Here is a 55,627-nt window from a genome sequence, read left to right as displayed (position 1 = left end):
GCTTCACCGAAGCCGAACCGCTGTTCAAGCGTGCGCTGGCCGTTCGCGAAAAGGCGCTGTCGCGCGAGCATCCCGATGTCGGCCAGGCCCTCAACAATCTCGCCACGCTTTACGTGAAGCAGGAGCATTTTGCCGACGCCGAACCGCTGTTTCAGCGTGCCCTCGCGATCTATCAGAAGGCCGCTGGGCCCGAGCATCCCGCGGTTGCCACCGTCCTGAACAATCTCGGCCAGGTCGATCGCGACCTCAACCGCGATGCCGACGCCGAAGCGCCGATCAAGCGCTCGCTCGCGATCCGCGAAAAGGTGCTGGGGCCGGATCATCCCGACGTGGCGCGCTCGCTCAACAATCTCGCCGGGCTCTACGAGCATCAGCAGCGCTATGCCGAGGCCGAGCCGCTCTATCGCCGCGCGCTTGCCATCCGTGAGCGTGCACTCGGGGTGGATCATCCCGATGTCATGACCTCGACCAGCAATCTCGCTTATTTCCTTCAGGTGTCGGGCCGTACCGCTGACGCCTTGCCGTTTGCGCAGAAGACGCTTGCCGCCAACCGCGCGCAGCTGCGCACCGTGCTGCCGGTTCTGTTCGCTGCGCGCCAGCAAACTCTGCTGGCGAGCGACAAGGCGCTGGATGACGCCCTCGGCGCGATTCAGCGCGGCACGCAATCTTCCGCCGCCTCTGCCGTGAACAAGCTCGCGGTGCGATTGGCCGCCGGCAGCGACCGGCTCGCCGAGCTGGTGCGCCGGGATCAGGATCTCGCGGCCGAGGCCGAGGCGCTCGACAAGGCGATCATCACGGCGGTGTCGAAGCAATCGGCGCAGCGCGACGTCGCTGCCGAGCAACGCAGCCGCGCGAGGATCGTTGCGATTGCGAACGAACGCGCGGGGCTGCAAAAGACGCTCACGCTCGAGTTTCCCGACTACGCCTCACTCTCGAACCCGCTGCCGCTGGCGGTGAAGGACATCCAGCCGCTGCTGTCGGCCGATGAGGCGATGGTGATCTATTCCGTCGTCGACAAGCGAAGCTATGTCATCGCGATCACGCGCGATGGTGCCGACTGGAAGGAGATCTCGTTCGGCGCGGACGCGATGGCGCGGAAGGTCTCGGCGTTCCGCAGGGGACTGGATGTCGGCAAGGCGCGCGATGCCTCCGGCAAATCCGGGCTGTTCGATCTTGCGCTCGCGAACGAGCTCTATGTCGCGCTGCTCGGCCCGGTCGAGGCGCTGACGAAGGACAAGCGCAACCTCCTGGTCGTGCCATCGGCGGCGCTGACCGCATTGCCGTTTCATCTGCTGGTGACGGAGAAGCCGCAGGCTGCGATTCCGGACAGGCTCGAAGGTTATCGCGACGCCGCCTGGCTGCTGCGGCGTCATGCGGTCTCGGTGCTGCCGTCGGTGATCAGCCTGAAATCGTTGCGTGCCTTCGCGCGCAGGGATCAGGGCGCGAAGCCTATGACCGGCTTCGGCGATCCCGTTTTCAATCCCGCGCTGGAAGGACCTGCCGACCGTCGCGCCGCAGGCGGCAAGGTCGCGGCGCGCAGCATTGCGACGATTGCCTATACCGATTTCTGGCGCGGCGCCGGGGTCGACCGCGCGCGGCTCGCGCAGGCGCTGCCGCAACTGCCCGATACCGCCGATGAGCTCAACGCGGTGGCGAGAGACGTCGGCGCCACTGATGCCGACATCCATCTCGGACGCGATGCCAGCGAAACGACGCTGAAGCGTGCAGCGCTTGCTCAATACGGCATCATCTACTTTGCCACCCACGGCCTCGTTGCCGGCGACGTCAAGGGACTGGGCGAGCCCTCGCTTGCATTGTCCATTCCCGATCAGCCGTCTGAACTCGACGATGGCCTTCTGACCGCGAGCGAGGTGGCCCAGCTCAAGCTCAACGCCGATTGGGTGGTGCTGTCCGCCTGCAATACCATCGCCGGCGACAAGCCCGGCGCCGAGGCGCTGTCGGGATTGGCGCGCTCCTTCTTCTATGCCGGTGCCCGCGCGCTGCTGGTCTCGCATTGGGCCGTGGATTCGGAAGCCGCCACCCGCCTCACCACATCGACATTCGAGCTGCTCAAGAACCAACCAAAAATCGGTCGCGCCGAAGCCTTGCGCCGCGCGATGTTAACGTTTGTCGACGACACCTCGTCACCGCGCAACGCCTACCCGGCGATGTGGGGACCGTTCGCGCTCATCGGCGAAGGCGAGGTAAGATAAGCCGGCAGCCGGAATTGTGCGTCGCAAAAACCTTGATCAACGCCGAATTCCGCATTTGGTTGCGCGATCATTCGTGATTTTTTGATGCAGCTGCTCAGAGCTGACATGCGCGACGTTTGGCGCGGTCCTTGAATAAACCAAATCCTGCGGGATCAGCTTGGCAACGCCAGCGTTCATCATTATTAGGTCGCCCAGCCGAGGCTGGTTGGCCTATAAATCACGGTGACCGCGATGGTGCTGAAGTTCTGGTCGCGCTGAATGTCGCGGGTTCTAGGAGGATTTTTTCGTGCAAGAGACGGGCGTGCGCAACGGTGCCTTTGGCGCCGACAAGTTCGGTTTAAAGAATCTCAAGCAGGTTCACTGGAACCTCGGTGCGCCGCAACTCTATCAATACTCGCTCACTGCGGGCGAGGCGGTGCTGTCCGCTGACGGCGCACTCTGCGCCGACACCGGCGAGTTCACCGGGCGCAGCCCGAAGGACAAGTTCACGGTGCGTGACGCCACCACCGACAAGAAGATGTGGTGGGCCGGCAACCAGTCGATCACCGCAGAACAGTTCGAGACGCTCTATCAGGACTTCCTCAAGCACGCCGAAGGCAAGAAGCTGTTCGCGCAGGACCTCTATGGCGGCGCCGACCCGGCCTACCGGATCAAGACGCGCGTCTTCACCGAGCTCGCCTGGCACTCGCTGTTCATCCGCACGCTGCTGATCCGCCCCGAGGCGGTCGAGCTGTCGACCTTCGTGCCGGAGCTCACCATCATCGACATGCCGAGCTTCCGCGCCGATCCCAAACGGCACGGCTGCAAGTCGGAGAACGTCGTCGCGATCGATTTCGCCCGCAAGATCGTCCTGATCGGCGGGTCTTATTATGCCGGCGAGATGAAGAAGTCGGTTTTCACCACGCTGAACTATTATCTGCCCGAGCGCGGCGTGATGCCGATGCATTGCTCGGCCAATGTCGGCGCCAAGGGCGACGCGGCGATCTTCTTCGGCCTGTCCGGCACCGGCAAGACCACGCTGTCGGCCGATCCGAACCGCACGCTGATCGGCGATGACGAGCACGGCTGGGGCCCGAACGGCGTCTTCAACTTCGAAGGCGGCTGCTACGCCAAGTGCATCAAGCTGTCGCAGGAAGCCGAGCCCGAGATCTTCGCGGCCTCGACCCGCTTCGGCGCGGTGCTCGAGAACTGCGTGCTCGACGAAGATACCCGCGTGGTGGATTTCGACGACGGCTCCAAGACCGAGAACACGCGCTCGGCCTATCCGCTCGACTTCATCCCGAACGCCTCGCGCACCGGCCGCGCGCCGCAGCCGAAGAACGTGGTGATGCTCGCCGCCGACGCCTTCGGCGTGCTGCCGCCGATCGCCAAGCTCTCGCCGGCGCAGGCGATGTATCACTTCCTGTCCGGCTACACCGCCAAGGTCGCCGGCACCGAGCGCGGTCTCGGCAACGAGCCGCAGCCGGAATTCTCGACGTGCTTCGGCTCGCCCTTCCTGCCGCTCGACCCGTCCGTCTACGGCAACATGCTGCGCGACCTCATCGCCCAGCACAATGTCGATTGCTGGCTGGTCAACACGGGCTGGACCGGCGGCAAATACGGTGTCGGCTCGCGCATGCCGATCAAGGTGACGCGCGCGCTGCTCACCGCCGCGCTCGACGGCTCGCTTCGCAACGTCGAATTCCGCACCGACAAATATTTCGGCTTCGCGGTCCCGACCGCGCTGCCCGGCGTGCCGGCCGAGATCCTCAACCCGGTCAACACCTGGAAGGACAAGGACGAGTTCGACAAGACCGCCCGCGCGCTGGTCGGCATGTTCCAGAAGAACTTTGCCAAGTTCGAAGCCCAAGTGGACGCCGAAGTGCGTGCCGCCGCGCCGGACGTGAAGCTCGCGGCGGAGTAAGTTCTCCGCAAGACGTGATTGACGAGAAAGGGCGGCTTCATCAGCCGCCCTTTCTTTTTACGGCCCGAGCATCGTCAGGCTGCCTAGCCCGTGCATTGCTTGCGATATTCTGCGGGAGTCGTACTCATGTGCCGGCGAAAGATCCGGTTGAGATGGCTCTGGTCGGAGAATCCGCTCAACAGGGCGATCTCCTTCAACGCCAGGCGGTCCTTGCGCAGATGTTCGCAGGCGCGCTCCACCTTGCGGGTGAGGACATAGCTGTGCGGCCGCATGCCATAATGTGCCTGGAATTTGCGGGCGAACTGCACCGGCGTGCAGTTGCAGATGTTGGCCAGTTCGTCGAGCGTGATGTTCCGGGAAATGTTCTGCTCGATATAGTCCTCGATCATTCGCGCATGCGCCGGCCTGAAGGGCCCTTGCGCACAGGGCATCTTGAACTGCACTGAGGCGTATTTTCGCAGGATGTGAATGCTCGCCTGAAGTGCCATGGCATCGTAGCAGAGCCGGCCGCCCGGACCTCCTGCGGAAACCTCCTGCACCATCTGGTCAGCAATCCAGGTCAGGACTGGATCCTCGATCCTGAGCAGATCATGAAGCTCGACGCTTTCGGTATCCCGGTCAAAAGCCTCGCTCGCGGTCTTCGCCATGAGCCTGGGCGAGATGTAGAGATGACTGACTTCGATGTCATGGGACCATCGCCAGTTCGACGCTTCGGCCCGCGTCAGCAGTGTCGTGACGCCGCGGCCGACGCGATCCTGCTTCCAGGATCCGGTCACGCGGCGCTTCATCGCCGTGGTGCCTTCGCGATAGATCACGATCAGAAAGTTATCGGACGGCGGCACCCAGATATCGGATGGCGCATAGCGGAACACGCGCAGCCGAAAATCGGCTTTCCCCACCGCCGAACTGTCCAGCATCATTTCGCCGGGAGCATAGCGTGGCAGCTCCTCGACCGTGATGAACTGCCCCATCGCGCGAGCCTCCTCCCTGGAGTTTTGGCATGGTCGACTGCTTGTTGTTCTCATTGGCCGATCGGCAAGGCAGCAGCATAGGCCGGATTTGCCATTTGCCAAGCGAGCTCGGGCGAGGTCGGCGCCGGCCTCCGGCTTCATTCAAAGGATTGTCGGTTTTGTTCAAGCCGGGAACGCAGCCCGCCTCATAGCCTCCCTCGCGTCCCGGGCAAGTGCGGAAGAAGGGTGAAAAGCCGCAGGCACTCGCGGGACCGACAAATGACGCGATGCACCACCATCCGAGCGCACGACGGGTGGGGAGGGTTGCGCTCGCTCTGGAAACACCTAGGAGGGAAAAATGGCGGAAACGGCGACCAAACCCAATGGAAGCAATGGCGCGCATGTCACGGCGAAATTCGACGCGGTGGTTGTTGGAGCCGGCGTCGCCGGGCTCTATCAGCTCTACCGTTTGCGCGAACAGGGATTAAAGGTCAGGGCAATTGACGCGGGCGCAGGCGTGGGCGGCACCTGGTATTGGAATCGCTATCCCGGCGCCCGCTTCGATTCAGAAAGCCACATCTACCAGTATCTGTTCTCCGAGGAGCTCTACAAGGGATGGAGCTGGAGCGAGAAATTCCCCGGCCAGCCGGAAATCGAACGCTGGCTCAACTACATCGCCGACCGCCTCGATCTGCGCAAGGACATCCAGTTCGGGACGATCGTCAAAACCGCCCATTTCAACGAAGCCACACAGCGCTGGCTGGTCACGACCGACAGGGGTGACGTGATCGACACCCAGTTTCTGATCACCTGTTGCGGCATGCTCTCCGCCCCGCACGTATCGTTTCCGGGACAGGAGACGTTCAAGGGGCAGTTGTTCCACACGGCGCGCTGGCCCAGGGAGCCGATCGATTTTGCCGGCAAGCGCGTCGGCGTCATCGGCAACGGCGCAACCGGCATCCAGGTCATCCAGACCATCGCTGGCGAGGTCGGTCATCTGAAGGTCTTTATTCGCACGCCGCAATACATGATTCCGATGAAGAATCCCAAGTACAGCGCGGCAGATGCGCAGGCCTACAAGTCAAAATTCCAGCACCTCACGGAGCGCCTGCCGCATACCTTCACCGGGTTCGAATACGATTTCGAGCACGCCTGGGCCGGACTTTCGCCAGAACGGCGCAGGGAGGTGATCGAGGATTGCTGGAACGACGGCTCCCTGAAGCTGTGGATCTCGTCCTTCGCCGAGTTGTTCTTCGACGCCGAGGTCAACGCCGAGATCTCCGACTTCGTGCGCGAGAAGATGCGCGAGCGACTGAAGGATCCAAAGCTGTGCGAAGCCTTGATTCCGGCCGACTACGGTTTCGGGACGCACCGGGTGCCGCTGGAGCAGAATTTCCTCGAGGCCTTCCATCGGCCCAATGTCGAGATCGTCAGCGTCAAGGCCAATCCGATCGACCGCGTGACACCCATGGGTATCCAGACCGCGGACGGGACGATCCACGAGCTCGACGTCATCGTTCTGGCGACTGGATTCGACGCCGGAACCGGCGCGTTGACGCGCATCGATATCAGGGGCCGCGGTGGCCGGTCGCTGAAGGAGGATTGGAGCAAGGATATCCGCACCACGATGGGCCTGCAGGTTCATGGCTATCCGAACCTGTTCACGACCGCGGTGCCGCTGGCTCCGTCGGCTGCGCTCTGCAACATGACCACTTGCCTTCAGCAGCAGGTCGAATGGATCGACGATTGCATCAGGTTCGTGCGCACGAAGAACCTGAAGGTGGTTGAGCCGACCAGGGATGCCGAAGACGGATGGGTGGCGCATCACGATGAGATCGCCAATGCGACGCTGATCGCGAAGACCAATTCCTGGTACCTGGGCTCGAACGTCGAAGGCAAACCGCGCCGCGTTCTGTCCTACTGCGGCGGCGTCGGCGCCTACCGGCAGAAATGCAACGAGGTCGCCGCCAGCGGCTACCTGGGCTTCACCATGAACTGAGTGCTCGCGAAGCGCTGCGTCGACGGAATTCATCCAATCCAAACGGGAGGACAACCATGAGCACGAATTTCGGTGCTGCTGCAGACGCCGTTCTTGACGGTGTCGTTACATCCACGCCGCGCGTGCCCGGCGTCGTCGCGATGGTGACGGACCGTTATCGCAACATCTACGAAGGTGCTGCGGGAAAAAGGCGCCTTGACCAGCCCGCCGACATGACGGCCGACAGCATCTTTGCCATCTTCTCCACGACCAAGGCGATCACCGGCACGGCCGTGCTGCAACTCGTCGAAGAGGGCAAGCTCGATCTCGACGCACCGGCCAAGCGCTACGCGCCGAACATCGGCAAGCTCCAGGTCATCGAGGGCTTTGATGCCGCGGGTGAGCCAATGCTGCGGGCGCCCAAGCGGGATATCACCACACGGATGCTGATGACGCATACCGCCGGTCTCAGCTACGATTTCATCAACCGCACCTATAACCGCCTCGCCGAAGAGAAGGGGCAGCCCAGCGTCATCACCGCTTCCAAAGCCTGCCTGATGACGCCGCTGCTGTTCGATCCCGGCGAGCGCTGGGATTACGGCACCAATCTCGACTGGTGCGGCCAAATCGTCGAGGCCATCGCCGGGCGCCGGCTTGGCGAGGTTTTCAATACGCGCATCTTCGAGCCGCTCGGAATCAAGAATATGACCTTCGAGCTGACGGAGGCCATGCGCGGCAAACTGGCCGGGATCCACGCGCGCGGCGCCGACGGCTCGTTGACGCCGATGGATTTCGAGCTCCCCGCCAACCCTGAAGTGCATATGGGTGGCCACGGCCTTTACGGCACGGTCGGCGACTACATGCGTTTCATCCGGATGTGGTTGAATGACGGTGCCGGCGAGCACGGCCGCGTGCTGAAGGCGGAGACCGTGCGCATGGCGGAGAAGAATCATCTCGGAGACAAGAAGGTGACACCGATCACCGGCGTCATCCCAGCGCTGTGCAATGATGCCGAGTTCTTCCCGGGCCAGTCAAAGTCCTGGGCGCTGTCCTTCATGATCAACGACCAGGAAGCACCCACCGGGCGTCCCGCCGGCGCCCTCGGCTGGGCGGGCCTTGCCAATCTGTTCTATTGGATCGACCGGCAGAACGGGTTCGGCGGGTTCTGGGCCACGCAGATTCTTCCGTTTGGCGATCCAACGTCGTTCATCGGCTACATGAATTTCGAGACGGCGTTTTATCAGAGCCTGAGGCAGCGAATGGCGGGTTAGGGACCGGTAAGAACGGGACGAGGGGTGGAAAGAGCTCACGCCTTGAAATACGCAATCTGCGTCGTGGTCGCCAGCAGCCTTCCGTTCGGCGACCACAGCTCGCCGTTCTGGTCGGCGTAGCTCTTGTGGAAGATCTTTGCGTCCGCCGTCGCCAGCACGCGGGTGATGTCCTCGGCCGCGAGTTCGTCTGCGCCGGTGTGGAAATACGTCGTCAGCGACACCGTGCCGAACGGCACCAGCTCGCGCCGCGCGTGGAAGATGCGGCCGAAGAAGGCGTCCGACATCGACATCAGCGACAGCATGTCGAGCTTGCGCGGCGTGCGGTCGCTGATCCAGATTTTTGAATAGGTGCTGGCGGGTTCGGCCTGCGCTGGGCCGATCCGCATCTCGCCCTCGACGAAGCGGAATTCATACTGGTTGGCCCAGGAGGCCTGGATCCTCGGGAACGGCAGCGTCTCTTCGAACGGCTTTGCTTCGGGATATTGCGCCACCCGGTGCTCCCAGGACGGCCGGCGCTCGGCGAACACCGCGGTGGCGAGCGTTGCGACCTCGCCGCCGCCTTGGCTGAGCTCGACGCTCCAGTGCTGGCTGGAGCGGTTGGCCTTCACCAGCCGCACGTCGAGATCGAACGGCCCCTTGGCGATCGGCGCGCAATAATTGACCGTGAGCGCGAGCGGATCGCCGGCGCGTTCCGGATGGTCGATCAGCGCGCGCAAAATGGTCGCGGCGGTGGCGCCGCCGAACGGACCGACGAAGGCCCAGTAATCGTCGCTGGTGTGCCCCTGCCAGCTGGAGTCGCCGGCAGTGACGCGGGTGGCATCGTCGAAGGGATGCGGGAGCTTGGCGTGCATTAAATCAGACCTTTACTGCGCTTCCGTCCCAACGACGAAACTCCATCGTTTCGTCGCTGGGGCCATATTGCCGTGAGCTCAAAGCATCATCCGCTGGATCATCCGTCACCCAGACATCCGCGACCGCGCCTCCGATACGCTTGATCGCGACGATGCTCTTGCAGCTGGTCAGGTCGGCGACGAAGTCGACGATTGCGGTTTCCTCGTCCTTCCCCGAGAGGCTGGCAAGAATGCTGCCATGCGTGTGCCAGGGGAAGCCGTCAAACCCCAACGTCCAATCCCCGTCGGGGCAAATGACGAGCAATCGAAGCTGCCCATCAGGGCTGACATACTCGCCGACAGGCACGATCGACTCCGGCCAGAAAAAATCTCAAGCCGTAATATGATGGCTATCCTGCCACATCAATAACCTCACAGGTAACGCCGCTTCCACGCCGCGGAAAAATCAGCCCGCGGCGTCGCGCAGGTTGGGCAGCAGCGGCGTGGTCGGATTGACCGGCACGTTCCAGATCTCCTCGGCGTATTCGCGGATGGTGCGGTCGGAGGAGAACCACGCCATGCGCGCGACGTTGAGGATGGAGGCGCGCGTCCAGGCCGGCGCCACCAGCCAGCGCGCATCGACGCTGCGCTGCGCCTCGTAATAGGAATCGAAATCGGCGCTGACCATGTAATGGTCGAGATAGCGCAGCGCGTGCGCGATGGACTCGAAGCGGCCGGGATCGCCGGGCGAGAATTCGCCGGTGCCGATCGCATTGATGGCGCGCTGCAGCTTCGGCGAGTTGCGGATCAAGTCGGAGGCGTCCAGCCCCTGCTTGCGCCGGATCATCACGTCGCCGGCCTCCATGCCGAAGATCGCGATGTTCTCCGCGCCGACATGGTCGCGGATCTCGATATTGGCGCCGTCGAGCGTGCCGATGGTGATGGCGCCGTTCAGCGCCAGCTTCATGTTGCCGGTGCCGGAGGCCTCCATGCCGGCGGTCGAGATCTGCTCGGACAGGTCGGCCGCGGGAATGATCACTTCGGCGAGGCTGACATTGTAGTCGGGCAGGAACACGACCTTGAGCTTGCCGCCGATCGTGGGATCGTTGTTGACGACCTCCGCGACGTCGTTGATCAGCTTGATGATCAGCTTGGCGTAGCGATAGCTCGCGGCAGCCTTGCCGGCGAAGATCTTCACCCGCGGCACCCAATTGCCATTGGGGTTGTCCTTGATCGCCTGGTACAGCGCGACGGTCTCGATGACGTTGAGGAGCTGGCGCTTGTATTCGTGGATGCGCTTGATCTGCACGTCGAACAGCGCGGTCGGGTCGACCTTGATGCCGAGCCGTTCGCCGATCAGGCGCGCCAGCGCGGTCTTGTTATGAAGCTTGGCGCTGCGGAACTTCTTCTGGAATTCGACGTCGCTGGCGCGGGCCTCGATCAGCGAGAGCTGGGTCGGATCGTCGAGCACCGCCTCGCCGCAGGTCTCGCGCAACAGGTCGGTCAGCTTCGGATTCGCCAGCATCAGCCAGCGCCGGAAGGTGATGCCGTTGGTCTTGTTGGTGATGCGGCCGGGATAGAGATGGTTGAGGTCGTGGAACACGGTCTCGCGCATCAGGTCCGAATGCATCCCCGAGACGCCGTTGATGCGGTGCGAGCCGACGAAGGCGAGCTGGCCCATGCGCACGCGGCGCCCGCTCTTCTCGTCGATCAGCGAGACCGAGGCACGGAAGTCGATGTCGCCGGGGCAGCGCGCTTCGGCCAGCGCCAGATGCTGCACGTTGATGCGGTAGATGATCTCCAGATGCCGCGGCAGCAGCCGCTCGAACAGCTCGACCGGCCAGGTCTCCAGCGCCTCGGGCAGCAGCGTGTGGTTGGTGTAGGAGAGGGTGGCGACCGTGATTTTCCAGGCCTCGTCCCAGCGGAAATTGTGCAGATCGACGAGGATCCGCATCAGCTCGGTGACGGCGAGGCTCGGATGGGTGTCGTTGAGCTGCACCGCGACCTTGCTCGACAGGCTGCGCAGCTGCCCGTCGGACGCAAGGTGCCGCTTGACGAGATCCTGCAGCGAGGCCGAGACGAAGAAATATTCCTGACGCAGGCGCAGCTCGCGGCCCGCCGGGCTCTCGTCGTTCGGATAAAGGAATTTGCAGATCGCTTCCGCGCGCGACTGCTCGGCGGTGGCGCTGACATAGTCGCCCTTGTTGAAGGCGTCGAGCTTGAGCGGATCGGGCGAACGCGCCGACCATAGGCGCAGCGCGTTGACGTGCTGGCCGCGCCAGCCGACGATCGGTGTGTCATAGGCGATCGCCTGCACGGTCTCGCCCGGATGCCAGATCGCGCGGTCGCGGCCCTTGTCGTCGACATGCTCGACGCCGCCGCCGAAATTGATGTCGTAGATCACCTCGGGCCGCTGCAATTCCCAGGGATTGCCGAAGCTCAGCCATTCGTCGGGATATTCCTGCTGCCAGCCCTGGTTGATGATCTGGCGGAACAGGCCGTAATCATAGCGGATGCCGTAGCCGATCGCGGGGATCGACAGCGTCGCCATGCTCTCCATGAAGCAGGCGGCGAGGCGCCCGAGGCCGCCATTGCCGAGCGCGGCGTCCGGTTCGCATTTGCGCAGCTCCGGCAGCGAGACACCGAGATCGCCGAGCGCGACCTCGAAGATCTTGAGCAGGCCCATGTTGTTGAGCGCGTCGGTGAAGAGACGGCCGATCAGGAATTCGAGCGAGAGGTAATAGACGCGCTTGCGGCCCGCGTCGTAGCTGTGCTTCTCGGCCGTGAGCCAGCGATGCACGACACGGTCGCGCAGCGCCAGCGCCGCGGCCTGGTACCAGTCGTGCCTGGTCGCCATGCCGGCATCCTTGCCGATGGCAAGGCGCAGCTTCGCCAGGATCGCGCCCTTGATCTCAGCCAGCGCGAGCTCGTCGATCGGCTGGCCGGGGGCGGGAAAACTGGGCTGGAACGATTGATCTTGCAAAGCCGTCACTTCCTGGTCGAACACACCACTAACCCTACGCGTCTTGCCCCTGCACCGGAACTGTCGCCGATGCGGCCTTGCACTGCGCTGGCGTAAATTTATGCAAGGAACGGGCCGATTTGGGAACCCGGGGGAGCACGGAGAAACCGGGATTCGGTGCTAGATTGCGGATCAATTCAGCCATCAGTGTGGAGGAACATTCCCATGAGACTGCTGACGCGACTGCTGATCGAGATCGCCGCGGCGGCCCTGCTCGTCGTCTGCATCGGGACCCTCAGTGCCGCGTTTGCCACCGGCAAGCCCGGTCGCAGCGCCGATGGCCTCAGCTGCGGCTTCACGGTCCCGCAGAATGCCTCGCCCGCGGCCCGCTGCGCCGCCATCAAGCGCCAATGTGGCGGCAAGTTCTATGCGAATGCGTGCGGCGACAGGCTGATGTCCGCGGCGAACTGAGAGACCGTCGATATTCTGCGAATTCAAGCCGCCTTCGCCTGCACTGCATCGCAAAACTCGGCGAGACGATCTGCAAGTCGCAGCGTTGCCGGGCTCGCATCGGGCGAGGCCATCAGTGCGACCTCGGTCTTGTTGATCGGCGCAAAACCATCTTTCGCCGTCAGCACGCGGTGGTCGGACTGGATCGACATCTCCGACAAGATGCTGAGGCCCATGCCGGCGGCGACCGCGGCCTGGATTCCGGAGAGGCTCGACGAGGAATAGGCCATGTGCCAGGCGCGGCCGACGCTTTCCAGCGCGTGGATGGCGCCGGCACGGTAGAGGCAGCCGGTCGGAAAGCCGATCAGCGGCACGGACGCGGCGTGAACATCGACCGGATGGCTCTTGCTGGTGACCCAGTGCACCCGCTCCGGCCACACCGCGATGGCGCCCTTCTCGCCGGCCGCACGCTTGAACAGCGCAAGGTCGAGCTCGCCGCGTTCGAGATCGCGCGCCAGATGCTTGCTCTGGTCTGCGCGCACGTCGAGCCGCAGGCCCGGATGCGAGCGCGCGAACGCGCCCAGTAATTTGGTCAGCCGGTACGCCGCGAAATCCTCGGGGATGCCGAGCCGGATCGCGCCTTCGCCATCCGGCTGGCGCAGCACGTCGCGCGCCTCCTCGGCGAGCGAGAGCAAGCGCCGCGCATAGGAGAGCAGCCGCTCGCCGGCCTCGGTCGGGCGCACGGTCCTGCCGTCGCGGTGCAGCAGCACCTGGCCGATATCGTCCTCCAGCCGCTTGATCTGCTGGCTGACGGTCGACTGCGTGCGATGGACGCGCGCGCCGGCGCGGGTGAAGCCGCCGGCCTCGACCACCGAGACGAAGCTGCGCAGCAGCTCAAGATCGAGCATGGCCGCCTCCATTCGAAAATCCACTGGCGTGGAGTTAATCATTTAATTTCCAAATGACAAGCGGACTCCCTAGATCGAGGCTCAGGAGAATGCCCCCATGTCGCTCGCCCCCTCGATTTCGGCCCCCCGCACCCGCTTCAACACCCTGCCGCTCGCCATCGGCCTGTTCTGCCTGCTCTGGAGCTACGCCTTCGTCGCCGGCAAGATCGGGGTCACCCATTGCCCGCCGTTGATCCTGCTCGCCGCGCGCTTCTCGCTCGCCGGCATTTTGATCCTGGGCGCCACGCTGATCCGCGGCGACAGCTGGTCGTTAACCTGGCGCGATGCGGCGATCTTCGCCGTGCTAGGGATTGCCAACAACGCGCTCTATCTCGGCCTCGGCTACACCGGCCTGCAATCGGTCTCCGCCGGCCTCGGCGGCCTGATTGTCTCGGCCAATCCGGTCTTCACCGCCGCGCTCGCGACCCTGCTGCTCGGCGAGAGCATGACCTGGCGCAAGGCCGGCGGCCTGCTGCTCGGCATCACCGGCGTGACCTTGATCGTCTGGCATCGCCTGTCGGTCGGCACGGATTCCCTGCACGGCATCGTCTTCACGCTGGCTTCGCTCGCCTCGCTCGTTGCCGGCACCATCCTGTTCAAGCTGCTCGCGCCGAAGGGCTCCTTGTGGATCGGCAATGGCGTGCAGAACCTCGCGGCCGGCCTCGCACTTTCGCCGATCGCGTTCAGTTTCGCCGACGTGCACGCGATCGACTATACGCCGGGCCTGATCGGCGCCTTTGCCTTCCTCGTGCTGGGCGGCTCGATCCTCGCCTATTGGCTCTGGTTCCATCTCCTGAAAGTGTGCGGCGCCACCGCTGCCAGCGCCTATCATTTCCTGATGCCGCCGCTCGGCATGCTGTTCGCGTATCTCGTCCTTGGTGAGCACGTCGAGGCCCGTGATTTGTTGGGCATCATCCCGGTTGCGCTCGGCATCTACCTGGTGACGCGCCCTGCGAAGCCTGTCTCGTAAGAGGAGAGTTCTCTCGTGCCCATTTCCATCACCCTGATAGGCGGCCCGACCGCGCTGATCGAGATCGACGGCTTCCGCCTGCTCACCGACCCGACCTTCGATGCGCCCGGCGCCTACCAGCTGCCGCATGTGACGCTGGAGAAAACCATCGGTCCCGCGTTGAAGGCCGATGCGATCGGCCCGGTCGATGCCGTGCTGCTCAGCCATGACCAGCATTCGGACAATCTCGATCATTCGGGCCGCGACTATCTCCATAAGGTCAAGCGCGTGCTGACGACGGAGGCGGGCGCGAAGCGCCTCGGCGGCCATGTCGAGGGCCTTGCGCCCTGGAGCACGACGCATCTGAAGGATAGCGACGGCAACACCCTGACCATCACCGCGACGCCGGCGCGCCATGGCCCGGCTGGCATCGAGCCGCTGTCGGGCGACGTCATCGGCTTCGTGGTGGCGTCCAGCCGGAAGGACACCAGCACGGTCTATATCAGCGGGGACACCACCTGGTTCGACGGCGTCGCCGAAGTCGCGCGCCGCTTCAAATGCGGCGTGGTGCTGCCCTTCGCCGGCGCCGCGCAGACGCGTGGGCCGTTCCACCTCACCATGGACACCAACGACACCATCGAAACGGCGCGCGCCTTCCCCGATGCGACGATCGTGCCCGTGCATACCGAGGGCTGGGCGCATTTCCGCCAGAACAGCGAAGATCTGCGCAAGACGTTCGACGTGCTCGGTTTCGGAACGCGGCTGCGGCTGCTGGAGCCGGGCGTGCCGACGGTGATCCAGGCGCCGTGAGCCCCACTGTCATGCCCCGGCTTGACCGAGGCATCCAGTACGCCGCGGCGGCCGTTGCGAGAGCGAGCTCCCTAACGCCTCTGGAATACTGGATCGCCCGGTCAAGCCGGGCGACGACGAGCGGAGAGAGTGGCCCGCGCCGCAATGACGGCAACTAATCCTTCCGAAACACGATCGACGCCATCCATCCCGTCATCAGCGCCATCGCGGCGGTGACGAGGCCATAGATCAGCCCGTTGTGCCTGGCGGTGGTGGCGACGAATTGCTCGAAGCCGACCTTGACGATCTCGAACGCGGTCTCGGTCTTGCTGATGAACGCGCCGTTCGCGAACAGCTTGATCTCGACCTCGTAGGTGCCGATCGGCACCTCCGCCGGCAGCGGAATGCCGGTGCGGAACAGGGTCGGCGTCAGGAACGTGACGGCGCTCGGATCCTCCCGATACAGCCCGCGCTGGGTACGCAGGCGGATGAAGGCCGAGCGGAACGCGTCGTTCGGCACCACGTCGGCATAATCGCCGCCGACCCGTTGCGTCAGCAGCACGTTGTTCAGCCCGATTTGCTGCCGCCGCGCGATCTCGGGCGAGGTGATCGCCTCGAAGGGACGGTTGGCGAACAGCGCCAGATAGCTCGGCACCTGCAGGAACTGCCGGTAGTCGGTGTTGATCCAGATGCCGAAGGTGCGCTCCTTGCGCCGTGTCACCATGTCGGCGCGCGGGCCCATCACGGTGACGACGAGGTCATAGGCCGTGCGATCGGCGGGTGTCGTCGCGTCCTTCTCCACCGAGCCGAACAGCACCAGCTCCTCGCCGGAATAGTTCGGTGTCACCGTGACGCGGTGGTTGGACACCGACACGATCAGACGCTCGGCGCGCGCTGCGGAGCCGAGCAGCAGGACGAGCAGGAGTGCGAGAGCTGCGCGCATCATCCGCTCACTCCCAGCTCGCGGATGGTGAAGAGATCCTCAGGCCGGATCACCAGCTCGATCGCGAAGCGGACGCCGACCGAGAGGATCAGGAGGCCGAGCAGCAGCCGTAGCTGCTCGCCACGGATCTTCTGCCCGGCGCGGACGCCGAACTGCGCGCCGGTGACGCCGCCGACCATCAGGATCAGCGCCAGCACGGCGTCGACGAGGTGATTGGTCACCGCGTGCAGCATGGTCGCGAACAGCATCGTGACGAGCGTCAGCACCATCGAGGTCCCGATCACCGTCGAGGTTGGCACCCTCAACAGATAGATCATGATCGGCACCAGGATGAAACCGCCGCCGATGCCCATGATGGCGCCGATGAAGCCGATCATGATGCCGACGATTACCACGGGGATGACCGAGAGATAGATCTTCGAGCGCTTGAAGCGCATCTTCAGCGGCAGGCCGTGGATCCAGTTGTGCGTGCGGCGTGGCGGCAGCGCGCCGCGCCGGGTCCGCATCAGTGCGCGCAGCCCTTCCGAGAACATCAGGCTGCCGACGGTGCCGAGCAGCACCACATAGGAGAGCGCGATCATCAGATCGAGCTGGCCGAGCGCACGAAGCTGCGTGAAGGTCCACACGCCGAGCGCCGTGCCGGTGACGCCGCCGCAGAGCAGGACGCTCGCCAGCGCCGGATCGATCGCACGCCGCCGCCAATAAGACAGCGCGCCGGAAAAGGAGGAGGCCGCGATATGGCTCGTGACCGAGGCGACCGCGACCGCCGGCGTGATGCCGATGAAGATCAGCAGCGGCGTCATCAGGAAGCCGCCGCCGATTCCGAACATCCCCGAGACGAAGCCGACCGCGGCGCCCATGGCGAGCACCAGGAAGACGTTGACGGGAAGATCGGCGATCGGAAGATAGAGCTGCATCGAAGGACCATACGCCGGCGAGACGGACCGATTGTCGCGGAATGCTCGCGGGACGGTCGGAACGATTGTCGCGCCCCTCAATAGCGGAATTCGGAGCCGGGAGGGACCCGGAATTTCGGGCGTGGTGAATGTTGACGAGGGTCGTGAACGAGGCCCCGATCGTTGCGATAACGCGAGATGCGCTCCCTCCCCCGCTTGCGGGGGAGGGTTGGGGAGAGGGTGTCTCCTCTCGCGAGACCCCCCGAGAGGCGAGAGCCCTCACCCGCGTCGCTTCGCTCCGCGACCTCTCCCGCAAGCGGGAGAGGTGCACCGCGCGCGCGGCTCGTTCTGTCTGTCTAAAGCAATTCGCCTTTAATGCGCCGCCGAGGCCGAGCGCTTGGTTGCGACTTGCTTCGGCGCCGGCTTTGCATTCGCCTGCGGCGCGCTGTCCCAGCCGCCGGCGGGCGCCGTGACGTTGACGGCGTCGTCGGGCTGCGGCTCGGCGCTGAAGGTCTGGATCGCGAGCTTGGCGGCCGCGAGCGATTGCGGGTCGAGACGCTTGGCGACGTCGTCGCGCTTGCCGGAGGCGTCCGCGTCACCCTGGGCAGCCGCGAGGCTGAACCATTTGTAGGATTCGGCGAGGTTCTGTTCGACGCCGATGCCGCGGGCATAGAGGATGCCGAGGTTGAACTGGCTGTCGGCTACGCCGCGATCGGCGGCCTTGCGGAACCATTGCGCCGCGCTCTTATAGTTGGCGCCGCGTCCGCCGCCGTCGGCGTCGAGCACCGCGAGATTGTGCATTGCCTTGGCGTTGCCGCGCTCGGCGGCCTGGGTGTAGTAGCGGCGGGCGATGTCGGCGTCCTTCTTCACGCCGAGGCCCTTCTCGTAGAGCGTGCCGAGGCGGAAGGTCGCCGGCACCACGCCGGCCTGCGCCGCGCGGTCGTACCATTTGGCCGCTTCGTCGTAATTCGTGGCAACGCCTTTGCCTTCGGCAAAGCGCAAGCCGATCTCGTAGGCCGCGGTCGCATCGCCCTTCATCGCGGCGGTGCGCAGTACCGGGCCGCCGATGCCGTCAGGCAGTTTTTCGCTCGGCGGCACCTGGATCATGCCGAGCTTGGCGCGGCTCGCGCCCGACAGCGCGCCGGTGACGTCGCTGCTCGTGGCAGGCGGCGGCACGGATGCGGCGGGCGCCGGCGGAATTTCGACCGAGGCCGAGTTGCCCGAATTGGCGGCGGGAGCCGGCGCGGCGTTGTTCTGGGACTGCCGTCCAATCGGCGTCGGCGAGGTCATCGATGGCGTGACCTGCTCGGGCGTGGCGGGCTTGTTCTCGATCACCGGCGGTGGCGGTGGGGCCTGCGGCGCCGGCTGGCTCAACGTATTGTCCATGGCCTGTGGCGCCGGCGGCGCGCTGCCTTCGAGCAGGTTCATCGCCATCTTGAAGGTGCCGAGCACGATCACGACCACGCTCGCGCCGACCAGCAGCGAGCGGATCTTCGAGGTGATGGTCGAGCTGCCGTCCTTGCCCTTGTCCTTGCCGCGATCGGCGCCGGCCTTCGCACCACCCTTGGCGCCGCGCGCCGGCTTTTCCGGCTGCGCGGCGGCGGCCTGGGCGGCGCGGCGGGCGGCTGCGATGAAGCTCGACGACGACACCGGCTCTTTCGGCGCGGCGGGAATGTCGCTGATCGCGCTCTCGGAGGCGGCGATGCGCTCCGATGGCGTGGCGAGGCGTCCACCTGGCCGTGTGCCCGGCTCGAGCGGATGATCCGGCGGCAATTCCGGCGCGAGCGCGGTGCGCGCGGGGACCGTGTGCGGCTCCAGGATCTCGCTGATCGCGCGCGGCGGCACCGGTGGCGCCGACGGAACCGGCGGCGGCGCGGCGGGGGTAGCGGCATGGAATTCACGCGGCGCGGCGGAGAAGGCGGCTTGGGCGAAGGCGCCGTGGGCCTGTTGCTGCGCGTGGGCCTGTTGCTGCGCGGCGGGGTTCGGCAGCTCCGGCTTCGGATCGTATTTCGGTTGCTGCTGGGCTTGCGGCCGCGGCTCACGCGCCATCGGCGGCGCGGGCTCCATGGGAGCGGCCATCGGCATGGGCATCGGCTGCGGCGCAGGGGCCGGCGGCGCGGTGCGCACCGCGCGCAGATCGCCCTCGATCATGGAGAGGCGGTCGACGACATGGCCGAGCGCGCTATGGACGGCGTCGAGCGAGTCCTGGGTGCTGCGGTTGGTCTCGGCCTGGCTGAAGCGGATGTCGGACAGCTCGCGCTTGACCAGATCGACCACCCCGGAATCGGCCGGGGTTGCGGAGCTGCGGCTCTCGGCCAGCGCGGAATAGGTCGCCTGCTGCCGCTCGAGGTGACGCAGGATGTCGTGCAGCCCGTCCTCGACGCGGCTCAAATTGCCGTTGCGCGGATCGGCGGCGGCTTCGATCCGCTCCAGCAAATACGAGACGCGCTGTTCGAGATGCGCAAAGGTCGAGGCCGAATCGTTGCCGACCTGCATGCGGTCGAAGCGGTCCGACAGCGCGCGGATCGCGGATTCCAGGTGCTCGGTGCTTTCGGCCGGCTGGGGCCGCTCGCGCGTTTCCAGCGCCGCGGTGAGCGCCGCAATGCGCTGCTCCAGCACCGCGAAGCTGTCGCCCTGGCCGGAGGCGCGGGTGACCTGGTCGACCTTGGACGAGAGCAGCTGCACGTCTTCGGACAGGCGTGCCAGCGCTTCGTTGGAGGCGACGTTGGAAACGATGCCGCGCAGCGCGGTGATCGCGCCTTCGAGCTGGCGCACCGTCGAGGGATCGTCATTGGCGCGCAGGATCAGGTCGAGCTTGGCGCCGAGATTGCGGATCGCCTCGTCATAGCCGGTGAGCTGCTCGGCCGGCGTCAGCGTGCGCAGCACCTGCTTGATGTCGGACAGCGCGTGCTCGATGCCCGACAGGACCTGGCCGTCGGTGCCGTTGGACCGCGTCTCGTCGATCCGGCGGTGCAGCGAGCGGATCTCGTTCTCGATCGATTCGATCGCGCGCCGCGGCATCGCCTCGGTGATGGCGGCGCGGATCTCGGCAAGCTCGCTGCGGAAGGCGTTGATCGCCTGCTCGGTATTGTCCGGCCGCTGCAGCGACTCGATCTGGCTCGTGATCTTGAGCAGATGACGCTCGAGCGCGGAAAAATCCGGCTGCGGTGGCGGCGGAGCATAGGCAGGCGCGGGTGGCGCCATCGGAGGTGCGTAAGGAGCGGCCCAGGGAGCAGCATTGGGCGCGATCGAGGGCGCGGCGCGCGGCGGAATCTGCCGCGGCGTGAAGCCGTCGAGCTCGCTCTGCCGCGCGGTGATCTCGGCGACGGCGACGTCGAACGAGGCGGGGCTCAGGGGCGGGGCGTTGCGATAGACCTGCGCCGCCGCGCGCTCGACCGCATCGGCCTGGCGCTGGCGCGTGTCGGCCGGCGCGGGACGCGGAGCCGAGGGCTGCTGCGGTTGAGGCTGCGGCCGGGAGATTTGCGACAGCCGCGCATCGAGACGCGAGATCGCATCGTTGAGCTGGCGCGCGACGCCCTGCTCGCGCGAGGCGTCTGGCCGCGAAGGGTCCTGCCGCGACGAATCCTGTCGTGACGAATCTTGGCGCTGCGCGGGCTTGGAGATCCGCTCAATCTGCTGGGTGATCGCGTCGAGCCGCTGGTGGATGTCGGCGACTTCGCGGCTTTCCTGACTCGGTCCCCGGATTTGAGCGTGCGGGGCTTGCGGACGCTGGTCGTAAGGTTCGCGAAAGTTCGGGGGAGCAGTTTCGCCGAGGGTGGAGTTCAGCCAATCGTTGAGTGACATGCCGGCGCGACGCGCAGCAGCTTCGGCCCGCTCCCTGACGGATGGATCGATGCCGTCAACACTCCACGATACGCGCGAATTCATGACTCTGTCCGGTTCCGACTCCGGCGCCCCACCCGGCGCCTCCAGCCTCCCCTCGCGTGCCGGTTGCAAAGACAATCGGATTTGGCGCGGGTCGTCTGCCTCGAAAACCGACTTTTTCCTGTTACGGTAAATAACGGGTTAAGGAACGCGAGCCCGGTGTCTTAAAGTTGGGCGGGGGGAACTTTGGGGCACGCCGGAAGCGGCGTCATTGCATCCTTCGCGACCTGCCGCCGCCATATACTCCATACTCCGCTGTCATCGCCCGCGAAGGCGGGCGATCCAGTACGCCGCGGCGGCTCGCTTCCAGCCGCGCTGCCTCGGAGTACTGGATGCCCCGCTTTCGCGGAGCATGACACCGGTAAATGTGGTGACAGTCTCCTGTCGGGTCGGGCCACCCCTCAGCCCTTCTCCCGCTTGCTCTCCTCCAGCGGCACCACCGTGGCCTTGCCGGTCATCGCCGACAGCGCATCGAGCGCCTCTTCGCAGAAATCGGCCACCATCTGTTCGTGGCGGGCCCCTAAGCGGAGCAGGAGCAGATTGCCGAGATCGAGCCGGCCTTCCGCCGTGCCCTCCGGAAAGCGCTTCTTCAGGATGCGCTCGTAATTGGCGTGGCGGTCGCGATGGTGCTCCAGCCGGGCCATCAGATCGGTGCGCAGCGGCTCGATGTCGATGCTGTCGAGGGCATGGAGGCGGACCAGCAGATCGTCCTTGGTGGAGGCTGGCGTGCTTGGTCGCGCGGCCCAGTGCCGCAGCGCTGTTCGCCCCTCCGGAGTGAGCGTATAAACCAGCTTGTTGGGCTTGCCCGATTGCACGACCTCGCGGCCCTGGATGTGGCCGCGGTCGCGCAGCTTGGAGAGCTCGCGGTAGATTTGCTGGTGGTCGGCCTTCCAGAAGAAGCCGATCGAGGAGTCGAACGTCTTGGCAAGCTCGTAGCCCGTCATGGGGCGTTCCGTCAGGCATGCGAGGATTGCGTCGCCCAGTGCCATGATCGGCCTCCTTCTTCTTCGACCTCGACCAACCCGCTTGACTTTATGCGCATTGGCGCATATGCGTCAATGTGCATATGAGGCGTTCAGGGACGGGCTGAAGATCCGACCCGAAAAACCCAGCGGAATCAATCAGCACGCTACTGTGCATGGGGTTGTTTTCGCGTTTTTTGCCAAGGCCTTTAGGGAGGCATCCTGGAATGACCGGCCTCGACTCCTGGTACGGCTACATGAAGTCCCAAGATCGGGCTCAAGCCCGCACCGCGCTTTGGGACTTGCTTCATCCCGACGCCGTCTTCGAAAGTCCCGTCGTGCATTCGCCGCAGCGCGGGCGCGACATCACCTTCAAATACCTCTCCAGCGCCGAGAAGGTGCTCGGCGGTCCCGGCTTTACCTATGTCGGTGAGTGGACCAGCGAGCGCGGCGCCGTGCTCGAATTCAAGACCATGATCGACGGTATCGAGATCAACGGCGTCGACATCATCAGCTTCGATGCCGAGGGACGCATCACGCATTTCAAGGTGATGGTGCGTCCGCTCAAGGCGATCAACATGCTGCACCGCCTGATGGCGGAGCAGTTGGCCGCCCAATCATGACCCTGCCCTGAGGTTGCAGAACCCGCTAAGCTCGCGGGCAAGGCTGCGCCGCAAGGACCGTTCAGAGAATTCCACCACTTCAAGGCCCATTGCCGGGAGAACCCCATGCCGATCTACAAAGCCCCCGTCGAAGACGTGAACTTCCTGCTCAACGACGTCTTCCAGATCGACCGCTACGACAATCTCGCCGGCTTCTCCGATGCGTCGAGCGATGTGCGCGAAGCCATTCTGGGCGAAGCCGCCAAGCTCGCCGAAGAGGTGCTGCAACCGCTCAATCGTGTCGGCGATCTCGAAGGTTGCAAGCGTGCCGATGACGGCAGCGTCGCCACGCCGAAGGGCTTCAAGGACGCGTTCAAGCAGGTTGCCGAAGGCGGCTGGCTTGGTCTGTCGGCGCCGACCGAGTTTGGCGGGCAGGGCCTGCCGGTGACGCTGAGCCAGGCGGTCAACGAATTCCAGATCTCCGCCAACATGGCGTTCTCGATGTATGGCGGCCTCACCATGGGCGCGACCGCGGCGCTGATCGTTCATGGTTCACCCGAGCAGAAGAAGACCTACGTGCCGAAGATGGTTGCCGGCGAATGGACCGGCACCATGAACCTGACCGAGCCGCATTGCGGCACCGATCTCGGCATGCTTCGCACCAAGGCGGTGCGTCAGAGCGACGGCAGCTTCAAGATATCAGGCACCAAGATCTTTATCTCGGCCGGCGAGCACGACCTTGCCGACAACATCATCCATCTCGTGCTCGCCCGCATCGAGGGCGCACCTGCCGGCATCAAGGGCGTGTCGCTGTTCGTGGTGCCCAAGTTCCTTGTGAATCCGGATGGTTCAGTCGGTGCCCGCAACGGCGTCGTCTGCGGCTCGATCGAGCACAAGATGGGCATCCACGGCAATTCCACCTGCGTGATGAACTACGACAGCGCCACCGGCTGGCTGATCGGCGAAGAGAACAAGGGCATGCAGGGCATGTTCGTGATGATGAACGAGGCGAGGCTCGGCGTCGCCGTGCAGGGCCTCGCGCAGTCCGAGGTCGCCTATCAGAACGCGGTCGCCTACGCCCGCGAGCGCATCCAGGGCCGCGCGCTCACCGGCGCCAAGGCGCCGGACAAGCAGGCCGATCCGATCATCGTGCATCCCGACGTGCGCCGCACGCTGCTCTCGATCCGCGCCTTCAACGAAGCCGCGCGCGCCTTCGTGATGTGGACTGCGCTGAAGAGCGACGTCGCCCATCGCTCGGAAGACCCAAAGGACCGCCAGGCGGCCGACGACCACATGGGCCTGATGACGCCGGTGCTGAAGGGCTTCCTCACCGATTACGGTTTTGCCAATGCGGTGCAGGCGCAGCAGATGTATGGCGGCCACGGCTACATCGCCGAGCAGGGCATGGAGCAGTTCGTGCGCGACGCGCGTATTGCCATGATCTATGAAGGCGCCAACGGCATCCAGGCGCTCGACCTCGTCGGCCGCAAGCTGCCGCGCGACGGCGGCCGCGCCATCATGGCCTTCTTCGGCGAGGTCATGGCCTTTGCCAAGGAGAACGGCGGCGACGAGGCGCTAAAACCCTTCATCGCGCCGCTCTCGGCCTCGCTCGGCCATCTCCAGCAGGCCACGACCTGGCTGATGCAGAACGCGATGGCGAAACCTGACAATGCCGGCGCCGCCGCAACCGATTACCTGCATCTCTTCGGCTTCGTCGCGCTCGGCTACATGTGGGCGAAGATGGCCAAGGTGACCAATGCCAAGATTGCCGAGAGCGGGGCGACGCCCTATCTCTCCACCAAGCTCGTCACCGGCCGCTTCTTCATGGAGCGGATGCTGCCGGAGACCGCCGCCAATCTCGCGCGCATCCAGGCCGGCTGCGCCACCATCATGGAATTGCCGGCGGAAGCGTTCTGAGCCTGCTTCCGCTGCCTGCTCCCAATCGTATTGAACATCACATCAGGAGGGCGTCATGCCTGAGGCATTCATCTACGACCACGTTCGCACCCCCCGCGGCCGCGGCAAGGCGGACGGTTCGCTGCACGAAGTCACGGCGCTGGCGCTCGCGACCGTGCCGTTGAAGGCGCTGAAGGACCGCAACAATCTGCCTGAGGATTCCGTCGACGACGTCATCCTCGGCGTGGTCGATCCGGTCGGTGAAGCCGGCTCCGACATCGCGCGTTTCGCGGCGCTGAAAGCCGGTCTCGGCGAAGCCGTGCCGGGCGTGCAGATCAGCCGCTTTTGCGCCTCCGGCCTCGATGCCGTGAACTTTGCCGCCGCGCAGGTGATGAGCGGCCAGCATGAGCTGGTGATCGGCGGCGGCGCGGAATCGATGAGCCGCGTCGGCATCGGCGCCTCCGGCGGCGCATGGCCGATGGATCCCTCGATGGCAGTCCCCGCTTACTTCATGCCGCAAGGCGTCTCGGCCGATCTGATCGCCACCAAATACGGCTTCTCGCGCGACGACGTCGATGCCTACGCCGTGCAGAGCCAGCAGCGTGCGGCGAAGTCCTGGGAGGAAGGCCGCTTCGACAAGTCGATCGTCCCGGTGAAGGACATCAACGGTCTCACCATCCTGGCCAAGGACGAGCACATGCGTCCCTCGACGACGATGCAGTCGCTGGCGCAGCTGCAGCCGTCGTTCACGATGATGGCGCAGATGGGCGGTTTCGACGGCGTCGCGGTGCAGTCGCATCCGGAGATCGAGCGCGTCAATTACGTGCACCATGCCGGCAATTCGTCGGGCATCGTCGACGGCGCCGGCGCCGTGCTGCTCGGCAGCAAGGAGGCTGGTAGCAAATACGGCCTGAAGCCGCGTGCAAAAATCCGCGCGTTCGCCAATATCGGCTCGGAGCCGGCGATGATGCTGACCGGTCCGGTCGACGTCACCGAAAAGCTGTTCGCTCGCTCCGGCATGAAGAAGTCGGACATTGATTTGTTCGAGCTCAACGAAGCCTTCGCCTCGGTCGTGCTGCGCTACATCCAGGCCTTCGACATCGACAACGCCAAGATCAACGTCAATGGCGGCGCCATCGCGCTCGGTCATCCGCTCGGCGCGACCGGCGCGATGATCCTCGGCACCGTGCTCGACGAGCTCGAGCGCACCAACAAGGCGACCGCCCTGGTGACGCTGTGCATCGGCGGCGGCATGGGCACCGCGACCATCATCGAGCGGGTGTAACTTCCTCCCCTCTCCCCTTGTGGGAGAGGGTGGCGCGAACACGCGGAGCGGGTTCGAGCCGGGTGAGGGGTCTGTCTCCGCGGATGCAGACCCCTCACCCCCTCGCTTCGCTCGGACCCTCTCCCACAAGGGGAGAGGGTAAGACGAGACCCCATCAACCGCCGCGCCTGAGATTGGCTGCGGCACCGAGGAGCAACCAACATGTCGTACAAGAATTTCAAGGTTGAGACCGACGCAGACGGCATCGCGCTCGTCACCTGGGACATCCCGGGCCGTTCGATGAACGTGCTCGACGAGACCTCGACCAACGAGCTCGACGCCATCGTCAAGGCGACCACTGCGGATGCCGCGGTGAAGGGCGTCGTCATCACCTCGGCCAAGGAAGCGTTCTGCGCCGGCGCCGACCTGTCGATGCTCGAGGGCATGAACCAGGCCTACGCCAAGGTCTTCAAGGAGCAGGGCGAGACCGCCGCGAACCAGATGCTGTTCGACCAGAGCCGACGCTTCTCGCTGGTGCTGCGCTCGATCGAAACCTCCGGCAAGCCGTGGGCGGCCGCGATCAACGGGCTCGCGCTCGGCGGCGGTTTCGAAATCACGCTGTGCTGCCACTATCGCGTCGCCGCGGAGAATCCCAAGACCAGGCTCGGCCTGCCCGAGGTCAAGGTCGGCCTGTTCCCGGGCGCCGGCGGTACGCAGCGCGTGCCGCGCCTGGTGCCGCCGCAGGACGCGATGACGATCCTGCTCAAGGGCGATCCCGTCACGATCGACAAGGCCAAGGCGCTGAACCTGATCCACGCCATCGTACCGGCTGCCGATCTCGTCAAGGCGGCAAAGGACTGGATCAAGGGCGGCGGCAAGGCGATCGCGCCCTGGGACGAGAAGGGTTTCAAGCTGCCCGGCGGCCCGGTGTTCTCCAAGGCCGGCATGATGATGTTCCCGGCTGGAAACGCGATCTATCGCCGCGAGACTTACGACAATTATCCGGCCGCGCGCGCCATCATGAGCTGCGTCTATGAAGGCCTGCAGTTACCGATCGACGCCGCGCTTCGGGTCGAATCGCGTTACTTCACCTCGGTGCTGCGCTCGAAGGAAGCGGCGGCGATGATCCGCAGCCTGTTCCTGTCGATGCAGGAGCTCAACAAGGGTGCGCGCCGTCCGAAGGACGTGCCCGCAACCAAGGTGAAGAAGATCGCCGTGATCGGCGCCGGCTTCATGGGCGCCAGCGTCGGCTACGTCTCGGCCCGCGCCGGCCTCGACGTCGTCCTGATTGATCGCGACCAGGAGAGCGCCGACAAGGGCAAAGCCCACGCGCAGAAGGTGATCGAGGATCAGATCAAGAAGGGCCGTGCCAAGCCCGGCGATGCCGAAGCGCTGCTCGCGCGCATCACGCCGACCGCGGACTATGCGGCGCTGAAGGACGTCGACCTCGTCATCGAGGCGGTGTTCGAGGATCGCAAGGTCAAGGCCGATACCTTCGCCAAGGCGCAGGAGCACATGAAGCCGGACGTGATCTTCGCGTCGAACACCTCGACGCTGCCGATCACCTCGCTGGCTGAATCGTTCAAGGATCAGGGCAAGTTCGTCGGCATCCACTTCTTCTCACCGGTCGAGAAGATGATGCTGGTCGAGATCATCAAGGGCAAGAACACCGGCGATCTCGCGCTCGCGACCGCGCTCGACTACGTCCGCCAGATCGGCAAGACGCCGATCGTCGTGAATGACTCCCGCGGCTTCTTCGCCAACCGCTGCGTCGGCCGCTACGTCGCCGAGGGCAACGAGATGTTCCTCGAGGGCGTGCCGCCGGCAATGATCGAGAACTGCGCCAAGATGGCCGGCATGCCGGTCGGCCCGCTCTCGCTCTCCGACGAAGTCGCGCTCGACCTCGGCCTCAAGATCATGAAGGCGACGGAGGCCGATCTCGGTCCCAACGCCATCAATCCCGACCAGAAGAAGCTGATGGTGGAAATGGTCGAGAAGCAGGGCCGGCTCGGCCGCAAGAACAGCAAGGGCTTCTACGACTATCCCGAGAAGGGCAAGGGCCAGAAGAGCCTGTGGCCGGGCCTGTCGGCGCTGCAGCCGAAGCAGCTCGATCCTGACACGCTCGATATCGAGGAGCTGAAGCAGCGCTTCCTGGTGGTGCAGGCGGTGGAAGCCGCGCGCACGGTCGAGGATCACGTCATCACCGATCCGCGCGAAGCGGATGTCGGCTCCATCCTCGGCTTCGGCTTCGCGCCGTTCACCGGCGGCACGCTGTCCTATATCGACTTCATGGGCCCGAAGAAGTTCGTCGAGCTTTGCCACAAGCTGGAAGCGAAGTACGGCTCGCGCTTCACCCCGCCGAAGCTGCTCGAGGAGATGGCGGCGAAGGGCGAAACCTTCTACGGCCGCTTCGCGCCGAAGAAGGCGGCGGCCTGACGAGCAGCCTGTAGCCCGGATGGAGCGTAGCGAAATCCGGGACCAGTTTTCAACTTGCGAGAGCACCCCGGATTACGCTTGCGCTCCATCCGGGCTACGCAGAAACAGGAAAGGCCGGATCGTCGATCCGGCCTTTCTATTTGCAGTCGTCGAACGGTTAGAAAACGCCGCTGAAAACCCGTCCAGCCGCGCTCGCTCCGCCCTGGCACCGCTCTTGCTGACGATCCGTCGGATGGCTCGTCAGCATTGAAGGTGTCCCGCAATGATCCTCACGGTGTCTCAAGTCAGCGCAGCCGGCGTTGCCGTAAGATACGCCCCACTCTTGCGGCTGGGGCAGCCGTGGCCACGGCGCAGGCTCTTCCGGCGGCGCAGAAAGCTCCCCTCCTGGGTCGGCCTGGCGCTACTCGTTCTCTTCATCGACATGGCGACGGCCGCGCTGGCCTGGGTCGCCGTCGACGTCGTCCTGCACTGAGAGCTCGCCTCTGTGCACGTAGAGCGTCGCCGCCAAATAGGCGACCTGGCCGGCAACCAGGCAACCGGCGACGATGGGAATGCCCGTCCAAAATCCAAAGCCCGAGGTCTGAAGGACCGTTGCGACGAGGATCGCGGTCGCCGGCGAGACCAGCAACAGACTCCCGACTCGGAAGAAGAGTCCCGCCGCCAAGCCGGTGATCGTGCTCGCAAGCAAGAGGAGGAGTACGGTTGTCACGAGAGCTTCCCAGTTCAGGCCGCATCGCGGTACATGGCTGAAATTGAGCCAACTGGATTGCTCTCACAACGATGGTGATCTCTGCCGCACACACAAGGCGGAGTTATTGTTAACTCCGACAATGCTCGTAAAATTGATGCCCGGGACATCGCGAACGTCCGGGCTTCCGCGACCGCTTCAAGCAAAAGAGCCGGATCATCGATCCGGCTCTTCGTCGTCCCGACTGTCGTGCGCGGGTCTTACTTCGCCTGCGCGAGGCCTTCCTTCTTCAGCGCTTCCTGCACCTGCGGCCGCGCCTCGACGCGGGCCTTATAGGCGGCAAGGTTCGGCATCGCCGAGAGGTCGAACTTCATCCGGTCGCCCCAGGTCAGCATCGTGAACAAATATCCGTCGGCGACCGTGAACTGCTTGCCCATGAGGTAGTCGCGGCCGGCGAGCTGGCTGTCGATGTATTTCAGCTTGCCCATGACGCGATCTTTGAAGAAAGCCTTGGCTTCGTCGTTCAGGGCCGGCGCGAACAGCGGGCCGAAGCTCTTGTGCACCTCCGAGGTGAGGAAATTCAGCCACTCCAGCAGCTTGTAGCGCTCGGAACTGCCGTGGGCGGGCGCCAGCGCCTTGCTTGATGCCTGATCGGCGATCATCTGGACAATCACCGGGCCTTCGGTCACGATCTCGCCGCTGTCGAGGCCCAGCGCAGGGACCTGGCCCTTGGGGTTCAGCTTCAGATAATCCTCACCATTTTCGAGCTTCTTGGCCCGGATATCGACCTTGACCAGCTCGTAGGGCAGGCCGGCTTCCAGGAGCGCGATGTGGGGGGACAGCGAGCAGGCACCGGGCGAATAGTACAGTTTCATGGAATTTCCTCCTCTTGACGCTTGGTTCGGCGGAAAGAACGACTACTTGCAGCTGCTTGTAACAGTCAATATTGATGCAGCTGCATCAAATGGGGTAAGAGACGGGCGACGAGCTTGAGCGGGACCATGAAACGTAAACCATCGACCGAGGCGACTTCCGCCTGGATCCGCCTGATGCGGGTGCAGAGCCGCGTGCTCGATTGCGTCGAGCAGGATCTGAAGAAGGCCGGCTTCCCGCCGCTGGCATGGTATGACGCGCTGCTCGAATTGTCGCGAGCTCCCTCGGGCGAACTAAGGCCAGTGGAACTCGAACGGCAGATGCTGATCCCGCAATATTCCACCTCGCGCCTGATCGACCGCCTGGTCGACGAGGGCCTCGCCTCGCGGCGCGAATGCAAGATCGACAAGCGCGGCCAGTTCGTCGAGATCACCGAAGCCGGCCGCGAGTTGCAGAAGCGGATGTGGAGCGCCTATTCGGCTGCGATCGAGAAATATGTCGGCTCGAAACTGTCCGATGCCGATGCCGTCAAGCTCAGCGGTCTGCTCGACCGCCTGGGCTGCTCGTGCGGCGAGATGAAACTGCCGCCCGTCGCCAACGTCAACGAAACCTCGCCGTCGCGATGATCGTGCGGCACACCAGCTCGTCCGTGCACCCGGTGGGTTCGCGGACCATCCCGTCACCCGCGCGCGTTCGATCGAAGCGCCTTTTGATTAGAGTTTGATATGGCGCGAGACCAGATCGATATGACGCCGCTGCAGTCGCGCGACGAGCTCGTTTCGTGGTTCGAGGAAGGCTGCAAGGACCCGTCCGAATTCCGCATGGGCACCGAGCACGAGAAGACGCCGTTCACGCTCGAGGGCCACCGTCCGGTGCCTTACGAGGGTGCGCGCGGCATTGGTGCGTTGCTTGAAGGCATGAAGCTCCTGCTCGGTTGGGAGCCGATCATGGAGAAGGGCAACATCATCGGCCTCTACGATGTCACCGGCGGCGGTGCGATCTCGCTCGAGCCCGGCGGACAGTTCGAGCTCTCCGGCGCGCCAGTCGAGAACGTGCACCAGACCCAGAGCGAGCTGATGGCGCATCTTGCACAGGTGCGCGAGATCGCAACGCCGCTCGGCATCGGCTTCCTCGGTCTCGGCATGACGCCGTCCTGGTCGCGCTCCGATATCCCGGTGATGCCCAAGGGCCGCTACAAGATCATGACCAACTACATGCCGAAGGTCGGCCAATACGGCCTCGACATGATGTACCGGACCTGCACCGTGCAGACCAATCTCGACTTCTCCTCCGAAGCCGACATGGTCAAGAAGCTGCGCGTCTCGCTCGCGCTGCAGCCGGTCGCGACCGCTTTGTTCGCCAATTCGCCGTTCACCGAAGGCAAGCCGAACGGCTTCCTCTCCTTCCGCTCCGAGATCTGGCGCGACACCGACAATGCGCGTTCCGGCATGATGCCGTGGGCGTTCGAGGACGGCATGGGGTTCGAGCGCTATGTCGATTACGCGCTCGACGTGCCCATGTATTTCGTCAAGCGCGGCGAGGAGTACATCGACGTGTCGGGCTCCTCTTTCCGCGCGTTCTTCGACGGCCGCAACAACAATCTACCCGGCGAGCGTCCGACGCTGTCGGACTGGGCCAACCATCTCTCGACGATCTTCCCGGAAGTGCGGCTCAAGCGCTATCTCGAGATGCGCGGCTCCGACGGCGGCCCGTGGGGCCGGTTGCCGGCGCTGCCGGCGTTCTGGGTCGGGCTGCTCTATGACGACGTCGCGCTAGATGCGGCCTGGGAGATCGTCAAGCACTGGAGCGCGCCCGAGCGTCAGGCCCTGCGCGACGACGTGACGCGCTTCGGCTTCAAGGCGCGGATCAAGAACCGTTATCTGTTCGAGATCGCCAAGGAATGCCTGGTTCTGGCGCATGCCGGCCTGCGCCGGCGCGGCCGGATCGACCAGCTTGGCCGCGACGAAACGCGGCATCTGGAGCCGCTCGACCGCATCATCGATTCCGGGCGGACGCCGGCCGAGGAAATGTTGGACAAGTTCAACGGTCCCTGGAAGGGCTCGGTGGAACCGGCCTACGCGGAATACGCGTTCTAGGACGGTCAGGGATTCAGCCGTTCATCGCCCATACAGGTTTGCGGCGATCAAATGACCGGCTGAAAAAACCTGAACGTCGTCAATAACTCGAAAGCTGTTCTGATGGGGAAGGGCCGCCTGTCCGGCGCCGTCATGGCAAAGGTCTTGGCAAAAGTCCTGGCAAGCGCCGTGGCATGCGCCGCGCTGCTTTCGCTCGCATGCGTGAGCGTGCCGGCGCGCGCCCAGACGGCGTTCGACCGGCCCGGCGGCGACTATTTCAGCACGCCGGTCGCCTCGGGCGATCCCGAGGATTGCGCGCTGCTGTGCGAGCGCGACCGCCGCTGCCGCTCGTGGAGCTTCAGCTATCCCGACGTCGAAGGCGGCGCGGCGGTGTGCTGGCTGAAGAACACCGTGCCGGCGCGGGTGCCGGGAAGTTGCTGCATCTCGGGTGTGCGCGGCGCCGGCGTGATCGAGCCGCGGGTCGAGGGCGTGGAGACGTCGATCGACCGCCCCGGTGGTGATCTGCGCAATTTCGAGCTGAAGGACGGCGAGGGCGAAGAGGCCTGCAAGGCCGCCTGCACCGCCGATAACAAATGCCGCGCCTTCACCTATGCCCGCCCCGGTTACACCGGACGCGAGGCGCGCTGCTTCCTGAAAAAGGAAATCAAGCCGCCGCGAAGGAAGGCGGGATTCACGTCGGGCGTGGTGCGGTAGGCAAGGTGCCGTAGGGTGGGCAAAGGCGCCCTTGCGCCGTGCCCACGATCTCTGAGATACGGCGCAGGCGCGCGGGCACGCTCCGCTTTGCCCACCCTACGGCATCTCACTCTGCCACGATCACCGTGAGCTCGGGCCACAGCGCCTTCCATCGCGCGGCTTTCACTACGTAGTTCGCAACGGAAAAATTCGGACCCGGATTGGGCCGCGCGATCAGCCCTGCGACATCGTCGAACCCGTGCGGCGCGTAGACCTCGTAGCCATCGTCTGTGCGCCTGACCCCGACTTGCGTGTTCTGCGTGAGGAAGCGGTCGATGCCTTCCTCGAGCTTCTCAGGGGCGGATAGGGCAGGCCGTGCTTGTCGGGATACCACAGATGAACACGCGCCTGGTTGCGGATCTCGACCTTGGCGCCGAGATGGCCGAGCCGCGCATGCAGCTTGCGGATGACCGAATCCTCCGCTTCCCACGATGTATCAGGATCAAAATAGAACGCGTCGTAGTCGGCGATGCCGTGATCGATGGCGCGGCCGGTGAGCACGTTCCATACAGTCTGCACCAGGCATCCCGAGACCAGCCATGCATCCGGCAGATCGAGCCGCGCCAGCTCGTCGATGATCGTGACGTTGACGGGATTTCTCAGCGCGAGCGCGAGGAATTCGTCACGGTTCATCGCGCGATGAGGCGGCTCAATGCACGGCTGTGAAGAACCGGCCGAGCCGGAAGCCGGAGAGCCAAGTGTAAACCGGCTGGCCGCGTATGCCGAGATCCCAGGAGCCGAGCACTGCATCGGCACGGCCGATCAGATTGTCGATCGGCAACAGTCCGACGCCGCCGGACCGCAGCGGCACGCGGCTGTCGGCGGAATTGTCGCGGTTGTCGCCGAGCACGAAGAGGTGGCCGGCCGGCACCGTCACTTCCGGCGAATTGTCGAGCGGACCGTTGTCGCGCATCTTGAAGATCAAATGCGAGACGCCATTCGGCAACGTCTCGACATAGCGATAGGCGGGCTCGCTGCCGCCATTGTCGTCCTCGGCCGCGCCAACGCCGTCCGGCTTGAGCTCGGCGGGGCGGTCGTTGATGAAGAGCTGGCCCTGCCGCATCTGGATGCGATCGCCGGGCAGACCGACGACGCGCTTGACCCAGGCCTGCGAGCGATCGCCAGGCCAGCGGAATACGACGACGTCGCCCTGCTTCGGCGTCTCCGCGAAGACGCGGCCGCTCTCGGGCAGGCTGATCTGGATCGGCAGCGAAGAGGTGCCGTAGCCGTAGGGGAATTTCGAGGCGAGCAGTGCATCGCCGATCAGCAGCGTCGGCTCCATCGAGCCCGACGGCACGTAGAACGGCTCGGCAAGCGCGCCCTTGGCGATGAAGACGGCTGCGACGATGCCGGCGAGCTGAACGATCTGCCCGCCCCAGCCGCTGCTCTTCCGCTTGGGGGTGACGGTGACCTTTTCTTCCACGCTCATGCGCCCGTTCCACCCACCGTGATGCGCTCCATCAGCAGCGACGGCTGGCCGACGCCGACAGGCACGCCCTGTCCATTCTTGCCGCAGGTGCCGATGCCCGTATCGAGCGCAAGGTCGTTGCCGATCATGCGGATGCGATGCAGGTCGGTCGGCCCGTTGCCGATCAGCATGGCGCCCTTCAGCGGCGCCCCTAACTTGCCGTTCTCGATCTTGTAGGCCTCGGTGCACTGGAACACGTACTTGCCCGAAGTGATGTCTACCTGGCCGCCGCCGAAATTCGCAGCAAAGACGCCGTTCTTCACCGATGCGAGGATCTCGGCCGGATCGCGGTCGCCTGCGAGCATGTAGGTGTTGGTCATGCGCGGCATCGGCACATGGGCATAGCCCTGGCGACGGCCGTTGCCGGTCGGTTTCATGTTCATCAGCCGCGCGTTCTGGCGGTCCTGCATGTAGCCGACCAGGACGCCGTCCTCGATCAGCACGGTGCGATTGGTCGGCGTGCCCTCGTCGTCGATCGACAGCGAGCCGCGGCGCGAGGCCATGGTGCCGTCATCGACCACGGTGACGCCCTTGGCCGCGACCTGCTGGCCCATCAGGCCGGCAAATGCCGACGTCTTCTTGCGGTTGAAGTCGCCTTCGAGGCCGTGGCCGACCGCTTCATGCAGCATCACGCCGGGCCAGCCGGCCCCTAACACGACGTCCATCTCGCCGGCGGGGGCGGGGATCGATTCCAGATTGACCAAAGCCTCGCGCAACGCGCCGTCGGCGGCATCGCGCCAGTTCTTGCTCTCGATGAATTCGGCATAGCCGGCGCGGCCGCCATAACCCTTGCTGCCGCTCTCCTGGCGGTCGCCCTGGCCGGCAACGACGGAAATGTTCACGCGCACGAGCGGGCGGATGTCGCGATAGCTCTCGCCGTCGGGCCGCAGAATCTCGACGACCTGCCAGGTCGCACCCAGGCTGACGCTGACCTGCCGCACCCGCGGATCCTTGTCGCGCAGATAAGCGTCGATCTCGGCGAGCAGTTTTACCTTGGTCTCGAAGCCCGGGGCATCGAGCGGGTTGTCGTCGCCGTAGAGCCGCACATTGGTATGCGCGGGCGGCGCGGCGAAGCTGCCGGAATAGCCGCCGCGTACGGCCGCGACTGCGTCGGCGGCACGAATCAGCGCCGGCAGCGAGACGTCGGAGGAGTGGGCGTAGCCCACGGCATCATCCTTGACCGCGCGTAAGCCAAAACCTTGCGAGGTGTCGTAGGTCGCCTGCTTCAGCCGCCCATTGTCGAACATCAGCGCTTCAGTCTGGCTGTACTCCAGGAACAGCTCACCATCGTCGGCACCGGAAAGCCCGCGCGCGACCTCGTGGCGAACCTGGTCGCGGTCGAGATTGGCGCGGTCGAGCAGGGAGGTCGTGGCAGGATTTGTCATGCGTCCGTCCATTAGCGGAAGATGTAGGGCAAGATAATGGTTTCCCGCCAGTTCCGCGAGGGCCGGACCGTGACATTACGAAAACGATAGGTGCGGCTCGGGCTTAAGCCGGCTTTCAGGCTTTTCGGGCAATCAACGGCGAACCCGGAGTCGGAGCCGCAGACAGAGCATGTGGAATTCCCTGACAGTGTTCTGGGATCAGTATCACGGCCTGATCATCGGCTTCGCCGCGCTGGCTTTGGTCCTGATCTTCAATCAGTTCGTCTACCGACGCCGCTGGACATCCTATCCCACGCGCGAGGCCTATGTCGCGGCTCACCCGGCCTGTGACACCGTTGACGGCATCCTCTGTGCGACATGTCGGCGAAAGGCGCTGGTCGGGCCAGTGGCCGGCAGAGGCCGCATCTATCGCTGCGGCTGGTGCGACACGGAGCTTTATCGCGTGGACAGGGCGTAGCCCTAAGGCAGCTTGTCATAGCCCTCGCCGAGCCCGTTAAGGCTGAGCGGGAAGCCGATGCCCTCTTCCGGGGTCTCGAAGATGATGAAGGTCGCGGTCTTGGCGCTGCGGAGCTGGCCGAGCAGCTTGTCGTCCATGACGACCTCGGCGACGCAGCCATTGGGCAGGCAACGGACGAAGCCGGCGCGGCCGACGTCCTGGTTGTCGAGCTTGAGGCCGAGGCCGGAGGGCAGCAGGACACCGAGCGGCGCGACCACGCGCATCAGGCGGCTCTTCTGGTCGGCGGTCTTCAGCACGATGACGGTCAGGCCGGCATTGGAGCGGTCTTCTGCTACCACGCTCTGGATCAGGGCGCATTGCTCGGTCTGGGCGCCCGGTGGGGTGTCGCAGCGGATCTGCCAGTCGCCATGGACGGAGCGGACTGCGCCCTGCGCATGGGCGAGGCCGGGGAGTGCCAGAAGGACGAGCGCGGCCAGCAGGCTGGCGAGCGCCGAAAGGCGGGTCATCTGCCTTCTAGCCAGCCTTGCCATAGCCAGCCCTGCCATCGATTTCGAAAGCCCCATCGGGTCGGTCCCTCTGCTCGCCTTCCTCGCTCGCGCTTGGCGGACTAATCTGGCGGACTGATACGGGAATGACGGCGCCTTGAAGGCGATTCCCAAGCAAATTCCACGCCGCCTCGCGCCGCCGCCGCCCGCACGAATCAGGTTCCTGCGCGGCCATCTGTCAGTGCCTACCGCGGGCAATTCCGCTGTCAAGCGGCAGCATCCCGGCAAACGGTATTTTTGTCTGATCTTACTAGGAAATATCTTGCGGGTGATCGCTGGCAGACGGGGCTCAAGACTGCATTGCGATAGATCAAAAATTATGGTTTGAGAGGCTTGATTTCGGCGTTCTAGCGATCTGGCCCCAATTCCTCTTAGAGGTATTCTTGCGCGGCGGTTTGTCAGGCGGGCGGATCGAATAAGCGTTTCCCGCAAACAGGGGGAGCGCACTTGGGGTGATTTCGTAAGGGGAGCGCGAACGGCATGAGGATGTCGATGGGCCCGGTGGGCCGGCACTTGCTGGGATTGGCCGTGGCGGGTCTGACGCTGGCGACGGGCGGTGCGGCATTTGCCGAGCTCGGGCAACCGAAGCCCTGGGAATGGACGCTTCAGGAGTCCGGCTCGCCGGTGATGGACAACATCGTCTGGTTCCACAACTTCCTGTTCGTGCTGATCACGCTGATCACGCTGTTCGTCCTGGCGCTGCTCGTGGTCGTGGTCGTCAAGTTCAACGCGCGGGCCAATCCGGTGCCGTCGCGGACCACCCACAACACGCTGATCGAGGTGGCCTGGACGCTGGTTCCGGTGCTGATCCTCGTCGGCATCTCGGTGCCGTCGTTCCGGCTTCTGTTCCTCGAGCTCGACGTGCCGAAGGCGGATATCACCATCAAGGCGACCGGCAAGCAGTGGTACTGGTCCTATGCCTACCCGGACAACGGTAAGTTCGAGTTCGACTCGCTGATGGCGCAGGACAAGCAGCCCCGCCTGCTCGGCGTCGACAACGAGATGGTGGTGCCCGTCAACAAGGTGATTCGTGTCCAGGTCACCGGCGCCGACGTCATCCACGCCTTCGCGCTGCCGGCTTTCGGCGTCAAGATCGACGCCATTCCGGGCCGGCTGAACGAAACCTGGTTCAAGGCGACCAAGACCGGCATGTTCTACGGCCAGTGCTCGGAGCTCTGCGGCAAGGACCACGCCTTCATGCCGATCGCGATTCGCGTCGTGAATGACCAGGAGTTCGCCTCCTGGGTCGAGACGGCAAAGAAGAAATTTGCGAGCGGCGGCACCAGCACCTACGCCTCCGCGGCCGGCCCGACGCAGTAAGCGTCGGGTGACGGCTCTAAGGGACTGAAAGCGACATAAGGGCGGGACCTCCAGAGGTCCGATTGGGACGCAAGGCAGGATTTGAAAATGGCAACGAGCGCAGCGGCACACGGCGATCACGCCCACGGACATGACGAGCATGCCCATCCGACCGGATGGCGCCGCTACGTCTATTCGACCAACCACAAGGACATCGGCACGATGTACCTGATCTTCGCGGTCATCGCCGGCGTCATCGGCGCCGCGATGTCGATCGCGATCCGTGCCGAGCTGATGTATCCGGGCGTGCAGATCTTCCACGAGACGCACACCTATAACGTGTTCGTGACCTCTCACGGCCTGATCATGATCTTCTTCATGGTCATGCCCGCGATGATCGGCGGCTTCGGCAACTGGTTCGTGCCGCTGATGATCGGCGCGCCCGACATGGCGTTCCCGCGCATGAACAACATCTCGTTCTGGCTGCTGCCGGCCTCCTTCGCCCTGCTCCTGATGTCGACCTTCGTCGAGGGCGAGCCGGGTGCCAACGGCGTCGGCGCCGGCTGGACCATGTACGTGCCGCTGTCGAGCTCGGGCCATCCGGGCCCGGCCGTCGACTTCGCGATCCTGTCGCTGCATCTGGCGGGCGCCTCCTCGATCCTCGGCGCCATCAACTTCATCACCACGATCTTCAACATGCGCGCGCCGGGCATGACCCTGCACAAGATGCCGCTGTTCGTGTGGTCGATCCTGGTGACGGTGTTCCTGCTGCTGTTGTCGCTGCCGGTGCTTGCCGGTGCGATCACCATGCTGCTCACCGACCGCAACTTCCACACGACGTTCTTCAACCCCGAAGGCGGCGGCGACCCCGTGCTGTTCCAGCATCTGTTCTGGTTCTTCGGCCACCCCGAAGTGTACATCCTGATCCTGCCGGCTTTCGGCATGGTCAGCCAGATCATCTCCACCTTCTCGCGCAAGCCCGTGTTCGGCTATCTCGGCATGGCCTACGCCATGGTCGCGATCGGCGGCATCGGCTTCGTGGTGTGGGCGCACCACATGTACACGGTCGGCATGTCCAGCGCGACGCAGGCCTATTTCGTCGCCGCGACGATGGTGATCGCGGTTCCGACCGGCGTGAAGATCTTCTCGTGGATCGCCACGATGTGGGGCGGCTCGATCGAATTCCGGGCCCCGATGATCTGGGCGGTGGGCTTCATCTTCCTGTTCACGGTCGGCGGCGTCACCGGCGTCGTGCTGGCGAATGCCGGCGTCGACCGCGTGCTGCAGGAGACCTATTACGTCGTCGCCCACTTCCACTACGTGCTGTCGCTCGGTGCGGTGTTCGGAATCTTCGCCGGCTGGTACTACTGGTTCCCGAAGATGTCGGGCTACATGTACAGCGAGACGCTCGCGAAGGCGCACTTCTGGGTCACCTTCATCGGCGTCAACCTGGTGTTCTTCCCGCAGCACTTCCTCGGCCTGTCGGGCATGCCGCGCCGCTATGTCGACTATCCCGACGCGTTCGCGGGTTGGAACCTGGTCTCGTCGGTCGGCTCCTACATCTCCGGCTTCGGCGTGCTGATTTTCCTCTACTGCGTGCTCGACGCCTTCATGAAGAAGGTGCCGGCTGGCGACAATCCGTGGGGTGCAGGTGCGACCACCCTGGAGTGGACCTTGCCCTCGCCGCCGCCCTTCCACCAGTTCGAAGTGCTGCCCCGCGTGCAGTGATCGATCTCCCGCGGCGCCCGTGACGGGCGCCGCGGCTCTATAACGAAGCGAGTTGAATTAAGTGTCCGTCCTCGACCACAACGCCATCGACATCAATCCCCGCATCTCCGAGGCGGAGGTCGGCGACTACATCGCGCTCTTGAAGCCGCGGGTGATGTCGCTGGTGATCTTCACCGCGCTGGTCGGGATGGCGATGGCGCCCGGGCATTTCCACTGGGTGCTGGCCATCACCTCGCTGCTCTGCATCGCCGTCGGCGCCGGCGCCTCCGGCGCGCTCAACATGGCGCTGGAAGGCGATATCGACTCCAAGATGTCGCGCACGGCGAACCGGCCGATTCCGCGCGGCCGCATCACCCGCCCTGAAGCCATGGCGTTCGGCCTGACGCTGTCCTTCTTCTCGGTGATGACGCTCGGCATCCTCGTCAACTGGATCGCGGGCGCGCTGCTCGCCTTCACCATCTTCTTCTACGTCGTGATCTACACGATGTGGCTGAAGCGCTGGACCGCGCAGAACATCGTGATCGGCGGCGCCGCCGGTGCGTTGCCGCCGGTGGTGGCCTGGGCTGCCGTGACCGGCACGGTCGACGTCGAGCCGCTGCTGCTGTTCGCCATCATCTTTTTCTGGACCCCGCCGCACTTCTGGGCGCTGGCGCTGTTCCGCTCCGACGATTACGCGCGCGCCGGCATTCCGATGCTGCCCAATGTCGCCGGCCCCGACGCGACGCGGCTCCAGATCCTGCTCTACACCATCGTGCTGATCGCGGTCGCCGCCGCGCCCTGGGCGCTCGGCTATTTCGACGCGATCTACGGCATCGTCTCGCTGATCCTCGGCGCCGGCATGCTGGTGCTCGCGATAAACGTCTATCTGCGCCGCGAGCGCAGCCAGTCGCTGCGCGCGACCCGCAAGCTGTTCGCCTTCTCGATCCTCTATCTGTTCGTGCTGTTCGCGACCCTGCTGGCCGAGGTCGTGTTCCGGGCAGTTGCTCCGCTGGTAGGGGGCGCATGATCGCAGGGATGGTCGACAAACCCGAGCCAGATGGAATCGTCCTCACCGAGGCGCAGAAGAAGAGCCGTCGTCAGCGTTCGATTGCGATCGCGCTCGCGCTCGGCGTGCTCGTGGTGCTGTTCTTCGCCGTCACCATGGTCAAGGGGCCGGCAGTCCTCGTGCGGCCGATGTAGGAAACATGGATCACGATCCCACCATATCGCAGGATGTCAGCGCCAAGCCGGCCAAGCGTGAGCCGACCAAGGGCCGCGGGCTGGGCCGCGATGTGGTGGTTGCTTCTATCTGCGGCGGCGTGGTCGCGCTGATGGTCGGTGCCTCCTACGCGGCGGTGCCGTTCTACAACTGGTTCTGCCGCGCCACCGGCTTCAACGGCACGACCCAGGTCGCGACCTCCGCGCCGGCCACCGGCCCGATCGCGCGGAAAATCTCGGTGCGCTTCGATTCCAACGTCGCGCCCGGCCTGCCCTGGAAGTTCGAGCCGGAGCAGAGCGAGATCGAGGTCAATATCGGCCAGGTCGTGACCGTCTTCTACACCGTGACCAACCAGGCCGCGCGCACCACGGCCGCGCAGGCCGCCTACAATGTCGCGCCGCTGACGGTCGGCTCCTATTTCCAGAAGATCAACTGCTTCTGCTTCACCGAGCAGACCATGGCGCCCGGCGAGAAGCGCGAGATGCCTGTTGTCTTCTACGTCGATCCGTCGATCGCTGACGATCACGAGAACGACGGGCTGAACACGATCACGCTGTCCTACACCTTCTATCCGGTGAAGGATCCCGTGGTGAAGCCGCTGGCATCGGGCGAAGGCGACAAGCGCAAGGGAAATCTTTGATCGCCGGGCTTGCGCTCAGGCGGTTGGAAACAAGGGGATAAGTGCCTGACAGGCACGGGATTGAGGAGAGAGACCGAAATGGCTACGGCGCACACCAAGCATCACGACTATCACCTGGTCGATCCCTCGCCCTGGCCGGCCGTCGGTTCGCTCTCGGCCTTCATCATGGCGGTCGGCGCGATCGCCTGGATGCATCACATGTTCTCGGCCGCGCCGATCGTGTTCGGCGTCGGCACCGTGGGCGTGCTCTACACCATGGCGAGCTGGTGGGGCGACGTGATCAAGGAAGCCCAGTACAAGGGCGACCACACCCGCGTCGTGCAGCTGCATCACCGCTACGGCATGATCTTGTTCATCGCCTCCGAGGTGATGTTCTTCGTCGCCTGGTTCTGGGCCTATTTCAACGCCGCGCTGTTTCCGGCCGACGCCGTCCATGCCACCCGCGATGCCGTGTTCGGATGCGGCCTCGGCACCCAGGCCGGCGCCTGCGCCGTCCCCGGCACCTGGCCGCCGAAGGGCATCGAGACCTTCGATCCCTGGCACCTGCCGCTCCTCAACACGCTGATCCTGCTGACGTCGGGCACCACCGTGACCTGGGCGCACCATGCGCTGCTCGAGAACGACCGCCAGAGCCTGAAATACGGCCTGATCCTCACCGTCGTGCTCGGCGCGCTCTTCACCTGCGTGCAGGCCTATGAGTACAGCCATGCGGCGTTCTCGTTCGGCGGCAACGTCTATGGCGCGACCTTCTTCATGGCGACCGGCTTCCACGGCTTCCACGTGCTGGTCGGCACCATCTTCCTGCTGGTGTGCCTGTTCCGCGCCTATGCCGGCCACTTCACGCCGACGCAGCACCTCGGGTTCGAGTTCGCCGCCTGGTACTGGCACTTCGTCGACGTGGTCTGGCTGTTCCTGTTCCTCTGCATCTATGTCTGGGGACACGGCGCCGAGACCATGGCCCACGGCGCGCACTGAGCCGCGACAACGAGATCAGAAAGGGCGGCCGCTGGGCCGCCCTTTCGCTTTTGGGCCGCCGGAAGCTCCCGCGAAAACTGTGATAGAGTCCGCCATCATGAATGACAGCACCGGCCCGTCCGTGCCTGAAACCACCGTCCTGCAAAGCGCGCTGCGCGGGCTTGCCTGCCGATGCCCGCGCTGCGGTCAAGGCAAGCTCTATGCGGGATTCCTGACGCTCGCGCCCGCCTGCGACCGCTGCGGTCTCGACTATGCCTTCATCGATACCGGCGACGGGCCGGCGATCTTCATCATCATGCTGGCCGGCGGGATCGTGGTGGCGGCTGCGCTCATCGTCGAGGTCAAATACCAGCCGCCATACTGGCTGCATGCGGCGCTGTGGTTGCCGCTGATCCTGGCCACCACATTGTTGCCGCTGCGTGCGATGAAGTCCCTGCTGATCGCGCTGCAATTCCACCACAAGGCGGCGCCGGGCCGGTTGGTCGACCGCGCGAAATGAATCAGCCTGCGCGCAAGCCTCGCGTGGCCGGCTTCGCGCTGTTCACGCTGTTCCTGACAGCCGTCTTCATCGCGCTCGGCCTCTGGCAATTGCAGCGCCGGACCGCCAAGCACGCGCTGGTCGCGGCGCTCACCGAGCGCCTTGCAGAGGCGCCCATCGCGCTGCCGCCATCTTCGCAATGGGCTGCACTCGATCCCGCGCGCGACGAATTCCGCCGCGTCAGCTTCACCGCGACCTACGCAGCCCTGCCGGATGCGATGATCTATTCCTCGGGCTCGGCGGTGCGCAAGGACGCCTCCGGCCCCGGCACCTGGGCGTTCCTGCCGGCGCGGCTTCCCAGCGGCGAGACGGTCGTGATCGATGCGGGCTTCGTCGAGAACACGATGCAGGACCGCAGCGTCGAGGATCGCGCGGTGAAGAAGCTCGTCACCGGGCAGCCGGTCGCGCTCACCGGTTACCTGCGCTTTCCCGAGCCGCCAGGCTGGCTGACGCCGGCGGAGAACCGCGACAAGCGGCTCTGGTTCGTGCGCGATCATCCGGCCATCGCAAGCGCGCTCGGCTGGGGCGCGGTTGCGCCGTTCTATGTCGACCTCGAGCAACCGGTGCCCGAGAACGGCATCCCGCGCCCGGGGCCGCTCGACGTGCATCTGAAGGACGATCACCTGCAATACGCCATCACCTGGTTCCTGCTCGCAGGCGCCGTGCTGATCGCCTTCGCGGTGTGGGCAAGAGGCCGGCGGCAGAGCTGAGCTCGACCGTAGATACCCCGAGGGAACCCGGTATCGTCCGGGGTTTATTATTCAGCGCACATTCACGAGTGTGGTCCTAAGCCGCCGGTGAGTTTCCGCGGCAGACAGGGATTGCGGCGTGAGCGATTTCGACCAGATGGGAATTGTCGTCGATTGGGTGGACGCCTGCCGGAAGGGCGACCTCTCGACGTTGCTCGACCTCTATGCGGACGACGCCCAGGTCGAATGCACGTGCAACGGCGCGCAGCGCTATCGCGGCCGCAGCGAGCTCGAGGCCTATTGGCAGCCGCGCCTCAGTGCCTTCTCGTTGGCAGGTTTCGGGCTGGAGGAGATCCATCCCGCGCCCCATGGCATCGATGTCGAATATTCCGTCGCCGGCGCGCTACGCATTCACGCCTCGTTTCGCTTCAACCCGGAAGGCAAGATCCGCAGCACGCTGTGCGAGCCGGCGCAACAGGACGCGCATCATGGCTGCGCCTGTTAGGGCATGATGCGGACCCGAAGGGCCGCGTTGGCGCAAAGTGCGCAGCGGGTCTCCGACAAGGTCAGCTCATCCAATTGGCTGGACCGGCGCCTGGCGTGCCGGCTCGGTCGGAAGCCGGCAGCGTACATAAGTTCGCCCATCCACGCGCAACAGTGACAGCGATCCGCTGAGCGCGCGCACGCGTTCATGCATGCCGGTCAGGCCGCGGCCGAAAACGTTGCCCTCGGGAAAGCCGCCGCCGTCGTCGGAGATCTCGATGATGAGCGCCTCGCCGGTGACGGTCGCCTGGACATGGGCGTTGCCGGCCTTGGCGTGGCGCAGCACGTTGGTCAGCGCCTCCTGGATCACGCGATAGACGGTCTGGGCCAGCGGCCCGGCGATCACGTTGAGACCCGGATCGATCGTCTCCGTCAGGACGATATGCGGTGCCTGCTTGCGAAAGTTCTGGAGCAGCGTCTGCACGCTGGTCGAAAGGCCAAGCTCCTGAATGTAGAGCGGCCGCAACCGATCGAGGATCCGGCGGTTGGTCTGCTGGAGCGCCTCGACCGATTGCAGCACATCCTGGGCTGATTTGCCGAGATTTCCCACCTGCGGCGAGGCGTCGACCAGCGCGATCGTGCCGGCGCGGATGCTGAACAGCAGCGGTCCGAGCTCGTCGTGCAATTCGCGGGCGAGGTCACGACGCTCGTCGTCCTGGAGCGACACAAGGCGGTGCATCAGATCGCGATTGTCCTGGCTCAATTGCGCCAGCGTCGCAGCCAGCGCATTTGCTTCCGCACAGCTCTGCCGGATCTCCGGCGGGCCTCCGACCGGGATCGGCTGTGCGTAGTCGCCGCGCCGCATCCGTGTGAGGCCTTGGCCGAGATGCTGCAGGGGACGCAGTGCCGATCCCGCGAAGACGTAAGCGATGATTCCGGTGAGCACGGTCAGCACGGCGACGAGGCCGGTCAGCGCCAGGAAGCCGATCCACTTCTCGAACAGGTCGGCCGACAGGTCCGGCAGGAATACGATATCGCCGACACGTCTGCCATCGATCAGCACCGGGGTTGCGGCGTCCATGTCCGGTACCATGAGCAGGTTGACAAACCACTGCGGAACCCCTTGCAGGTCGTGAAGGCCGTCCTTTGGTGGCTCCGCAGGAGGGGCTTCCGCGGAACGGAATTGGATGTCCGAGGAGGTGGTCAAGGATTGAACAAAGGCGTCAAGCGTCTTCCGCGGGTCGTCCGACGCGCGCAGAGTGTTGTTGAGTGCGGCCGCGATCGTCCGGGTCGAACGTCGTGCGGGCTCGTTCTCGTCGGCGAGCTGACCGGCCGCGAAGATCTGGAGCAGCACGCCGCCAAGGATCAGCGCTGCGAGAAAGCTCGCCCCAAGTGGAAGAAACAGTTGCGTTCTGAACGAGAGTCGTTGCCACATTAGGTCAATTCTAACGCGCATCGGCGGGATTTACTCTTTCCATTTGTTCCCGCCGGTCTATGAGTCGAAAAACAAGAGAGTGCGCGATGCAAGATACCGCCAAGCCGGCGACCAGGGTCCTGATTGTCGATGACCACCCCGTGGTGCTGTCCGGTTGCCGCACCCTGTTCGCTTCGGACCATTCGATCCGTATCGACGAGGCGACCGACGCCAAATCCGGCCATCGCGCCTATGTCAGCAAGCGGCCCGACGTCACCGTGATCGACATCAGCCTGCCCGATGTCTCCGGCTTCGAGCTGATGCGACGCATCCGCAAGGACGATCCCGACGCCAAGATCATCATGTTCAGCATGAACGACGATCCGGCCTTCGTGGTGCGGGCGGTCGAGCTTGGGGCGCAGGGCTATGTCTCCAAGGGCGATGATCCCAGGATCCTGCTGAAAGCGGTGCGCAAGGTGATCGCGGGCGACAATTACATCTCACCGCAACTCGCGGAAGCCGTGACGTTTTCCGGCGCGGCGATCAAGGCCAACCCGGCCTCGCAGATGACGCCGCGGGAGCTCGAAATTCTCCGCCTGCTCGGACGCGGCGACAAGATCGTGGAAGTCGCCGAGGCGCTCGGCATCTCCTACAAGACCGTCGCCAACACCACGTCCCTGCTCAAGCAGAAGCTGGGAGCCAAGAACCATTCCGACCTGATCAGGATCGCGGTTGAAATCGGGATGAATTGACGGTCCGGGGCCCCGGCACCGAACCGGCTGCTCCAGGATGCAGCCGGTTCGGGGAGACGGATTGGTGCCGGCGTGCAGCCGGGCAATGCATGGACACAGCCGACACCCATCCGCGGACACAATGGGTCGAGGTGGCATTCGTTCCGGATCCCTGCAATTGTCGGGATAAAATGGCAATTCTTCACGACGGTTGGCTGGAGCGCGCTCGCAAAAGCTTGGGCGTGTCGGGAAAAATAGGAACATCTTCCCGCGGTCGTCGTTTTCGCCCTTGACGATTTCGTGACTGACGGCGAAAGGTTGCCGGACAAGTTTCAGCGGGGGCGGCGACCCCAGAGGCAAACCGGTCTGCACATATCAACGACAGACCTTCCAAGAGAGGGCTGCGGCATCGCCGCAGCCCTTTTTGCTGGGCAGGGGTGAAGGCGGGAAGCGGTTTCCTGATGCCGCAAAACACTTTATGGTGGCGCAAAGCCTCTGGCTGTTAACAAGTAATTTTGTAAAATCAAAGGCTTAACGAGCGGGCGTAAGCCCGGTCGGCCTTTGGAGGGCAGTTTGACTCGTTATATCTCGACCCGGGGCGAGGCCCCCGAACTCGGCTTCTGCGACGTGATGCTGACCGGGCTTGCGCGCGACGGCGGCCTGTATGTGCCGACCATTTGGCCCCAGCTCTCCACTGAAACCATCGCCGGCTTCTTCGGCCGCCCCTATTGGGAGGTCGCGGTCGACGTGATCCGTCCGTTCGCCGGCGGCGAGATTTCGGACGCCGAGCTTGGCCGCATGGCGAACGAGGCCTATGCCACCTTCCGCCATCCGGCGGTGGTGCCGCTGCGCCAGATGTCGCCGCACCAGTTCGTGCTGGAGCTGTTTCACGGCCCGACGCTCGCCTTCAAGGACGTGGCGATGCAGCTGATCTCGCGGCTGATGGACCATGTGCTCGCCAAGCGCGGCCAGCGCACCACCATCGTGGTCGCCACCTCAGGCGATACCGGCGGCGCTGCGGTCGAAGCCTTCGCCGGCCTCGAGAACGTGGATCTCATCGTGCTGTTCCCGCACGGCCGCATCTCCGAGGTGCAGCGGCGGATGATGACGTCGACGGGCGCGGCCAATGTCCATGCGCTCGCCATCGAGGGCAATTTCGACGACTGCCAGGCGCTCGTGAAGGGGATGTTCAACAACCATCGCTTCCGCGATGCGACCTCGCTCTCCGGCGTCAACTCCATCAACTGGGCGCGCATCGTCGCCCAGGTGGTCTACTATTTCACCTCCGCCGTCGCCGTCGGTGCGCCGGCGCGCGCGGTGGATTTCGTCGTGCCGACCGGCAATTTCGGCGACATCTTCGCCGGCTACGTCGCCAAGCGCATGGGGCTGCCCGTGCGGACCCTGCGCATCGCCGCCAACGTCAACGACATCCTGGCGCGCACGCTGAAGACGGGGATCTATGAGGTGCGCGAGGTGCACGCGACGGCATCGCCGTCGATGGACATCCAGATCTCCTCGAATTTCGAACGGCTGCTGTTCGAGGCCGGCAAGCGCGATGTAGCCGGCGTGCGCCGTCTGATGGATTCGCTGAAGCAGTCAGGACGTTTCGTGCTGCCGGACGCAACGCTGGCCGCGATCCGCGAGGAGTTCGACGCCGGCCGCGCTGACGAGACCGAGACCGCGGCTGCGATCCGCGCCGGCTGGCGGGAGGCAGGCGAGCTGGTCGATCCCCATACGGCGGTGGCGCTCGCCGTCGCCGATCGCGACACCACCGACACGAGGGTGCCAAGCATCGTGCTCTCCACCGCGCATCCAGCCAAATTCCCCGACGCCGTCGAAGCGGCCTGCGGCCAGCGGCCGCAACTGCCGGCCTGGCTCGACGGATTGATGACCAAATCCGAACACATGAAGGTGATGAAGAACGATCAGGCCGAGGTCGAGCGGTTCGTGCTGTCGGTCAGCCGCGCCGCAAAGCAGGGAGTTGCCGGATGAGCGTCGAGATTTCCAAGCTTGCCTCCGGCCTGACCGTCGTCACCGACAAGATGCCCCATCTCGAGACCGCGGCGCTCGGCGTCTGGGCCGGCGTCGGCGGACGCGACGAGAAGCCGAACGAGCACGGCATCTCGCATCTGCTCGAGCACATGGCGTTCAAGGGCACGACGAAGCGCTCCTCGCGCGAGATCGTCGAGGAGATCGAGGCGGTCGGCGGCGACCTCAATGCCGGCACCTCGACCGAGACCACGTCCTATTACGCGCGGGTGCTCAAGGCCGACGTGCCGCTCGCGCTCGACGTGCTCGCCGACATCCTCGCCAATCCCTCCTTCGAGCCCGACGAGCTGGAGCGCGAGAAGAACGTCATCGTGCAGGAGATCGGTGCCGCGCAGGATACGCCCGATGACGTCGTGTTCGAGCATCTCAACGAGCTCTGCTATCCCGATCAGCCGATGGGCCGCTCGCTGCTCGGCACGGCCAAGACGCTGCGCACCTTCAACCGTGACATGCTGCGTGGCTACCTCTCGACGCATTATCGCGGGCCCGACATGGTCGTAGCGGCCGCAGGCGCGGTCGATCACAGCCAAGTCGTTGCCGAGGTCGAGAAGCGCTTTGCGAGTTTCGAGGGGACGCCGGGCCCGAAGCCGCAAACCGCTCAGTTCGGCAAGGGCGGCGCCAAGGTGGTGCATCGCGAGCTGGAGCAGGCGCATCTGACGCTGGCGCTGGAAGGCGTGCCGCAGAGCGATCTGTCGCTGTTCTCGCTCCAGGTCTTCACCAACATCCTCGGCGGCGGAATGTCGTCGCGCCTGTTCCAGGAGGTGCGCGAGAAGCGCGGCCTCTGCTACTCGATCTATTCGTTCCACGCGCCCTATACCGACACCGGCTTCTTCGGCCTCTACACCGGCACCGATCCGGCCGACGCGCCGGAGATGATGGAGGTCGTGGTCGACATCATGAATGAGTCGGTGGAGACGCTGACCGAGGCCGAGATCGCGCGGGCCAAGGCGCAGATGAAGGCAGGGCTCCTGATGGCGCTGGAGAGCTGCTCGTCGCGTGCCGAGCAGCTGGCGCGCCACGTGCTGGCCTATGGCCGGCCGCAGACGGTCGAGGAGCTGGTGGGCCGGATCGACGCCGTCAGCGTCGAATCGACCCGGGACGCGGCGCGTGCGCTGCTGTCGCGGAGCCGGCCTGCCGTTGTCGCATTAGGCAGTGGCAGGGGTCTGGACACGGCGGTGTCTTTTGCGGAAGGATTGACGCGGGCACGTGCCAAGGCGCGGCTGCATTAGGAGCCGCGCGCGGGCTGAGCTGCCCCGGGAAGCATCACCATGGCCCTCTTTCGCCTGCCGTCCAGTGGACCCGCCGCCCTCGCGCCGCGCGGTAACGGGCTGTTGCTGCGCGCGCCGCAGATGTCGGACTTCCTGCAATGGGCGCATTTGCGCGAAACCAGCCGCGATTATCTGACGCCCTGGGAGCCGATCTGGCCGTCTGACGATCTCACCCGATCCGGCTTCCGCCGCCGCCTGCGCCGCTATTCCGAGGACATTGCCGCGGACCGTTCCTATCCCTTTCTGATCTTCCGCGAGCTTGATGGCGCCATGGTCGGCGGCATCACGCTGGCCAATGTCCGGCGCGGCATCGTGCAGGCCGGCACCATCGGCTATTGGGTCGGCCAACCCCATGCCCATCGCGGCTACATGACAGCTGCACTGCGGGTCCTCCTGCCGACGCTGTTCGGCGAGCTCAATCTGCACCGGGTCGAGGCCGCCTGCATCCCCACCAATGCGCCGTCGATCCGGGTGCTGGAGAAGTGCGGTTTCTCCCGTGAGGGCCTGGCGCGCCGCTATCTCTGCATCAATGGGGTCTGGCAGGACCATTTGCTGTTCGGCCTGCTGCATGAGGATTTCCGCGGCTGAGCCGCTCGATCATGTGGCCAAGTCCCTTGCCCAAGTCCTTTGGCCAAGTCCCTTGCCAAGTCCCCTGCCAAGTCCCCCTTTTTGCTGCCTTGGGTTCGCCGATTTTGACGATATAACCCGCATGCCCCGGCCCACGATCGGCCGGACAATTGTCATTGGAGTACGGGCTTTGATGGTGAAGCAGCTTCGGTCATCGCGGAATGTGCTACGGCGGGGGACGGCGATCGCGCTTGTCTTGTCGATGTCGTTCGCGGCGGTTTCGCCGGTGGCCGCCCAGTCCTTGACTGACCGCTTCAAGAGCCTGTTCGGCGGCAAGTCGGATGAGCCGGCCCCGCCCAAGCCCGCGCCCGCGCCTGGCCAGCCGGCGGAAGACGAGGTCGATTGCCCGCAGGTGACGGTGCGCGCGGGCGCATCAACCTACGCGGTCGGGGCGGCCGGCAAGCCGGCCGTCGGCAACGAGATCCGCTTCCAGGCCTCGATCACCAAGATGGCGCGCGAATGTTCCCGCAGCAGTGTCGGCATCACGGCTCGGATCGGAATCCAGGGCCGCGTGATCGCCGGGCCCGCCGGCGCGCCCGCCACCGTCGAGGTGCCCTTGCGTGTCGCGGTGGTGCAGGGCGGCGTCGGCGAGAAAGTGATCGCCTCGAAGGCTTACCGGACGACGGTCGAGATGTCGGAGGGCGGCAGCGTGCCCTTCACCTTCATCGTCGAGGATCTGGCTTATCCGACGCCCTCGGCCGCGGTCGCCGATTCCTATGTCTTCTATGTGGGCTTCGACCCGCAGGCGCTGTCGCCCGAGCCGAAGGGACGGAAGAAGAAGTAGGTAAGCAAGTCGTCACGAAGAACGCTGTCATGCTCCGCGCAGGCGGGGCATCCAGTACGCCGCGGCTTCTCCGTATCTCATTGCTGTCTCTGGAATACTGGATCACCCGCTTTCGCGGGTGATGACACGGTATTTGTGGATTGCGGTGTCGCAAACAAAAAAGCCGGCGCTCATCGCGCCGGCTTTTTGATTACTGAAGGCGACGCCCTCAGTTCAGCTTCTGGCGAACCTCGGTGATGCCCTTGGCGAGCAGATCGTCGGCGACCTGGCCCTTGACCGACTGCGACAGGATCGTGGAGGCGGCCTGAACGGCGGCTTCCGCGGCCGCGGCGCGGACATCGGCGAGCGCCTGGGCCTCGGCGAGCGCAATCTTGCTCTCCGCGGTCTTGGTCCGGCGGGCGACGAAGTCTTCCATCTTCGCCTTGGCGTCGGCCGCGATGCGCTCGGCTTCGGCCTTGGCGTTGGCGATGATGTCGGCAGCTTCGCGCTCGGCGGTGGCGCTACGTGCCTTGTAGTCGGCGAGCACCTTGGCCGCTTCCTGCTTGAGGCGCGTCGCGTCGTCGAGCTCGGCCTTGATGCGGGCGGCACGATGATCCAGCGCCGTCATCGCCGACTTGAAGACCCCGAGATAGGCGAACACGACCATCAGGATCACGAAGGCGATGGCGACCCAGGTTTCAGGATCGAAGAACATCTCGACTAACCTTTCAGGGACGCATCGACCGCGGCATTGACCGACGCGGCGTCGGGAACGACGCCGGTAAGCTGCTGCACGATCTGGCCTGCCGCATCGGCCGCGATGCCGCGGACGTTGCTCATGGCGGTGGCGCGGGTCGAGGCGATGGTCTTCTCCGCCCCGGCGAGCTTGGCCGCCAATTGTTCCTCCAGCGTCTTGCGCTCGGCTTCCGCCTGCGCATTCGCCTTGTCGCGGGATTCGTTGCCGATGGCCTGTGCCCGCGTGCGCGCCGAAGCGAGCTCGGTTTCATAGGCCTTCAGCGCCGCCTCGGACTGGTCCTTCAGCTTCTGCGCCTCGGCGAGGTCACCCTCGATCTTGTTCTGACGCGCCTCGATCGCACCGCCGACCTTCGGCAGAGCGAGCTTGGACACGATCACGTAAAGCAGGACGAAGAAGATCGCGAGCGACACCAGCTGTGAAGCGTAGTTGCTGCTCTCGAACGGCGGAAAACCGCCACCGTGGTGACCACCGTCAGCCTCGGTGTGAGCGCCCGCCGCCGGACCTTTTGCGCCGCCATGACTTTCAGCCACGGAGTTCTCCTGTTGCAGTCACACGCGCCGTCCCAATGGATTGGAACGGCGCGAAAAACGTCGTCCTCAGAGCGGAACGAACAGCAGCAGCAGCGCGATCAGCAGCGAGAAAATGCCGAGCGCTTCGGTCACGGCGAAGCCGAAGATCAGGTTGCCGAACTGGCCCTGAGCGGCCGAGGGGTTGCGAACGGCTGCGGCAAGGTAGTTGCCGAAGATCACGCCGACGCCGACGCCCGCGCCGCCCATGCCGATGCATGCAATGCCCGCGCCGATAAGTTTTGCTGCTGCCGGATCCATTTTAGACTCCTTGGAAGAAAGATTGGGTTGTGGGTGGAAATTCCCCGGACCGCTCAGTGTCCCGGATGAATGGCGTCGTTGAGGTAGATGCAGGTCAGGATCGCAAACACATAGGCTTGCAGGAACGCGACCAGAATCTCGAGCGCGTACAGCGCGACCGTGAGAGCCAGCGGCAGCACGCCGCCGACCCAGCCCAGCGCCCCGAGCGAGAAGCCGAGCATGGCGACGAAGCCCGCGAACACCTTCAGCGCAATGTGGCCGGCCAGCATGTTGGCGAACAGACGGACGCTGTGGGAGACCGGCCGCAGGAAGAACGACAGGATCTCGATGAACATCACCAGCGGCAGGATGTAGCCGGGGACGCCGTGGGGCACGAAGATCGAGAAGAACTTCAGGCCGTTCTTGGCGACGCCGTAGATCAGGACGGTGAAGAAGACCAGAAGCGCGAGCGCCGCGGTGACGATCAGATGGCTCGACACCGTGAATGTATAGGGGATGATGCCGACCAGGTTCGAGACGCAGATGAACATGAACAGCGAGAAGATCAGCGGGAAGAACTTCATGCCTTCCGCGCCGGCCGTCGAACGGATGGTCGAGGCGACGAATTCGTAGGAGATTTCGGCGACCGATTGCAGGCGCCCGGGAACCAGCTGCGTGCCGCTGGCGAGCATCAGGATCGAGATCACCGCCACCGCCACCAGCATGTAGAGCGACGAATTGGTGAAGGCGATCGTGTGATTGCCGATATGGCCCAGGGTGAAGAGAGGCTCGATGTTGAACTGGTGGATCGGGTCGATTTTCATCAGCGCGGCATCTCTTGGTCTGCCGGGCAATGCCGGCGGGTCTCGGTCTGCCGGCCGGGCCGGCCCGTACCGGCAAGGCCGGCACGATCATTCCTGTCCTGGTGCGGATCGGCTAAGACCCACCGCGCCTGTTTTGACCCGCACCCGCCGTTCTCACCACATTCACCACGCCGGCGACGAAGCCCAGCAACAGGAACACGATAAATCCGAAAGGCGACGTCGACAGCAAGCGGTCGAAACCCCAGCCAATCCCCGCTCCGACAACGACCCCGGCGATCAACTCGGAGGATAACCGGAAACCAAGCGCCATCGCCGAAGCTCTGGCCGCTCTGTCCTCACCGTCACCTGCGGGTTGCTCGGTCTTGATTCGTCGGTCCCGGAATTCGGACAACCGCTGATCAAGATTTCCGAGCCGTTCGGAAAGCGCAGCTTCCTCGGACGATCTATCGCGATCCCCATTCTCGCCGTGTCCCGTGCCCTGTGTCATGCAACGAAGACCCGAAACGCCGCGGCTGAATGGAAATTGCGCCCGCCACCCTCAAAAGCCGCGCGGACCATACTGATGGCCCATAATCAAGTCAAGCCAAGTCACGATTGCGTCGCTTTCGGTTATGTAGCTGATTTATTTGATGATATTGGCGCGCACGGCAGCGCTGCACACAGCGTGACGCCGCACCGCAGCAGCTCGCCTCAGGATCGGCGAAGGTGGCCGCCCTTTCGCCACGCCGCCGGGATCGAACACGCCGCCGCGATCGTTGATAAGGGTGCGTGTTTTGGGCGGCGTATCGCCTCACCGGGGTGTAGAATTTGCGAGAGGGCCACCTGCACGTCGTGGCGGAGATCGCGATGAGACCAGTGACGTCATCCACAACATCATGGCTTGCGCTGGCGGCGTTCGCCGCCGTGGTGGCGATCGCCGGCGACCTCGAGGCCGCGCAATCCGCGCCCGACAGCGAGAACGGCCGCTACAGCATGACGCCCATCCCCGAGGGCGTGCTGCGGCTCGACACGCGCACCGGCACGGTATCGACCTGCACCAAGAACGGCGCCGGCTGGGCCTGTTACGCGGTGCCCGACGAACGGACCGCGCTCGACGCCGAGATCGGCCGGCTCCAGGCCGAGGTCGAAAGGCTGCAGGGACAGCTCGCGGCCGGGCCGACGGTGTCGGGCAAGATCGACGAGGCGCTGCCGAAATCCGACCCGCTGAAGAAAGCGGAGCCCAAGGCCGCCGAGGGCGAGCGCAAGATCGAGATCCCGCTGCCGAGCGACCAGGACGTCGACCGCGTGATGTCCTTTCTGGAAAAGGCCTGGCGGCGGCTGATCGACATGGCCAACCGCGTCCAGAAGGACGTGTCGGGGAAGATTTGAGGACCCCTTCGCGCCATCCATGCGTTGAGGTGCCGTAGGGTGGGCAAAGGCGTTCTTACGCCGTGCCCACCATGCTTCTAAGGCAATGAAGAAAGACGTGGGCACGGCGCGTTGCGCCTTTGCCCACCCTACGGCAGTATTCGATTAGTCGAGACCCTTCATGACATCAACCAGATCAGTCACCCGCTCGGCGCCATCGTCGGTGCAAGCCGACACCATCGCATCGTCATTGCTGACCGTGCAGACATCGGGTCACGGCTTCACCGATCTGACGAGCGAGGCTGCAAAATTCATCGCCGAGGTTCACGCGCGCGACGGCGCGCTGACGCTGTTCATCCGCCATACCTCGGCCTCGCTGACGATCCAGGAGAACGCCGATCCGTCCGTGCTGGTCGATCTCACCACGGCGCTGTCCCGGCTGGCGCCGGAGAATGCCGGGTGGACCCACGACACCGAAGGACCGGACGACATGCCGGCACATATCAAGACGATGCTGACCGGGGCCTCGCTTCAGGTCCCGGTCCTGAGCGGCAGGCTTGCCCTCGGCACCTGGCAGGCGATCTATTTGATCGAGCACCGCAAGCGCCCGCACCGGCGCGAGGTGGTGCTGCAATTCGTCGGCAGCAATCAATAAAGCAATTTTAGTGCTCAAACAAAACCGGCCGCGGATCGCTCCGCGGCCGATTCGTTGTACTTATCGCTGCTTTCGATCAGGTCGCCTTGATGTCGACGTCCTTGGTCTCGGGCAGGAAGAAGAAGCCGATCACGACGGTAATCGAGGCGAAGATGATCGGATACCAGAGGCCGGCATAGATGTCGCCCGTCGAGGCCACGATGGCAAAGGCGGTCGCCGGCAAGAGGCCGCCGAACCAGCCGTTACCAATGTGGTAGGGTAGCGACATCGAGGTGTAGCGGATGCGGGTCGGGAACAGTTCGACCAGCATCGCCGCGATCGGGCCGTACACCATGGTGACGAACAGCACCAGGATGAACAGCAGGCCGATGATCGCCGCCACCTGCGGACGGAAGATGTCGAACGGATGGGACATCTTCACGATGCCCGCATCGCCGGCCTTCGGATAGCCGGCCGCCTGCACCGC

52 protein-coding genes and 1 pseudogene (2 of these 53 cut by a window edge) are annotated in these 55,627 nt (G+C 64.7%); 31 read left to right on the top strand and 22 right to left on the bottom strand.

Annotation, left to right across the window (positions count from 1 at the left end; translation table 11 throughout):
* Both A3AS_RS0104395 and A3AS_RS0104385 read left to right on the top strand, forming a co-directional pair.
* On the top strand, positions 1-2,213 hold the 3' portion of the coding sequence (locus tag A3AS_RS0104395) for a CHAT domain-containing tetratricopeptide repeat protein (RefSeq protein WP_026201660.1). It extends 382 nt beyond the left edge of the window; 2,213 of the gene's 2,595 nt are visible here — the last part of the coding sequence; its start codon lies beyond the left edge, outside the window; its stop codon occupies positions 2,211-2,213.
* 286 nt (positions 2,214-2,499) lie between these two features.
* Entirely contained in the window at positions 2,500-4,116 is a 1,617-nt protein-coding gene (locus A3AS_RS0104385) for a phosphoenolpyruvate carboxykinase (protein WP_018316382.1), read from the top strand.
* Between the two features lie 83 nt (positions 4,117-4,199).
* On the opposite strand, the gene A3AS_RS0104380 is transcribed toward A3AS_RS0104385, so the two are convergent.
* Positions 4,200-5,087 (bottom strand): helix-turn-helix domain-containing protein, encoded by an 888-nt coding sequence (locus A3AS_RS0104380; protein WP_018316381.1) that lies wholly within the window; start codon positions 5,085-5,087, stop codon positions 4,200-4,202.
* 337 nt (positions 5,088-5,424) lie between these two features.
* Between A3AS_RS0104380 and A3AS_RS0104375 the strand changes: the two genes are divergently transcribed.
* On the top strand, positions 5,425-7,065 hold the full coding sequence (locus A3AS_RS0104375; protein ID WP_018316380.1) for an NAD(P)/FAD-dependent oxidoreductase: 1,641 nt from the start codon (positions 5,425-5,427) through the stop codon (positions 7,063-7,065).
* Positions 7,066-7,121: 56 nt separating this feature from the next.
* Positions 7,122-8,315, top strand: coding sequence for a serine hydrolase (locus A3AS_RS0104370; protein ID WP_018316379.1), 1,194 nt, complete (start codon positions 7,122-7,124; stop codon positions 8,313-8,315).
* A gap of 35 nt (positions 8,316-8,350) precedes the next feature.
* On the opposite strand, the gene A3AS_RS0104365 is transcribed toward A3AS_RS0104370, so the two are convergent.
* From A3AS_RS0104365 to A3AS_RS0104355, 3 genes are all read right to left on the bottom strand, one after another.
* The gene (locus A3AS_RS0104365; protein ID WP_018316378.1) at positions 8,351-9,166 is read right to left on the bottom strand and encodes an acyl-CoA thioesterase II; all 816 of its coding nucleotides are present in this window, start codon (positions 9,164-9,166) and stop codon (positions 8,351-8,353) included.
* A gap of 4 nt (positions 9,167-9,170) precedes the next feature.
* Positions 9,171-9,512, bottom strand: coding sequence for a hypothetical protein (locus A3AS_RS0104360; protein ID WP_018316377.1), 342 nt, complete (start codon positions 9,510-9,512; stop codon positions 9,171-9,173).
* A 99-nt stretch (positions 9,513-9,611) separates the two neighbouring features.
* Positions 9,612-12,128 carry a glycogen/starch/alpha-glucan phosphorylase gene (locus A3AS_RS0104355; protein WP_026201659.1) on the bottom strand — a complete coding sequence of 839 codons (2,517 nt, stop codon included), beginning with the start codon at positions 12,126-12,128 and terminating at the stop codon, positions 9,612-9,614.
* A gap of 204 nt (positions 12,129-12,332) precedes the next feature.
* Between A3AS_RS0104355 and A3AS_RS0104350 the strand changes: the two genes are divergently transcribed.
* Entirely contained in the window at positions 12,333-12,578 is a 246-nt protein-coding gene (locus tag A3AS_RS0104350; protein ID WP_018316375.1) for a hypothetical protein, read from the top strand.
* 23 nt (positions 12,579-12,601) lie between these two features.
* Here the strand turns inward: A3AS_RS0104350 and A3AS_RS0104345 are convergent, their stop codons facing one another.
* Positions 12,602-13,465 (bottom strand): LysR family transcriptional regulator, encoded by an 864-nt coding sequence (locus A3AS_RS0104345; RefSeq protein ID WP_026201658.1) that lies wholly within the window; start codon positions 13,463-13,465, stop codon positions 12,602-12,604.
* A 97-nt stretch (positions 13,466-13,562) separates the two neighbouring features.
* On the opposite strand from A3AS_RS0104345, the gene A3AS_RS0104340 reads away from it, so the two are divergent.
* Complete coding sequence (locus tag A3AS_RS0104340; RefSeq protein WP_018316373.1) at positions 13,563-14,474, top strand: DMT family transporter; 912 nt, start codon at positions 13,563-13,565, stop codon at positions 14,472-14,474.
* 15 nt (positions 14,475-14,489) lie between these two features.
* Positions 14,490-15,263, top strand: coding sequence for an MBL fold metallo-hydrolase (locus A3AS_RS0104335; RefSeq protein WP_018316372.1), 774 nt, complete (start codon positions 14,490-14,492; stop codon positions 15,261-15,263).
* A 154-nt stretch (positions 15,264-15,417) separates the two neighbouring features.
* Here the strand turns inward: A3AS_RS0104335 and A3AS_RS0104330 are convergent, their stop codons facing one another.
* From A3AS_RS0104330 to A3AS_RS0104315, 4 genes are all read right to left on the bottom strand, one after another.
* Positions 15,418-16,188 carry a TIGR02186 family protein gene (locus A3AS_RS0104330; protein ID WP_018316371.1) on the bottom strand — a complete coding sequence of 257 codons (771 nt, stop codon included), beginning with the start codon at positions 16,186-16,188 and terminating at the stop codon, positions 15,418-15,420.
* Positions 16,185-17,102: a sulfite exporter TauE/SafE family protein gene (locus A3AS_RS0104325; protein WP_026201657.1), complete on the bottom strand. Its 918-nt coding sequence runs from the start codon at positions 17,100-17,102 to the stop codon at positions 16,185-16,187. Before A3AS_RS0104325 ends, A3AS_RS0104330 begins: the two co-directional genes overlap by 4 nt.
* Before the next feature lie 351 nt (positions 17,103-17,453).
* On the bottom strand, positions 17,454-20,969 hold the full coding sequence (locus A3AS_RS0104320; RefSeq protein WP_018316370.1) for a tetratricopeptide repeat protein: 3,516 nt from the start codon (positions 20,967-20,969) through the stop codon (positions 17,454-17,456).
* Between the two features lie 398 nt (positions 20,970-21,367).
* Entirely contained in the window at positions 21,368-21,955 is a 588-nt protein-coding gene (locus tag A3AS_RS0104315; RefSeq protein WP_018316369.1) for a PadR family transcriptional regulator, read from the bottom strand.
* Positions 21,956-22,155: 200 nt separating this feature from the next.
* Between A3AS_RS0104315 and A3AS_RS0104310 the strand changes: the two genes are divergently transcribed.
* From A3AS_RS0104310 to A3AS_RS0104295, 4 genes are all read left to right on the top strand, one after another.
* The gene (locus A3AS_RS0104310; RefSeq protein WP_026201656.1) at positions 22,156-22,551 is read left to right on the top strand and encodes a hypothetical protein; all 396 of its coding nucleotides are present in this window, start codon (positions 22,156-22,158) and stop codon (positions 22,549-22,551) included.
* A 105-nt stretch (positions 22,552-22,656) separates the two neighbouring features.
* Complete coding sequence (locus tag A3AS_RS0104305) at positions 22,657-24,447, top strand: acyl-CoA dehydrogenase C-terminal domain-containing protein (RefSeq protein ID WP_018316368.1); 1,791 nt, start codon at positions 22,657-22,659, stop codon at positions 24,445-24,447.
* 55 nt (positions 24,448-24,502) lie between these two features.
* Complete coding sequence (locus tag A3AS_RS0104300) at positions 24,503-25,711, top strand: acetyl-CoA C-acetyltransferase (protein WP_018316367.1); 1,209 nt, start codon at positions 24,503-24,505, stop codon at positions 25,709-25,711.
* 201 nt (positions 25,712-25,912) lie between these two features.
* A complete protein-coding gene (locus tag A3AS_RS0104295; protein WP_018316366.1) occupies positions 25,913-28,126 on the top strand; it encodes an FAD-dependent oxidoreductase in 2,214 nt (737 codons plus the stop codon).
* 400 nt (positions 28,127-28,526) lie between these two features.
* On the opposite strand, the gene A3AS_RS0104290 is transcribed toward A3AS_RS0104295, so the two are convergent.
* Entirely contained in the window at positions 28,527-28,835 is a 309-nt protein-coding gene (locus A3AS_RS0104290; RefSeq protein ID WP_018316365.1) for a hypothetical protein, read from the bottom strand.
* Between the two features lie 239 nt (positions 28,836-29,074).
* Positions 29,075-29,689, bottom strand: a complete 615-nt coding sequence (gene gstA, locus A3AS_RS0104285; RefSeq protein WP_018316364.1) for a glutathione transferase GstA — start codon at positions 29,687-29,689, stop codon at positions 29,075-29,077.
* Positions 29,690-29,815: 126 nt separating this feature from the next.
* Here gstA and A3AS_RS0104280 point away from each other — a divergent pair, with 126 nt between their 5' ends.
* The 3 genes from A3AS_RS0104280 (at position 29,816) to A3AS_RS0104270 (ending at position 32,476) form a co-directional block, all read left to right on the top strand.
* Positions 29,816-30,313, top strand: coding sequence for a MarR family winged helix-turn-helix transcriptional regulator (locus tag A3AS_RS0104280; protein WP_018316363.1), 498 nt, complete (start codon positions 29,816-29,818; stop codon positions 30,311-30,313).
* 99 nt (positions 30,314-30,412) lie between these two features.
* Positions 30,413-31,783 carry a glutamate--cysteine ligase gene (locus A3AS_RS0104275; RefSeq protein WP_018316362.1) on the top strand — a complete coding sequence of 457 codons (1,371 nt, stop codon included), beginning with the start codon at positions 30,413-30,415 and terminating at the stop codon, positions 31,781-31,783.
* Positions 31,784-31,885: 102 nt separating this feature from the next.
* Complete coding sequence (locus A3AS_RS0104270; RefSeq protein WP_018316361.1) at positions 31,886-32,476, top strand: PAN domain-containing protein; 591 nt, start codon at positions 31,886-31,888, stop codon at positions 32,474-32,476.
* A 106-nt stretch (positions 32,477-32,582) separates the two neighbouring features.
* On the opposite strand, the pseudogene A3AS_RS0104265 reads toward A3AS_RS0104270, so the two are convergent.
* The 3 genes and pseudogenes from A3AS_RS0104265 to tldD all read right to left on the bottom strand — a co-directional run bounded on the left by A3AS_RS0104265 (position 32,583) and on the right by tldD (position 35,368).
* A pseudogene (locus A3AS_RS0104265) lies at positions 32,583-33,148 on the bottom strand (nucleotidyltransferase family protein).
* Between the two features lie 16 nt (positions 33,149-33,164).
* Positions 33,165-33,944 (bottom strand): signal peptidase I, encoded by a 780-nt coding sequence (gene lepB / locus A3AS_RS0104260; RefSeq protein ID WP_018316360.1) that lies wholly within the window; start codon positions 33,942-33,944, stop codon positions 33,165-33,167.
* Positions 33,941-35,368: a metalloprotease TldD gene (gene tldD / locus A3AS_RS0104255; protein ID WP_026201654.1), complete on the bottom strand. Its 1,428-nt coding sequence runs from the start codon at positions 35,366-35,368 to the stop codon at positions 33,941-33,943. The genes lepB and tldD overlap by 4 nt, the downstream gene beginning before the upstream one ends.
* Before the next feature lie 169 nt (positions 35,369-35,537).
* Here tldD and A3AS_RS0104250 point away from each other — a divergent pair, with 169 nt between their 5' ends.
* Positions 35,538-35,825 (top strand): hypothetical protein, encoded by a 288-nt coding sequence (locus tag A3AS_RS0104250; RefSeq protein WP_018316358.1) that lies wholly within the window; start codon positions 35,538-35,540, stop codon positions 35,823-35,825.
* Between the two features lie 2 nt (positions 35,826-35,827).
* Here A3AS_RS0104250 and A3AS_RS0104245 read toward each other — a convergent pair whose 3' ends face one another.
* Entirely contained in the window at positions 35,828-36,370 is a 543-nt protein-coding gene (locus tag A3AS_RS0104245) for an invasion associated locus B family protein (RefSeq protein WP_371260655.1), read from the bottom strand.
* Between the two features lie 480 nt (positions 36,371-36,850).
* On the opposite strand from A3AS_RS0104245, the gene coxB reads away from it, so the two are divergent.
* The 9 genes from coxB (at position 36,851) to A3AS_RS0104200 (ending at position 43,942) form a co-directional block, all read left to right on the top strand.
* Entirely contained in the window at positions 36,851-37,690 is an 840-nt protein-coding gene (gene coxB, locus A3AS_RS0104240) for a cytochrome c oxidase subunit II (RefSeq protein WP_018316356.1), read from the top strand.
* Positions 37,691-37,777: 87 nt separating this feature from the next.
* Positions 37,778-39,397 carry a cytochrome c oxidase subunit I gene (gene ctaD / locus A3AS_RS0104235; RefSeq protein WP_018316355.1) on the top strand — a complete coding sequence of 540 codons (1,620 nt, stop codon included), beginning with the start codon at positions 37,778-37,780 and terminating at the stop codon, positions 39,395-39,397.
* A 61-nt stretch (positions 39,398-39,458) separates the two neighbouring features.
* A complete protein-coding gene (locus tag A3AS_RS0104230; protein WP_018316354.1) occupies positions 39,459-40,403 on the top strand; it encodes a heme o synthase in 945 nt (314 codons plus the stop codon).
* Positions 40,400-40,576, top strand: coding sequence for a hypothetical protein (locus tag A3AS_RS0104225; RefSeq protein ID WP_018316353.1), 177 nt, complete (start codon positions 40,400-40,402; stop codon positions 40,574-40,576). The genes A3AS_RS0104230 and A3AS_RS0104225 overlap by 4 nt, the downstream gene beginning before the upstream one ends.
* Before the next feature lie 5 nt (positions 40,577-40,581).
* Complete coding sequence (locus A3AS_RS0104220) at positions 40,582-41,235, top strand: cytochrome c oxidase assembly protein (RefSeq protein WP_018316352.1); 654 nt, start codon at positions 40,582-40,584, stop codon at positions 41,233-41,235.
* A 78-nt stretch (positions 41,236-41,313) separates the two neighbouring features.
* Entirely contained in the window at positions 41,314-42,210 is an 897-nt protein-coding gene (locus tag A3AS_RS0104215) for a cytochrome c oxidase subunit 3 (protein WP_018316351.1), read from the top strand.
* Between the two features lie 97 nt (positions 42,211-42,307).
* A complete protein-coding gene (locus A3AS_RS0104210; protein WP_018316350.1) occupies positions 42,308-42,709 on the top strand; it encodes a DUF983 domain-containing protein in 402 nt (133 codons plus the stop codon).
* Positions 42,706-43,458 (top strand): SURF1 family protein, encoded by a 753-nt coding sequence (locus A3AS_RS0104205; protein ID WP_018316349.1) that lies wholly within the window; start codon positions 42,706-42,708, stop codon positions 43,456-43,458. Before A3AS_RS0104210 ends, A3AS_RS0104205 begins: the two co-directional genes overlap by 4 nt.
* Positions 43,459-43,576: 118 nt before the next feature.
* On the top strand, positions 43,577-43,942 hold the full coding sequence (locus A3AS_RS0104200) for a nuclear transport factor 2 family protein (protein WP_018316348.1): 366 nt from the start codon (positions 43,577-43,579) through the stop codon (positions 43,940-43,942).
* Positions 43,943-44,008: 66 nt separating this feature from the next.
* Here the strand turns inward: A3AS_RS0104200 and A3AS_RS0104195 are convergent, their stop codons facing one another.
* A complete protein-coding gene (locus tag A3AS_RS0104195; protein WP_018316347.1) occupies positions 44,009-45,355 on the bottom strand; it encodes an ATP-binding protein in 1,347 nt (448 codons plus the stop codon).
* An 86-nt stretch (positions 45,356-45,441) separates the two neighbouring features.
* On the opposite strand from A3AS_RS0104195, the gene A3AS_RS0104190 reads away from it, so the two are divergent.
* The 5 genes from A3AS_RS0104190 to A3AS_RS0104170 all read left to right on the top strand — a co-directional run bounded on the left by A3AS_RS0104190 (position 45,442) and on the right by A3AS_RS0104170 (position 50,793).
* Positions 45,442-46,086, top strand: a complete 645-nt coding sequence (locus A3AS_RS0104190) for a response regulator transcription factor (protein ID WP_018316346.1) — start codon at positions 45,442-45,444, stop codon at positions 46,084-46,086.
* 552 nt (positions 46,087-46,638) lie between these two features.
* Complete coding sequence (thrC, locus tag A3AS_RS0104185; RefSeq protein WP_026201651.1) at positions 46,639-48,057, top strand: threonine synthase; 1,419 nt, start codon at positions 46,639-46,641, stop codon at positions 48,055-48,057.
* Complete coding sequence (locus A3AS_RS0104180) at positions 48,054-49,343, top strand: pitrilysin family protein (RefSeq protein WP_018316344.1); 1,290 nt, start codon at positions 48,054-48,056, stop codon at positions 49,341-49,343. Before thrC ends, A3AS_RS0104180 begins: the two co-directional genes overlap by 4 nt.
* 39 nt (positions 49,344-49,382) lie before the next feature.
* On the top strand, positions 49,383-49,970 hold the full coding sequence (locus A3AS_RS0104175; RefSeq protein WP_018316343.1) for a GNAT family N-acetyltransferase: 588 nt from the start codon (positions 49,383-49,385) through the stop codon (positions 49,968-49,970).
* Positions 49,971-50,142: 172 nt separating this feature from the next.
* On the top strand, positions 50,143-50,793 hold the full coding sequence (locus tag A3AS_RS0104170; RefSeq protein WP_018316342.1) for a hypothetical protein: 651 nt from the start codon (positions 50,143-50,145) through the stop codon (positions 50,791-50,793).
* Positions 50,794-51,001: 208 nt separating this feature from the next.
* Here the strand turns inward: A3AS_RS0104170 and A3AS_RS0104165 are convergent, their stop codons facing one another.
* From A3AS_RS0104165 to A3AS_RS0104140, 5 genes are all read right to left on the bottom strand, one after another.
* Complete coding sequence (locus A3AS_RS0104165) at positions 51,002-51,487, bottom strand: F0F1 ATP synthase subunit B (protein WP_018316341.1); 486 nt, start codon at positions 51,485-51,487, stop codon at positions 51,002-51,004.
* A gap of 5 nt (positions 51,488-51,492) precedes the next feature.
* Complete coding sequence (locus tag A3AS_RS0104160) at positions 51,493-52,059, bottom strand: F0F1 ATP synthase subunit B' (RefSeq protein WP_018316340.1); 567 nt, start codon at positions 52,057-52,059, stop codon at positions 51,493-51,495.
* Between the two features lie 66 nt (positions 52,060-52,125).
* Entirely contained in the window at positions 52,126-52,356 is a 231-nt protein-coding gene (locus A3AS_RS0104155; protein ID WP_007599451.1) for a F0F1 ATP synthase subunit C, read from the bottom strand.
* 53 nt (positions 52,357-52,409) lie between these two features.
* Positions 52,410-53,159, bottom strand: coding sequence for a F0F1 ATP synthase subunit A (locus tag A3AS_RS0104150; protein WP_018316339.1), 750 nt, complete (start codon positions 53,157-53,159; stop codon positions 52,410-52,412).
* Between the two features lie 112 nt (positions 53,160-53,271).
* A complete protein-coding gene (locus A3AS_RS0104140) occupies positions 53,272-53,646 on the bottom strand; it encodes an AtpZ/AtpI family protein (RefSeq protein ID WP_018316338.1) in 375 nt (124 codons plus the stop codon).
* A 359-nt stretch (positions 53,647-54,005) separates the two neighbouring features.
* On the opposite strand from A3AS_RS0104140, the gene A3AS_RS0104135 reads away from it, so the two are divergent.
* Positions 54,006-54,527, top strand: a complete 522-nt coding sequence (locus tag A3AS_RS0104135) for a hypothetical protein (RefSeq protein WP_026201650.1) — start codon at positions 54,006-54,008, stop codon at positions 54,525-54,527.
* Between the two features lie 160 nt (positions 54,528-54,687).
* Positions 54,688-55,161, top strand: a complete 474-nt coding sequence (locus A3AS_RS0104130) for a secondary thiamine-phosphate synthase enzyme YjbQ (protein ID WP_018316336.1) — start codon at positions 54,688-54,690, stop codon at positions 55,159-55,161.
* A gap of 76 nt (positions 55,162-55,237) precedes the next feature.
* On the opposite strand, the gene A3AS_RS0104125 is transcribed toward A3AS_RS0104130, so the two are convergent.
* On the bottom strand, positions 55,238-55,627 hold the end of the coding sequence (locus A3AS_RS0104125; RefSeq protein ID WP_018316335.1) for an MFS transporter. Its footprint extends 1,236 nt past the window's final position; only the last 390 of its 1,626 coding nucleotides appear in the window; its start codon lies off the right edge, out of view — the gene reads right to left on this strand; its stop codon occupies positions 55,238-55,240.

The organism is Bradyrhizobium sp. WSM2793 (assembly GCF_000379585.1).
GTDB lineage: Bacteria > Pseudomonadota > Alphaproteobacteria > Rhizobiales > Xanthobacteraceae > Bradyrhizobium.
The sequence above is the reverse complement of the archived record's forward strand: the minus strand, read 5'-3'. Positions and strand labels throughout refer to the sequence as shown.

What these genes read in the sequence shown, in the direction of transcription:
- A3AS_RS0104365 (WP_018316378.1), bottom strand. Translation starts at nt 9,166, where the DNA reads ATGCACGCCAAGCTCCCGCATCCCTTCGACGATGCCACCCGCGTCACT.
- A3AS_RS0104175 (WP_018316343.1), top strand. Translation starts at nt 49,383, where the DNA reads ATGGCCCTCTTTCGCCTGCCGTCCAGTGGACCCGCCGCCCTCGCGCCG.
- A3AS_RS0104275 (WP_018316362.1), top strand. Translation starts at nt 30,413, where the DNA reads ATGGCGCGAGACCAGATCGATATGACGCCGCTGCAGTCGCGCGACGAG.
- A3AS_RS0104225 (WP_018316353.1), top strand. Translation starts at nt 40,400, where the DNA reads ATGATCGCAGGGATGGTCGACAAACCCGAGCCAGATGGAATCGTCCTC.
- A3AS_RS0104190 (WP_018316346.1), top strand. Translation starts at nt 45,442, where the DNA reads ATGCAAGATACCGCCAAGCCGGCGACCAGGGTCCTGATTGTCGATGAC.
- A3AS_RS0104215 (WP_018316351.1), top strand. Translation starts at nt 41,314, where the DNA reads ATGGCTACGGCGCACACCAAGCATCACGACTATCACCTGGTCGATCCC.
- A3AS_RS0104245 (WP_371260655.1), bottom strand. Translation starts at nt 36,370, where the DNA reads ATGGCAGGGCTGGCTATGGCAAGGCTGGCTAGAAGGCAGATGACCCGC.
- A3AS_RS0104270 (WP_018316361.1), top strand. Translation starts at nt 31,886, where the DNA reads ATGGGGAAGGGCCGCCTGTCCGGCGCCGTCATGGCAAAGGTCTTGGCA.
- A3AS_RS0104220 (WP_018316352.1), top strand. Translation starts at nt 40,582, where the DNA reads ATGGATCACGATCCCACCATATCGCAGGATGTCAGCGCCAAGCCGGCC.
- A3AS_RS0104330 (WP_018316371.1), bottom strand. Translation starts at nt 16,188, where the DNA reads ATGATGCGCGCAGCTCTCGCACTCCTGCTCGTCCTGCTGCTCGGCTCC.
- A3AS_RS0104210 (WP_018316350.1), top strand. Translation starts at nt 42,308, where the DNA reads ATGAATGACAGCACCGGCCCGTCCGTGCCTGAAACCACCGTCCTGCAA.
- tldD (WP_026201654.1), bottom strand. Translation starts at nt 35,368, where the DNA reads ATGACAAATCCTGCCACGACCTCCCTGCTCGACCGCGCCAATCTCGAC.
- A3AS_RS0104325 (WP_026201657.1), bottom strand. Translation starts at nt 17,102, where the DNA reads ATGCAGCTCTATCTTCCGATCGCCGATCTTCCCGTCAACGTCTTCCTG.
- A3AS_RS0104315 (WP_018316369.1), bottom strand. Translation starts at nt 21,955, where the DNA reads ATGGCACTGGGCGACGCAATCCTCGCATGCCTGACGGAACGCCCCATG.
- A3AS_RS0104310 (WP_026201656.1), top strand. Translation starts at nt 22,156, where the DNA reads ATGACCGGCCTCGACTCCTGGTACGGCTACATGAAGTCCCAAGATCGG.
- A3AS_RS0104180 (WP_018316344.1), top strand. Translation starts at nt 48,054, where the DNA reads ATGAGCGTCGAGATTTCCAAGCTTGCCTCCGGCCTGACCGTCGTCACC.
- A3AS_RS0104340 (WP_018316373.1), top strand. Translation starts at nt 13,563, where the DNA reads ATGTCGCTCGCCCCCTCGATTTCGGCCCCCCGCACCCGCTTCAACACC.
- coxB (WP_018316356.1), top strand. Translation starts at nt 36,851, where the DNA reads ATGAGGATGTCGATGGGCCCGGTGGGCCGGCACTTGCTGGGATTGGCC.
- A3AS_RS0104375 (WP_018316380.1), top strand. Translation starts at nt 5,425, where the DNA reads ATGGCGGAAACGGCGACCAAACCCAATGGAAGCAATGGCGCGCATGTC.
- A3AS_RS0104140 (WP_018316338.1), bottom strand. Translation starts at nt 53,646, where the DNA reads ATGACACAGGGCACGGGACACGGCGAGAATGGGGATCGCGATAGATCG.
- lepB (WP_018316360.1), bottom strand. Translation starts at nt 33,944, where the DNA reads ATGAGCGTGGAAGAAAAGGTCACCGTCACCCCCAAGCGGAAGAGCAGC.
- A3AS_RS0104345 (WP_026201658.1), bottom strand. Translation starts at nt 13,465, where the DNA reads ATGCTCGATCTTGAGCTGCTGCGCAGCTTCGTCTCGGTGGTCGAGGCC.
- A3AS_RS0104195 (WP_018316347.1), bottom strand. Translation starts at nt 45,355, where the DNA reads ATGTGGCAACGACTCTCGTTCAGAACGCAACTGTTTCTTCCACTTGGG.
- A3AS_RS0104250 (WP_018316358.1), top strand. Translation starts at nt 35,538, where the DNA reads ATGTGGAATTCCCTGACAGTGTTCTGGGATCAGTATCACGGCCTGATC.
- A3AS_RS0104280 (WP_018316363.1), top strand. Translation starts at nt 29,816, where the DNA reads ATGAAACGTAAACCATCGACCGAGGCGACTTCCGCCTGGATCCGCCTG.
- A3AS_RS0104300 (WP_018316367.1), top strand. Translation starts at nt 24,503, where the DNA reads ATGCCTGAGGCATTCATCTACGACCACGTTCGCACCCCCCGCGGCCGC.
- A3AS_RS0104150 (WP_018316339.1), bottom strand. Translation starts at nt 53,159, where the DNA reads ATGAAAATCGACCCGATCCACCAGTTCAACATCGAGCCTCTCTTCACC.
- A3AS_RS0104305 (WP_018316368.1), top strand. Translation starts at nt 22,657, where the DNA reads ATGCCGATCTACAAAGCCCCCGTCGAAGACGTGAACTTCCTGCTCAAC.
- A3AS_RS0104130 (WP_018316336.1), top strand. Translation starts at nt 54,688, where the DNA reads ATGACATCAACCAGATCAGTCACCCGCTCGGCGCCATCGTCGGTGCAA.
- A3AS_RS0104170 (WP_018316342.1), top strand. Translation starts at nt 50,143, where the DNA reads ATGGTGAAGCAGCTTCGGTCATCGCGGAATGTGCTACGGCGGGGGACG.
- ctaD (WP_018316355.1), top strand. Translation starts at nt 37,778, where the DNA reads ATGGCAACGAGCGCAGCGGCACACGGCGATCACGCCCACGGACATGAC.
- A3AS_RS0104370 (WP_018316379.1), top strand. Translation starts at nt 7,122, where the DNA reads ATGAGCACGAATTTCGGTGCTGCTGCAGACGCCGTTCTTGACGGTGTC.
- A3AS_RS0104320 (WP_018316370.1), bottom strand. Translation starts at nt 20,969, where the DNA reads ATGAATTCGCGCGTATCGTGGAGTGTTGACGGCATCGATCCATCCGTC.
- gstA (WP_018316364.1), bottom strand. Translation starts at nt 29,689, where the DNA reads ATGAAACTGTACTATTCGCCCGGTGCCTGCTCGCTGTCCCCCCACATC.
- A3AS_RS0104165 (WP_018316341.1), bottom strand. Translation starts at nt 51,487, where the DNA reads ATGTTCTTCGATCCTGAAACCTGGGTCGCCATCGCCTTCGTGATCCTG.
- A3AS_RS0104135 (WP_026201650.1), top strand. Translation starts at nt 54,006, where the DNA reads ATGAGACCAGTGACGTCATCCACAACATCATGGCTTGCGCTGGCGGCG.
- A3AS_RS0104295 (WP_018316366.1), top strand. Translation starts at nt 25,913, where the DNA reads ATGTCGTACAAGAATTTCAAGGTTGAGACCGACGCAGACGGCATCGCG.
- A3AS_RS0104155 (WP_007599451.1), bottom strand. Translation starts at nt 52,356, where the DNA reads ATGGATCCGGCAGCAGCAAAACTTATCGGCGCGGGCATTGCATGCATC.
- A3AS_RS0104380 (WP_018316381.1), bottom strand. Translation starts at nt 5,087, where the DNA reads ATGGGGCAGTTCATCACGGTCGAGGAGCTGCCACGCTATGCTCCCGGC.
- A3AS_RS0104350 (WP_018316375.1), top strand. Translation starts at nt 12,333, where the DNA reads ATGAGACTGCTGACGCGACTGCTGATCGAGATCGCCGCGGCGGCCCTG.
- A3AS_RS0104205 (WP_018316349.1), top strand. Translation starts at nt 42,706, where the DNA reads ATGAATCAGCCTGCGCGCAAGCCTCGCGTGGCCGGCTTCGCGCTGTTC.